Source organism: Mesorhizobium sp. Z1-4 (assembly GCF_004000235.1).
Lineage (GTDB): Bacteria > Pseudomonadota > Alphaproteobacteria > Rhizobiales > Rhizobiaceae > RCIO01.
In genome coordinates, this window is record NZ_RCIO01000002.1 from 327,501 (window position 1) to 384,187 (window position 56,687).

General features: G+C 61.7%; 54 protein-coding genes, 1 tRNA gene and 2 rRNA genes (2 of these 57 cut by a window edge). 42 read left to right on the plus strand and 15 right to left on the minus strand.

Annotation, left to right across the window (positions count from 1 at the left end):
• From EP165_RS08580 to EP165_RS08590, 3 genes are all read left to right on the plus strand, one after another.
• Positions 1-740 (plus strand): 23S ribosomal RNA (locus EP165_RS08580) (it extends 2,066 nt beyond the left edge of the window).
• A gap of 88 nt (positions 741-828) precedes the next feature.
• A 5S ribosomal RNA gene (rrf, locus tag EP165_RS08585) occupies positions 829-943 on the plus strand.
• A gap of 121 nt (positions 944-1,064) precedes the next feature.
• A tRNA-Met gene (locus tag EP165_RS08590) sits at positions 1,065-1,141 on the plus strand.
• A 196-nt stretch (positions 1,142-1,337) separates the two neighbouring features.
• Here EP165_RS08590 and EP165_RS08595 read toward each other — a convergent pair.
• The gene (locus tag EP165_RS08595; protein ID WP_206075887.1) at positions 1,338-2,246 is read right to left on the minus strand and encodes a LysR family transcriptional regulator; all 909 of its coding nucleotides are present in this window, start codon (positions 2,244-2,246) and stop codon (positions 1,338-1,340) included.
• Positions 2,247-2,317: 71 nt separating this feature from the next.
• Here EP165_RS08595 and EP165_RS08600 point away from each other — a divergent pair, with 71 nt between their 5' ends.
• The 12 genes from EP165_RS08600 to EP165_RS08655 all read left to right on the plus strand — a co-directional run bounded on the left by EP165_RS08600 (position 2,318) and on the right by EP165_RS08655 (position 14,255).
• The gene (locus EP165_RS08600; protein ID WP_127521464.1) at positions 2,318-2,998 is read left to right on the plus strand and encodes an RraA family protein; all 681 of its coding nucleotides are present in this window, start codon (positions 2,318-2,320) and stop codon (positions 2,996-2,998) included.
• Positions 2,995-3,690, plus strand: a complete 696-nt coding sequence (locus EP165_RS08605) for a helix-turn-helix transcriptional regulator (RefSeq protein ID WP_127521466.1) — start codon at positions 2,995-2,997, stop codon at positions 3,688-3,690. The genes EP165_RS08600 and EP165_RS08605 overlap by 4 nt, the downstream gene beginning before the upstream one ends.
• Positions 3,691-3,898: 208 nt before the next feature.
• Entirely contained in the window at positions 3,899-4,804 is a 906-nt protein-coding gene (locus tag EP165_RS08610) for a proline iminopeptidase-family hydrolase (protein ID WP_127521468.1), read from the plus strand.
• Positions 4,801-5,631, plus strand: coding sequence for a carbon-nitrogen hydrolase family protein (locus EP165_RS08615; RefSeq protein ID WP_127521470.1), 831 nt, complete (start codon positions 4,801-4,803; stop codon positions 5,629-5,631). The genes EP165_RS08610 and EP165_RS08615 overlap by 4 nt, the downstream gene beginning before the upstream one ends.
• A gap of 120 nt (positions 5,632-5,751) precedes the next feature.
• The gene (locus EP165_RS08620; RefSeq protein ID WP_127521472.1) at positions 5,752-6,603 is read left to right on the plus strand and encodes an alpha/beta hydrolase; all 852 of its coding nucleotides are present in this window, start codon (positions 5,752-5,754) and stop codon (positions 6,601-6,603) included.
• Positions 6,600-7,694, plus strand: a complete 1,095-nt coding sequence (locus EP165_RS08625) for an ABC transporter substrate-binding protein (protein WP_127521474.1) — start codon at positions 6,600-6,602, stop codon at positions 7,692-7,694. Before EP165_RS08620 ends, EP165_RS08625 begins: the two co-directional genes overlap by 4 nt.
• A gap of 61 nt (positions 7,695-7,755) precedes the next feature.
• Positions 7,756-9,486: an ABC transporter permease gene (locus EP165_RS08630; protein WP_127521476.1), complete on the plus strand. Its 1,731-nt coding sequence runs from the start codon at positions 7,756-7,758 to the stop codon at positions 9,484-9,486.
• On the plus strand, positions 9,479-10,552 hold the full coding sequence (locus tag EP165_RS08635) for an ABC transporter ATP-binding protein (RefSeq protein WP_127521478.1): 1,074 nt from the start codon (positions 9,479-9,481) through the stop codon (positions 10,550-10,552). The genes EP165_RS08630 and EP165_RS08635 overlap by 8 nt, the downstream gene beginning before the upstream one ends.
• A gap of 9 nt (positions 10,553-10,561) precedes the next feature.
• Positions 10,562-11,230 (plus strand): GntR family transcriptional regulator, encoded by a 669-nt coding sequence (locus tag EP165_RS08640; protein ID WP_127521480.1) that lies wholly within the window; start codon positions 10,562-10,564, stop codon positions 11,228-11,230.
• Positions 11,231-11,538: 308 nt separating this feature from the next.
• Entirely contained in the window at positions 11,539-12,444 is a 906-nt protein-coding gene (locus EP165_RS08645; RefSeq protein WP_245440084.1) for a TRAP transporter substrate-binding protein, read from the plus strand.
• 16 nt (positions 12,445-12,460) lie between these two features.
• The gene (locus EP165_RS08650; protein ID WP_127521481.1) at positions 12,461-12,970 is read left to right on the plus strand and encodes a TRAP transporter small permease; all 510 of its coding nucleotides are present in this window, start codon (positions 12,461-12,463) and stop codon (positions 12,968-12,970) included.
• A gap of 1 nt (position 12,971) precedes the next feature.
• Entirely contained in the window at positions 12,972-14,255 is a 1,284-nt protein-coding gene (locus EP165_RS08655; protein ID WP_127521483.1) for a TRAP transporter large permease, read from the plus strand.
• Positions 14,256-14,458: 203 nt separating this feature from the next.
• Here the strand turns inward: EP165_RS08655 and EP165_RS08660 are convergent, their stop codons facing one another.
• Genes EP165_RS08660 through EP165_RS08670 form a run of 3 tightly spaced genes read right to left on the minus strand, consistent with a single transcriptional unit; the run spans position 14,459 to position 17,551 of the window.
• Complete coding sequence (locus tag EP165_RS08660; protein WP_127521485.1) at positions 14,459-15,358, minus strand: DMT family transporter; 900 nt, start codon at positions 15,356-15,358, stop codon at positions 14,459-14,461.
• 59 nt (positions 15,359-15,417) lie between these two features.
• Positions 15,418-16,836: an amidohydrolase family protein gene (locus EP165_RS08665; RefSeq protein ID WP_127521487.1), complete on the minus strand. Its 1,419-nt coding sequence runs from the start codon at positions 16,834-16,836 to the stop codon at positions 15,418-15,420.
• Positions 16,837-16,855: 19 nt separating this feature from the next.
• Positions 16,856-17,551, minus strand: coding sequence for a FadR/GntR family transcriptional regulator (locus tag EP165_RS08670; protein ID WP_127521489.1), 696 nt, complete (start codon positions 17,549-17,551; stop codon positions 16,856-16,858).
• A gap of 204 nt (positions 17,552-17,755) precedes the next feature.
• Between EP165_RS08670 and EP165_RS08675 the strand changes: the two genes are divergently transcribed.
• Genes EP165_RS08675 through EP165_RS08700 form a run of 6 tightly spaced genes read left to right on the plus strand, consistent with a single transcriptional unit; the run spans position 17,756 to position 24,615 of the window.
• On the plus strand, positions 17,756-18,814 hold the full coding sequence (locus tag EP165_RS08675; RefSeq protein WP_164742988.1) for an ABC transporter substrate-binding protein: 1,059 nt from the start codon (positions 17,756-17,758) through the stop codon (positions 18,812-18,814).
• A gap of 32 nt (positions 18,815-18,846) precedes the next feature.
• Positions 18,847-19,914, plus strand: coding sequence for an ABC transporter substrate-binding protein (locus tag EP165_RS08680; protein WP_127521493.1), 1,068 nt, complete (start codon positions 18,847-18,849; stop codon positions 19,912-19,914).
• Positions 19,915-19,925: 11 nt separating this feature from the next.
• Positions 19,926-21,176, plus strand: coding sequence for an ABC transporter permease (locus tag EP165_RS08685; RefSeq protein ID WP_127521496.1), 1,251 nt, complete (start codon positions 19,926-19,928; stop codon positions 21,174-21,176).
• On the plus strand, positions 21,173-22,003 hold the full coding sequence (locus EP165_RS08690) for an ABC transporter permease (RefSeq protein ID WP_245440085.1): 831 nt from the start codon (positions 21,173-21,175) through the stop codon (positions 22,001-22,003). The genes EP165_RS08685 and EP165_RS08690 overlap by 4 nt, the downstream gene beginning before the upstream one ends.
• Before the next feature lie 23 nt (positions 22,004-22,026).
• Positions 22,027-23,496 (plus strand): amidohydrolase family protein, encoded by a 1,470-nt coding sequence (locus EP165_RS08695; RefSeq protein WP_127521498.1) that lies wholly within the window; start codon positions 22,027-22,029, stop codon positions 23,494-23,496.
• Between the two features lie 3 nt (positions 23,497-23,499).
• The gene (locus EP165_RS08700) at positions 23,500-24,615 is read left to right on the plus strand and encodes an ABC transporter ATP-binding protein (protein WP_348629553.1); all 1,116 of its coding nucleotides are present in this window, start codon (positions 23,500-23,502) and stop codon (positions 24,613-24,615) included.
• Positions 24,616-24,678: 63 nt separating this feature from the next.
• Here EP165_RS08700 and EP165_RS08705 read toward each other — a convergent pair whose 3' ends face one another.
• Complete coding sequence (locus EP165_RS08705) at positions 24,679-25,806, minus strand: aminotransferase class V-fold PLP-dependent enzyme (protein WP_127521500.1); 1,128 nt, start codon at positions 25,804-25,806, stop codon at positions 24,679-24,681.
• Positions 25,807-26,059: 253 nt separating this feature from the next.
• On the opposite strand from EP165_RS08705, the gene EP165_RS08710 reads away from it, so the two are divergent.
• The 7 genes from EP165_RS08710 (at position 26,060) to EP165_RS08740 (ending at position 32,506) form a co-directional block, all read left to right on the plus strand.
• Complete coding sequence (locus EP165_RS08710; RefSeq protein ID WP_206075888.1) at positions 26,060-26,764, plus strand: GntR family transcriptional regulator; 705 nt, start codon at positions 26,060-26,062, stop codon at positions 26,762-26,764.
• A 31-nt stretch (positions 26,765-26,795) separates the two neighbouring features.
• A complete protein-coding gene (locus EP165_RS08715; RefSeq protein ID WP_127521502.1) occupies positions 26,796-27,881 on the plus strand; it encodes a cupin domain-containing protein in 1,086 nt (361 codons plus the stop codon).
• Between the two features lie 75 nt (positions 27,882-27,956).
• Positions 27,957-29,159 carry an ABC transporter substrate-binding protein gene (locus EP165_RS08720; RefSeq protein ID WP_164742989.1) on the plus strand — a complete coding sequence of 401 codons (1,203 nt, stop codon included), beginning with the start codon at positions 27,957-27,959 and terminating at the stop codon, positions 29,157-29,159.
• 20 nt (positions 29,160-29,179) lie between these two features.
• The gene (locus EP165_RS08725; RefSeq protein WP_127521506.1) at positions 29,180-29,953 is read left to right on the plus strand and encodes an ABC transporter ATP-binding protein; all 774 of its coding nucleotides are present in this window, start codon (positions 29,180-29,182) and stop codon (positions 29,951-29,953) included.
• Positions 29,950-30,669, plus strand: a complete 720-nt coding sequence (locus EP165_RS08730) for an ABC transporter ATP-binding protein (protein WP_127521508.1) — start codon at positions 29,950-29,952, stop codon at positions 30,667-30,669. The genes EP165_RS08725 and EP165_RS08730 overlap by 4 nt, the downstream gene beginning before the upstream one ends.
• Positions 30,666-31,559 carry a branched-chain amino acid ABC transporter permease gene (locus tag EP165_RS08735; RefSeq protein ID WP_127521510.1) on the plus strand — a complete coding sequence of 298 codons (894 nt, stop codon included), beginning with the start codon at positions 30,666-30,668 and terminating at the stop codon, positions 31,557-31,559. The genes EP165_RS08730 and EP165_RS08735 overlap by 4 nt, the downstream gene beginning before the upstream one ends.
• Positions 31,559-32,506: a branched-chain amino acid ABC transporter permease gene (locus tag EP165_RS08740; protein ID WP_127521512.1), complete on the plus strand. Its 948-nt coding sequence runs from the start codon at positions 31,559-31,561 to the stop codon at positions 32,504-32,506. The genes EP165_RS08735 and EP165_RS08740 overlap by 1 nt, the downstream gene beginning before the upstream one ends.
• A gap of 2 nt (positions 32,507-32,508) precedes the next feature.
• Here the strand turns inward: EP165_RS08740 and EP165_RS08745 are convergent, their stop codons facing one another.
• The 6 genes from EP165_RS08745 to EP165_RS08770 all read right to left on the minus strand — a co-directional run bounded on the left by EP165_RS08745 (position 32,509) and on the right by EP165_RS08770 (position 39,592).
• Complete coding sequence (locus tag EP165_RS08745; protein ID WP_348629554.1) at positions 32,509-32,943, minus strand: acyl-CoA thioesterase; 435 nt, start codon at positions 32,941-32,943, stop codon at positions 32,509-32,511.
• Positions 32,944-33,012: 69 nt separating this feature from the next.
• Positions 33,013-34,551, minus strand: coding sequence for an indolepyruvate oxidoreductase subunit beta family protein (locus EP165_RS08750; RefSeq protein ID WP_127521514.1), 1,539 nt, complete (start codon positions 34,549-34,551; stop codon positions 33,013-33,015).
• Positions 34,548-36,695: a thiamine pyrophosphate-dependent enzyme gene (locus EP165_RS08755; protein ID WP_127521516.1), complete on the minus strand. Its 2,148-nt coding sequence runs from the start codon at positions 36,693-36,695 to the stop codon at positions 34,548-34,550. The genes EP165_RS08750 and EP165_RS08755 overlap by 4 nt, the downstream gene beginning before the upstream one ends.
• A 65-nt stretch (positions 36,696-36,760) precedes the next feature.
• Positions 36,761-37,237, minus strand: a complete 477-nt coding sequence (locus tag EP165_RS08760; protein WP_127521518.1) for a MarR family winged helix-turn-helix transcriptional regulator — start codon at positions 37,235-37,237, stop codon at positions 36,761-36,763.
• Entirely contained in the window at positions 37,234-38,796 is a 1,563-nt protein-coding gene (locus tag EP165_RS08765; protein ID WP_127521520.1) for a phytoene desaturase family protein, read from the minus strand. Before EP165_RS08765 ends, EP165_RS08760 begins: the two co-directional genes overlap by 4 nt.
• A gap of 4 nt (positions 38,797-38,800) precedes the next feature.
• Positions 38,801-39,592: a cyclase family protein gene (locus EP165_RS08770; protein ID WP_127521522.1), complete on the minus strand. Its 792-nt coding sequence runs from the start codon at positions 39,590-39,592 to the stop codon at positions 38,801-38,803.
• Positions 39,593-39,693: 101 nt separating this feature from the next.
• On the opposite strand from EP165_RS08770, the gene EP165_RS08775 reads away from it, so the two are divergent.
• From EP165_RS08775 to EP165_RS08800, 6 genes are all read left to right on the plus strand, one after another.
• Positions 39,694-41,262, plus strand: coding sequence for a phytoene desaturase family protein (locus tag EP165_RS08775; RefSeq protein ID WP_206075889.1), 1,569 nt, complete (start codon positions 39,694-39,696; stop codon positions 41,260-41,262).
• A 47-nt stretch (positions 41,263-41,309) separates the two neighbouring features.
• The gene (locus EP165_RS08780) at positions 41,310-42,830 is read left to right on the plus strand and encodes an ABC transporter substrate-binding protein (RefSeq protein WP_127521524.1); all 1,521 of its coding nucleotides are present in this window, start codon (positions 41,310-41,312) and stop codon (positions 42,828-42,830) included.
• Between the two features lie 92 nt (positions 42,831-42,922).
• The gene (locus EP165_RS08785; RefSeq protein ID WP_127521526.1) at positions 42,923-43,933 is read left to right on the plus strand and encodes an ABC transporter permease; all 1,011 of its coding nucleotides are present in this window, start codon (positions 42,923-42,925) and stop codon (positions 43,931-43,933) included.
• On the plus strand, positions 43,926-44,777 hold the full coding sequence (locus EP165_RS08790; protein WP_127521528.1) for an ABC transporter permease: 852 nt from the start codon (positions 43,926-43,928) through the stop codon (positions 44,775-44,777). Before EP165_RS08785 ends, EP165_RS08790 begins: the two co-directional genes overlap by 8 nt.
• The gene (locus EP165_RS08795; RefSeq protein ID WP_127521530.1) at positions 44,774-45,646 is read left to right on the plus strand and encodes an ABC transporter ATP-binding protein; all 873 of its coding nucleotides are present in this window, start codon (positions 44,774-44,776) and stop codon (positions 45,644-45,646) included. The genes EP165_RS08790 and EP165_RS08795 overlap by 4 nt, the downstream gene beginning before the upstream one ends.
• On the plus strand, positions 45,639-46,439 hold the full coding sequence (locus EP165_RS08800) for an ATP-binding cassette domain-containing protein (RefSeq protein ID WP_127521532.1): 801 nt from the start codon (positions 45,639-45,641) through the stop codon (positions 46,437-46,439). The genes EP165_RS08795 and EP165_RS08800 overlap by 8 nt, the downstream gene beginning before the upstream one ends.
• A 31-nt stretch (positions 46,440-46,470) precedes the next feature.
• Here EP165_RS08800 and EP165_RS08805 read toward each other — a convergent pair whose 3' ends face one another.
• The 3 genes from EP165_RS08805 to EP165_RS08815 form a co-directional block, all read right to left on the minus strand.
• On the minus strand, positions 46,471-47,520 hold the full coding sequence (locus EP165_RS08805) for a permease (RefSeq protein WP_127521534.1): 1,050 nt from the start codon (positions 47,518-47,520) through the stop codon (positions 46,471-46,473).
• Positions 47,521-47,567: 47 nt separating this feature from the next.
• Positions 47,568-47,870, minus strand: coding sequence for an ArsR/SmtB family transcription factor (locus tag EP165_RS08810; protein ID WP_348629555.1), 303 nt, complete (start codon positions 47,868-47,870; stop codon positions 47,568-47,570).
• Between the two features lie 110 nt (positions 47,871-47,980).
• Positions 47,981-48,772 (minus strand): crotonase/enoyl-CoA hydratase family protein, encoded by a 792-nt coding sequence (locus EP165_RS08815; RefSeq protein ID WP_127521538.1) that lies wholly within the window; start codon positions 48,770-48,772, stop codon positions 47,981-47,983.
• A gap of 79 nt (positions 48,773-48,851) precedes the next feature.
• On the opposite strand from EP165_RS08815, the gene EP165_RS08820 reads away from it, so the two are divergent.
• The 4 genes from EP165_RS08820 (at position 48,852) to tdh (ending at position 52,241) form a co-directional block, all read left to right on the plus strand.
• The gene (locus EP165_RS08820; RefSeq protein ID WP_127521540.1) at positions 48,852-49,436 is read left to right on the plus strand and encodes a TetR/AcrR family transcriptional regulator; all 585 of its coding nucleotides are present in this window, start codon (positions 48,852-48,854) and stop codon (positions 49,434-49,436) included.
• A gap of 31 nt (positions 49,437-49,467) precedes the next feature.
• Positions 49,468-49,845 carry a tautomerase family protein gene (locus tag EP165_RS08825; protein WP_127522578.1) on the plus strand — a complete coding sequence of 126 codons (378 nt, stop codon included), beginning with the start codon at positions 49,468-49,470 and terminating at the stop codon, positions 49,843-49,845.
• A gap of 155 nt (positions 49,846-50,000) precedes the next feature.
• Complete coding sequence (locus EP165_RS08830) at positions 50,001-51,056, plus strand: saccharopine dehydrogenase family protein (RefSeq protein ID WP_127521542.1); 1,056 nt, start codon at positions 50,001-50,003, stop codon at positions 51,054-51,056.
• 147 nt (positions 51,057-51,203) lie between these two features.
• Positions 51,204-52,241 (plus strand): L-threonine 3-dehydrogenase, encoded by a 1,038-nt coding sequence (gene tdh / locus EP165_RS08835; protein WP_127521544.1) that lies wholly within the window; start codon positions 51,204-51,206, stop codon positions 52,239-52,241.
• On the opposite strand, the gene EP165_RS08840 is transcribed toward tdh, so the two are convergent.
• Positions 52,225-53,367, minus strand: coding sequence for a glycerate kinase type-2 family protein (locus EP165_RS08840; protein WP_127521546.1), 1,143 nt, complete (start codon positions 53,365-53,367; stop codon positions 52,225-52,227). The two genes, tdh and EP165_RS08840, sit on opposite strands and share 17 nt — an antisense overlap.
• A 195-nt stretch (positions 53,368-53,562) precedes the next feature.
• Between EP165_RS08840 and EP165_RS08845 the strand changes: the two genes are divergently transcribed.
• The 4 genes from EP165_RS08845 to EP165_RS08860 all read left to right on the plus strand — a co-directional run.
• Complete coding sequence (locus EP165_RS08845; RefSeq protein WP_127521549.1) at positions 53,563-54,369, plus strand: enoyl-CoA hydratase/isomerase family protein; 807 nt, start codon at positions 53,563-53,565, stop codon at positions 54,367-54,369.
• 67 nt (positions 54,370-54,436) lie between these two features.
• On the plus strand, positions 54,437-55,228 hold the full coding sequence (locus EP165_RS08850; protein ID WP_127521551.1) for a TIGR03084 family metal-binding protein: 792 nt from the start codon (positions 54,437-54,439) through the stop codon (positions 55,226-55,228).
• A 1-nt stretch (position 55,229) separates the two neighbouring features.
• On the plus strand, positions 55,230-56,396 hold the full coding sequence (locus tag EP165_RS08855; protein ID WP_127521553.1) for an acyl-CoA dehydrogenase family protein: 1,167 nt from the start codon (positions 55,230-55,232) through the stop codon (positions 56,394-56,396).
• A gap of 14 nt (positions 56,397-56,410) precedes the next feature.
• A protein-coding gene (locus EP165_RS08860) for a beta-keto acid cleavage family enzyme (protein WP_127521555.1) crosses the window boundary here: on the plus strand, positions 56,411-56,687 show its start. It continues 581 nt past the right edge of the window; only the first 277 of its 858 coding nucleotides appear in the window; its start codon is at positions 56,411-56,413; its stop codon lies off the right edge, out of view.

Below are 56,687 nucleotides of genomic sequence, written 5' to 3' on the forward strand. Positions count from 1 at the left end.
AGCTCGCGTGGAGCCATCCTTGAAATACCACCCTTATCTTCGTGGATGTCTAACCGCGGCCCGTCATCCGGGTCCGGGACAGTGTATGGTGGGTAGTTTGACTGGGGCGGTCGCCTCCTAAAGAGTAACGGAGGCGCGCGATGGTGGGCTCAGAACGGTCGGAAATCGTTCGCTGAGTGCAATGGCATAAGCCTGCCTGACTGCGAGACTGACAAGTCGAGCAGAGTCGAAAGACGGTCATAGTGATCCGGTGGTCCCGTGTGGAAGGGCCATCGCTCAACGGATAAAAGGTACGCCGGGGATAACAGGCTGATGACCCCCAAGAGTCCATATCGACGGGGTTGTTTGGCACCTCGATGTCGACTCATCGCATCCTGGGGCTGGAGCAGGTCCCAAGGGTATGGCTGTTCGCCATTTAAAGCGGTACGTGAGTTGGGTTCAGAACGTCGTGAGACAGTTCGGTCCCTATCTGCCGTGGGTGTAGGAATATTGACAGGATCTGTCCCTAGTACGAGAGGACCGGGATGGACGTATCTCTGGTGGACCTGTTGTGGCGCCAGCCGCATAGCAGGGTAGCTATATACGGAACGGATAACCGCTGAAGGCATCTAAGCGGGAAACCGACCTGGAAACGAGTATTCCCTGAGAGTCGTGGTAGACGACCACGTTGATAGGCCGGGTGTGGAAGTGCGGCAACGCATGAAGCTTACCGGTACTAATAACTCGATTGGCTTGATCGTTCTCATTGCTTGTGTCCATCGCAAGATGGCACGGCGGCTTGTAAGCCGCCTGAATTCCAGCTTCTCAGTTTGATATGCTTTTCGCTGACCTGGTGGTTATGGCGGAGCGGCTGCACCCGATCCCATTCCGAACTCGGCCGTGAAACGCTCCAGCGCTGATGGTACTTCGTCTTAAGACGCGGGAGAGTAAGTCGCTGCCAGGTCTGCCAAACGCATATCAAGCTTCTCGTTTCTCACGATCGCCGCACCGGCGGCTCGACCGGCTGCACCCAGCCTCTCCAGCTTCTCAGAACAATTTTCGATGCGCTTTTGCGCATCTGGTGACGCGGGGTGGAGCAGCCCGGTAGCTCGTCAGGCTCATAACCTGAAGGTCGCAGGTTCAAATCCTGCCCCCGCAACCAAATCCCCAGCTTCTCAAATCTGCGCTTCGGCTCGCGGAAAGCGTTGCTTTCCTTGCCGAGTCATCTCGTCGTCCTGTGGAACACAACCCGAAGGCCGCAGGTTGAAATCGGTCCCCCCGCAACCAGAATCTTCTTTGTTATTTCCCGGCACAGTCCGGTGTTTCCCTGATCAGGCCTGCAATGGTCGAAGTTCCGTCTATTCAACGACTTCGTCCATGAGTTTCTGGGCAAGCAAGACTGCCTTGGACGTGACTTCGCTGTCGTGAGCGCGGGGGCGGGCGATCAGAACGGGCAGAGGCAGCGGGTTCGTCTGCGCCTCTATTATGCAGAGAAGTCCGGCCTCGAGCTCGCGGCGAATTGCGGCCCTGGGCACGAGGATCAAACCGACGCCTTCGATTGCGAGGCGGATCATCATGAAAAGGCTGTCGCTTTGTGTGAAGCGATGATGCCTGTTGGCGCGTGACGCCGGCAGGTGTGTGAACGGATGGACCGGCGACGGCCATCTGTAGCCGACTATCGGAAGCCGGCTGAGTTCTTCGTCGGTCAGGCTGGAAGGTGCCATGCCAGGTTTGGCCGCCCACACCATGTTGTAGGCGCCGAGCTTCTGAATGCGCAGCGCAGGATTGGTCAATTCGCCAGATACGAAGGCCAGTTCGAGCTGGTTTGCCGCGATATGGTCGGCAAGCGTCGACGTCTGATTGACCTCGATTTCGAGACGAAGGTCAGGGAAGGTCTTTTCGAGCGCTTGAACCAGAGGCATGAGCCAGGTTGCCGCAACCGGTCCGTTGGCTCCCATCCTGAGCCGCGTTTCGACAGGCTGGTTCGCCTTGTAAAAGGAAAGGTCCTCGGTCAGGCGCAGCACATTCTGGGCGTAGGCAAGCAACTCCCGACCTTGTTCGGTGAGCGCAAGGTCGCGGTCGCGGTGAAGCAGCGCGGTGCCGAGCTCCTCTTCAAGGCCGCGAATGCGCGATGAAACAGTCGGTTGTGAGATGTTGAGCACCTCGGCGGTACGGCGGAAGCTGTTCAACCGGGTTACCCAATAGAAGGTTCTCAGACTGTGGATTTGCATGTCGGGCGATGCGCCATGATAGAAGAATACTATCACTGAAATTACCAAAAATAGGTAGACATAGCAATTTCGACGGCGTTCCTATTTAAGAAATGAATGGGATGCGCATGTCTTTCACAGTTGATCCGATGCCCCGCGCCCTGCCGCGCGACCACCTCGCCCAGCTTTCCGGCTACGAGACCGTTCTCTTCGGCCACTTCCTCGATCGAGGGGTGCTGGACCCCGGGATATTGCCTGTCGCCGCGAATATGAAGACCGCCGGCACGGCGGTGACACTGACATTGCCGGGGCTGGATTCCACGCTGCTGCATTTCGCTGCCGGGCAGCTGCGCCCGGGTGATGTTCTGGTGATCGACCGGCGTGGTGACCGCCGCGCGGCATGTCTGGGCGGGGGCGTGGCGCAAGCAATTTTGAATTCGGGCGCGGCAGGTGTGGTGATCGACGGTTGCCATACGGACACCGAGGAGCTGGTGGAGCTCGGCCTGCCGGTTTTCAGCGGCGGCGCTGCGGCTCTGACTACGCGCATTCAGGGTCTGGGCGGCGCGTTGAACCGCCCGGTATCGGCTGGAGGTGTGCCGGTCATGGCGGGCGACGCCATCCTGGCGGACGCGTCCGGCGTGGTTGCCATCCATGCAAGCGAGCTTGCCGGGGTTCTGGTGCAGGCAGCTTCGCTTCTGGCGCTGACCGACCGAACGATCGCCGGCGTCAAACAGGGTGACCTCATTGGTGCTCTTTCCGGGGCGAACGAGATCGTTGCGCGCAGGATTGAGGGGAGTGTTGAGAGATGACCGTTATCGAGGCCTCGATCGATGGAGTGTTTGCCGATTTCGCTTCGTCGGCAACCGGGCTTATCTACGATTATTCGCCGGTGCCGTTTTCGGCAGCGCCCGATAGATTTGTCCTGCCGGAAGTGATCGAGGCGAGGGGCAGGGGTGAGCTTCTTGTGGAAGACTGGTGCGGAAAGGCACTCTACCGGGCCGATCCCGTCCAGAATCGCGCCGCCCGCATCACGCGGCCTTTCTACTGGAGCTATCATGCCGGAGAAGCCTCCGAGATCGATTGCGACCTGATCCGGGAGGAAGTCGCGGAGATTACCGAGCGGCTGCTTTCGTGGCAGATCGGACGCGGCGTCACGGTTCCCATACATCTGCCGGACGGCGGTTTTGCGACGCTCACGGCGTTCCTGGCCGCGACCGATGGAGCGGGCTTGCTGGCCGAGTTTTCGCTGGCCGCATACAGGGTTCAGGACCGACTCGATTCATCGCTGCCGCACATGCGCGACCGCTGCTGCCTGTCGCCGCGCGAAACGGAGTGCCTGTCGCTGACCGCCGAAGGCCTGTCATCCAAACAAATCGCCTTCGAGCTCCAGCGGTCGGAGAGCATGGTCGTGAAGCACCTGCAATCGGCGGCGTCGAAGCTAGGCGCGCGCAACCGGAGCCATGCCGTGGCGCTGGCAGTGCGACAGGGATGGCTTGGCTGAGCGGCCAGCGCGGCACCGCCAAGCTGGACTCCATGTAAAGCCTGCTGAACGGCGCGGCAGCGATGGCTGAAACGCGGTTGGCTTCCGCACTCGCCCTACCGCCAGAACTTCGTTCAGCCAGCCTCTAACTGCAAGATCTTGCAGCTTACCCGCTGCGGACCGTCTGTTTCACAATGGCGTATTGGCAGCTCAAGAACAGACGACCGGTATGCTCAACACAGTCCCTATCCGCGAAGGCTATTCTCAGTTCAGGGGATATGAGACCTGGTACCGTGTGACCGGCGATCTGCACAGCGGGATGGTGCCGCTGGTGGTTGCGCATGGCGGCCCGGGCTGCACGCATGATTATGTCGACGCCTACAAGGCCATCGCGAAGACCGGGCGTGCCGTTGTCCATTACGACCAGCTCGGCAACGGCCGGTCGACTCATCTTCGAAACGAGGGTGCGGAGTTCTGGACCGTAGAGCTGTTCCTTGAGGAGCTGGACGCGCTTCTCAAGCATCTGGGAATACAGGATCGCTATTGCCTGTTGGGGCAGAGCTGGGGCGGGATGCTGGCTGCCGAGCACGCGGTTTTGAAACCTGCGGGCCTCAAGGCGCTGGTGATAGCCAATTCTCCGAGTTCGTTTCCGATTTGGGTGGAGGAGGCGAATGCGCTGCGCCGGCAACTCCCCGGCGGCATCCACGAAGTGCTGCGCGCCCATGAACAGAACAATGATTTCGAGCATCCCGATTATCTCGCCGCAACGGATGTCTTCTACCGCAACCACGTCTGCCGCATCGACCCGTGGCCGGACGAGGTAGTAGCGAGTTTCGATGCCATTGCTGCGAACCCCACCGTCTACCACACCATGAACGGCCCTACCGAGTTTCACGTAATCGGGACACTGAAGAACTGGACGATTGAGGATCGACTGCACCGGGTTGAGGCGCCGACCCTGGTCGTAACCGGCCGGTTCGACGAGGCCACACCCCGAGCGGCCGAAGCCTATGCCAATCTTATTCCGGGCGCCCAGTGGCTGATCCTCGGCAACTCCAGCCATATGCCGCACGTGGAAGAGCATGAGCTTTGCATGTCCGTGGTCGGTGATTTCCTGAACAGGACGGCCTCGTGACAGTTTTCGCTGCGATCCAGATGTGCTCGACGGCGGATGTCGCCGCCAACAATGCCGAGATCGAACGGCTTGTGCGCGAGGCTGCCGGGCAGGGCGCTGAAATTGTCAGCCTGCCGGAGGCGGCAAACATACTCCTCAAGGATCAGATGGATTATCCGCGGCTCTGCGTGTCGGAGGGCGAAGATACGACACTTGCGCTTTGCCGCAGGCTCGCAACGAAGCATCGCATCTGGGTCCATACAGGGTCGCTTCTGGTGCGTACCGAAGATGGCAGCCGTGTCTGGAACCGCGCGCACATGATTTCGCCGGCCGGCGAGGTCGTGGCGCGTTATGACAAGCTGCACACCTTTGACGTCGCTCTTGGCGGCGCCGGCGATTTTATCGAAAGCCGCGCTGTCGCACCAGGTCAGCTGGGCGCGGTGACCAGCAGCGTTGCCGATCATAAAGCGGGTCTTTCGATCTGCTACGATCTCAGGTTCCCGTATCTGTTCCGCGCGCTGGCCAGCGCCGGTGCGGGCGTGCTGCTTATTCCGGCGTCGTTTTCGATCATTACCGGCCCGCTGCATTGGGAAACGCTTCTCAAGGCGCGGGCGATCGAGACCGGGTCGTATGTTGTCGCCGCGGCACAGTGCGGGACGCGCGATGGCGTAACCACCTACGGGCAGTCGCGCATTGTCTCGCCGATGGGTGAGGTGCTGGCTGCCGCCGGCGACGAGCCCGGTGTCATCTGCGCCGATCTGTCTCCGGAGACGATAGCGGAGACGCGCCGCCGGCTGCCCGTCCTCAGTCAAACCCGCACAATCGGCGAGGTGAGCCATGCGGGTTAGAGCGGTGAAAATCTCCGGATTTGCAGGCGCGATCCTTTTGTGCCAGAAATTGGCGCCAATTTTAGCGCCAATCACGGCGCAATGCTTGAAGGCATGTGTCGATGGCGATGGAGGACTGACGTGAACCCGACGCCATCACCGGTGCCGAACCTGCCCACTCCGGACCCGTTGTCCGAGCTGCCCGCACACGCGCTTGCGGGAACCTGCTGGAGGTATGCGCTGCGGGCCGGGCGCGACGCCGATGCGCCGCTGGTGATTGCCGCGCATGGCAGCGATCGCGATGTGGCGGGGTTGCTGTCGGGGCTGGATCTGGAGGGCGCGGTTTCGCTTCTGGTTCCGCTGTTCCCAGCACATTGCGGCGGCGAGGACATCTCCGACGACTACAAGTTCCTGAACCTGGGCGCGACGAATTACCTTGAACTCATGGACCGTATTCTGCGTGAAGCGATCGACCGCTTGCAGGCGCGGCCCAGGAAACTCTTTCTGTTCGGCTTTTCCGGTGGTGCTCAGTTCGTTCAGCGTTTCGCGCTCTTTCGGGCGAAGGACTTTGCGGGCGTGATCATTGCCGCACCCGGAAGCGTCACGCTGATGCGGGATGATGTTGCATGGTGGCCGGGGCTCAAGGATGCAGAAGAAAGCGTCATGGAGCCGCTTGACCTGACGGGTCTGAAGGCCCTTCGGACTGCCATTCTGGTCGGAGCCGACGACCGATCGTCAAGCCTGGTCAACCGTGGCCCCGGTGCCCGCTTCGGGTCATCCGATGCCGGGCTTGCGGGTGCGACGCGGGTCGACAAGGCGCGCGCGCTGCACATGAGCCTGAGCGCCTTCGGGACGCCGGCCACGATCACTGAACTTCCCGGTGTGGGACATCAGCTTGCCCCCTGCGCCGAAGCCGCCTCGCAGATATTGCAGGACTGGCTGTTTGAAGAAAGAGCAAGCACCAATAGCTCTATCGTCAGGAGACAATCATGACTCGATACTGGATCGTGGGGGCCGCGGCACTGCTGATGGCCAGTGCGGCAAATGCCCAGTCGGTGCCGGAAGGCTATCCGGCAGATTATGCCGATCTGATAGCCAAGGCCGAGACCGAAGGCTCATTGCTAATCTACACCAACCTTTCCAACGCCAATCTCGGCCCGGTGGTCAAGGCGTTCAACGAGGTCTATCCCGGCATCAAGATCGAATCCATCGACATGGGACCGTCGGAAGCCTTCTCACGTTATGAGGCCGAGGTTGCGAGCGGCGTGGCAAGTGCCGATCTGGTGATCGCCAATTCCATCCCGGACTGGATGCATGCGCTGGACGGCGGGAAGATCATTGCAGACTACGATTCGCCCGAGATACCCAATCTGCCGGAGTGGTCCTACAAGGAGGCCGGGCTCTACACATTCTCGTCGGACCCGATGGTGACGATCTACAACAAGATCACCGTTCCCGAGGAACTGCAGGTCTCTTCCATGGAAGAGTATTTCGCCAACATCGTCAGCCACCCGGAGGTGTTCGAAGGCAAGGTCGGCACCTATGACGGGCGTTATGCGTTCGGCGGATCGATCGGCTACGCATTCGTGGACTACCACGGCGACAAGGCATGGGACTGGTTCTCGTCGGCTGGACCGCTGACCCGTCCCGGCGGCGGTGCGGGCGGCATGATCGAGCGTACGCTTTCGGGCGAACTGGCTTCGTCGTTTTTCGTTTCGGGGCCGGTCGTGTTCAACAAGCTGGATGATGGCATCGGGGAAGTGCTGAAATGGACGTTTCCGTCCGACGGCACGCCGGTTTTCATGCGCGGCATGGCTATCACGGCCGACGCCCCGCACCCGTCGGCTGCCCGCCTCTTTCTCGATTTCGTCCTGTCCGAGCCCGGCCAGTACGGGGTCGCAGCAGGCAATCTGACGGCATACCGCCCAGGCGTCGTGCCGGAAGCGGAAAATGCCTATTCGCTGGATGAGGTGATCGCGGCAGTTGGCGGGGAAGAAAACCTGATCGTCATCGACTACGACCCTGAAATGGTAGCCAATTTCGAAGCGTTCAACGCCCGCTGGGGCGAAGCTTTCAAAATGTGATTACGGGCGCCGGGCCCAAGGGGTTTCGCCCCGGGCCCGGCGCTGGCCATAAGGACTAGCGATGTCTCACGTGACCATGACGGATATGCCGCATATGCCAGCGCAAGGCGCTCATTTCGACCGCGCCCGCCTTGCGCAATGGCTTATTTTCGTGGTGACGGCGGCACTGATGCTGGCGCCGGCCCTCCCCATCCTTCTGCAGGTATTTGTCGACCGTCCGCTGTATGCGCAGGACTGGCAGTTCACGCTTGGCAACATCACCGACATCTTTCGGTCCGAACGTGTCGGCCAGGTGGCGGCGACCACCGGGCTGTTTGCCGTGTTCAGCGTGATCATCGCTCAGGTTCTCGGCATTTCCGCCGCCCTGTTGATCGGCCGGACGGATATGCCTGGCCGCAAACTGATGGGCGACGTGCTGATGTGGCCCCTGTATCTGTCGCATCTCATTTTTGCGCTGGGCTGGGTCGTCATGTACGGGCCCTCCGGCTTTGTCACGCAGGCGATCGCGCAGCAGTCGAGCGCGCCCTGGAACCTGTATTCCATAGGCGGCATGTCACTGGTTGCCGGCATCTCCCAGGCGCCACTGGCATATTTGTATTGCCTTTACGGCGCAGTCCGTTCGGTGGACTCCTCGCTGGAAAGCGCGGCGCGAACGGTGGGTGCCGGACCCCTGCAGGTGCTGCGGTGGGTGACGCTGCCCCTGATGGTTCCCTCCATCATCACCTCCACGGCCCTCAATCTGGTCATCGCTGTCGAGACGCTGTCCATTCCGCTGTTTCTCGGCCGGCCGGCCCGGATCGAAACGCTGTCGGCGTTTCTGTACGGGGAAGGTATTGCTTCTTCTTCGCCCAATCATGGCCTCGTAGCAGCGTCGTCACTGCTGTTGATGATGCTTGTCGGCTCGACCCTGGTCCTGCAACGAATTCTGCTGCGGCAAGGCCATCGCTATGAGACGGTCAAAGGCAAAGGGTCGCGCCCGATGCCGCTTGGTCTCGGTCGGTTGCGCTGGCCGTTGGCGGCGCTCACGGCGCTTATCCTGCTTGTCACCGTAGTGGTGCCGATCTCGGGGATTTTCCTCCGCGCCTTTACGACATTTCTGTCGCCGCTCATTCCGTTGTCCAAGGTTCTGACCTTGAACAATTTCAGCAAGTTGTTTGCGGATGAGGCAAACATCCGGGCCATCGTGAACACCGTCGAAATCTCACTTATCTCGGCCGCGCTGGGTACGGCGCTTGCGGTGGCCGTTGCCCTTGTCGTGCAGCGCTCGACCTTCCGGTTTACCGGCACTCTTGAGGCGCTCGCCTATTCGCCGCGGGTGGTGCCGGGTCTGATCACCGGCCTCGGTGTCTTTTATGCTGCAATCATTCTTCCGCCGATGGGCTGGCTGCGCGGCAATATCGGTATCATCGTCGTGGCTTACGTTATGGCGACACTGCCGCTTGCTCTTGGTGTCATTCAGCCTGCCATCGTGCAGGTTAGCCGCGATCTCGACAAGGCGGCTCGCACCGTCGGGGCGGATTGGACCGGTGCGATGCGGATCGTCATGATCCCTTTGCTGCGGCCGGCGCTGCTGGGCAGCTTCATCCTGCTCTTCGTGTTTCACCTGAAGTCCTATGTGATCGCGATCTTTCTCATGGCTCCCGGTCTTGAAGTCATGGGTGTCTCGATGCTGTCGCTCTGGACAAATGGCGAGGTGGGATTGCTGGCCGCATTTGCCTCGTTGCAGATCGTGATGATTGCGGTGCTTCTTGTCCTCGCGCGCATCCTATTTAAGGTTAAGATCTATGACTGAACTGGTGCTGAAGAACGTCTCGCGCAGATATGGCAACACACTCGCGATAGACAAGGTCAACATCACCGTTGCGAATGGCGAGTTCCTGACCCTGCTGGGGCCTTCCGGCTGCGGCAAGTCGACCACTCTGTCGACCATTGCCGGGCTGGACCGCCCGACTGGCGGATCCATCAGCTTCGGCGACAACGTGCTGTTCGACGCCGAGGATGGCACGTTCCTTCAACCCGAGGCGCGGGGCTTCGGCGTGGTGTTTCAAAGTTACGCCCTGTGGCCGCATATGACCGTTGAAGGCAATGTCGGTCTGGGCCTGAAACTGCGAAAGATACCGGCAGCTGAACGCAACAAGCGCATCTCCGAGGTGCTGGATCTCGTCGGGCTCGGCCCGCTCGCCAAACGGTACCCGGGCGAACTGTCGGGTGGTCAGCAGCAACGCGTTGCCCTGGCAAGGGCGATTGTTTTCCGGCCTCCCCTGCTGCTGCTTGACGAACCGCTCTCAAACCTCGATGCCCAATTGCGGCAGCAGGCGCGCGTCTGGCTCAAGGATATTCAGCGGGAGCTGGGGCTGACGACCATCTATGTGACACATGATCAGGACGAGGCTCTTGCCATGTCCGACCGGATCGTGGTGATGCGCAGCGGCAAGATCGTTCAGCTCGGCACGCCGCAGGAGATTTATCGCACACCTGTCCACCCGTTCGTCGCCAGCTTCATAGGCAATGCCAACCTTATCGAAGTGACAGGCGGTGCGGCCGCGCAGGCGGGCGGATGCGACGTCAGGCTGGCGGACGGGCAGGTCATTCGCGCCCAGACCCCACTCGGCAATCTGAACGCGGGGAAACAATTGCTCGCCGTTCGTCCGCATCTCATAAGTTGCACCAAGGCGGACAACGCATCCGAAGTGGCGGTCGAGTTCGGCATGGAGAACTATCTCGGCGACCATTTCGAACAGGTCGTCCGGGTTGCAGGAACGGAGATGCGTCTGAGCCTGGACGAGCCGAGGCCGCGGGGCGGCGGCAAAATATGGATCCGCAACGAAGACGCCATGGTCTTCGAGGCGGAGCGGTAGGAGAGTGGCGTGGAAGAAACGGAACCTGTCGATACGGTCGATGTGACGGAGGCGCTGCGCAGCGACATCCTGCTGGGGGGACTGCGCCCCGGCGAATGGCTCCGACAGGTCGACCTGCAACGGCGCTACGACTGCACACGCAGCGCGGTACGCACTGCCCTGGCAAACCTCACCTCACGGCAGATGGTAGAGCACATCCCCAACCGTGGCTTCCGGGTGGTTCAGCCGTCCTCCGAACTCCGGCTGGAAATTACGGCAGTTCGCCTGTTGCTCGAGCTTTCGGCTGTCGACGATATCGTGGAATGCGCAACGAAAGCGGACATCGCGGAGATACGGTCTGCCGCCGTCGCATTCGACGAGGGGGTTGATGTTGTTCCCTATAATGAGATGCGCCGCCGCAACCATCTGTTTCACCGCGCATTGATTGCGCCGGCACGCAACTCCACGCTGGTAAACCTGACAAATGAGTTGCGCGAGCGCGACCTTCCCGGCGACTGGTCGAGCTGGTCGATTGCCTCCAACGTACGCCGTTCCAGCGCCGATCACCTGGCGATGGTAGCCGCGCTGGAGGCAAGAGACGCGGCGCGGCTTCGAGGATTGATCGAAGCCCATCTGACGGCATGGAAAACCGAGCAGGGCGCTCTGGACGCAGTTGCAAAAGAGCGGCGGACCGGCTGATACCCTATGCAAGCAGGTCGTGTTGCCGGTCCAGTCACGGCCCGGCACCCGGCCACCGAACGCTTGGCGCTGCGACGCGATTGACCTGCAAGATGTTGCAGCTTTCCCGGAGTTGCGGCTCCGCTAAGTTCGCACTTCATGGATTTGCAGAGGGAGGTGCAAAAATGATCGCATTTGACAAAATTCGCCTCGGCTTCCGCCGGGCTCCAAACCCATTCAATCGCAAAGGGCTGCCGGCTGCCATTCTTGGTGCGGCGGCATTCCTCGTTATGTCCGCGGTAGTTCCCGCATCCGCGGAAACATGGCGCATGGCGAGCAAGGTTCCGCCAGACAGCCCCGAAGGCCGTTCGTTCCAGGTGTTCGCTGACAAGGTCGCGGAATTCAGCAATGGCCGGCTGACCGTGGATGTCTTTCCCTCCGAGCAGCTCGGCGGCACCGAGGTAACGCTGGAACAGCTACAGGCCGGTTTGATCCACGTTTATCCCGAAGACAGCGGCTTCCTGCAGAAGTGGGTGCCGGAGGTCAAATGGATCGGCTCCGAGTTCATTTTCGACGACCGCGCTCACTGGAGCCGGTTTCTGGAAACCGAGCTTGTCACGAGCTGGTTCGGCAAAGTCGAGGAACTGGCCGGAATATCGATCATCGGCAAGGAATCCGACTTCGTCAGGGGCCCATACAACGTGCAGGCCAGCACCAGGCCGTGGCGCAATCTGAGCGAAATGTCCGGCATCAAGCTGAGGTCGCACAACAACCAGCTCGCGGTCGACATCTGGACGCATCTGGGCGCCGATGTTCGGGTGCTCGACTGGACCGACGTCTATCAGTCTCTCGATACCGGTATCGTTGAAGCGGCCAACAGCCCGATCGGGCTTGTCGAACCCATGCGTTTTTATGAAGTCGCGCCGCATATCATCCGGCACGATGCGAAATCGCAGGGTATCGCCTTCATGGTCAACACGAAGGCATATCGCGGGCTCGATGCCGAACTGCGAGACGCTGTCGACCGCGCGCAGCAGGCGGCGGGTGCCTATAGTGCGGAGCTGATGGAAAAGTTCGCGGCAGAGTCGATCGAGCGCATGACGGCAACCGGTGTCGAATACTACGAAATCGACAATGCGGACTTCATCGAGCGCATGGCCGGGTTCTATGGGGACCTAGAAAGCGAAGGTACGCTGCCGGAAGGTTTCCTGGACGCTGTAGCGTCAACCAGGTGAGACAAGCGTGATCTTCGTGCAATCACTCCGACTTGTACGTCTCGGACTGGACGTTTGCGAGCGCGGGTTTCTACTGCTCGCAAACGTCATCCTCATTACGATGCTGGCGATCAACACGCTGAACATCACGTCCCGGGCCGTTTTCGACATAAGTCTGGTTTGGGTATTTCCGTGGACGGCGTTTCTGTTCGTCTGGCTGACGTTCGTCACCTTCTTCGTGATCTACCGTCGGGCTCGCGACATTACGGTTGATTTCGTCGTTGCCAGACTGGGCCGCAGATTGCGGAAGGCCGTGCAGCTTGTCGTCAGTCTTGTAACCGTGTTCGTGATGGTCGTGATCCTAGCGGAGATGGACCGCATCTTCGCATCACAGGTCGGCGAAATCGAAATCGTCGGACTGGAGCGCTACACGCTCTCAATACCGTTGTTCGCAAGCTGCGCCCTTATCCTGATCAACACAATCGTAGACACGATCTGGTCGGTCGTCGGAACCGCGCCCAAAGCCGCAGACACTCAGGGAACGTGACATGACCTTCATGCTTTTCGCGCTTTTCGTCGGGCTTGTCGTTCTCGGCGTGCCGATCACAATGGCCATTGGTGCGTCGGTCATACTCGCCTTGATCTATGCCGGCTTCGGCTCAGAGCTGCATATCATGCCGCAGCAGATCCTGGAGGGCGTGGACAGGCCCGCCCTGCTGGCCGTTCCTTTTTTCGTGCTGGCCGGCAATCTGATGAATGCAGTCGGTATGACCGATCGGATTTTCCGGTTTGCCACGGCGTTGGTGGGGCACACCAAAGCCGGCCTGGCGCAGGTCAACGTCGTCGCATCGATGGTGTTTGCCGGGATTTCGGGGGCATCGGTCGCGGACACGGCGGGGCTTGGCACCGTCGAGATGAAGGCGATGCGCGAACGAGGCTATCCGGCAGATTTTGCCGCGGCCCTTTCCGTCGTTTCGTCCGTGATCGGGCCGCTGATTCCGCCGTCTATTCCGCTCATCATCTACGCCTTTCTTTCGTCGACCTCCGTGGCGCGCCTGTTCCTGGCCGGCATCGTGCCCGGCATTCTGGTTGGCGTGTCTCTCATGATCTACAACAGGATGGTCGCTGACCGGTACAATTTCCCGCGTGAGGAAAAGGCGCCGGCTCGCGTTGTCCTGCGGGAGGCGATCGACGGGCTGGCGGCGCTGGTTGCACCTGCGATCATTCTCGGCGCAATGCTGTGGGGCTTCACCACCGCATCCGAAGCCGGTGTTCTGGCATGTGTCTATTCGCTGCTGCTTGGGGCCGTTTACCGGACGCTCGATGCGCGCAAGCTGTGGGAGGCAGTGACAGAGACCGCGATCATTACCGGCATCATCATGATCATTGTCGGCTACTCACAGGTGATGGGCTGGCTGCTGGCAATCGAGCAGGCGCCCCAGTACCTGGCCAACAGCATCGTGTTTGTCAGCGACAACAAGCACATTTTTATGATCCTGATGATCGCCGTCGTGCTCTTGCTCGGGATGATCGTGGAAGGCGTCCCGATCACCCTGATCCTGGTTCCGATGCTGCTCCCCATCGTCGACCAGATGGGTATCGACCGGATACAGTTCGGGGTGGTGTTTACCCTGGCGCTTTTGATGGGCGTGGCCACACCGCCGATGGGGATTGGCCTCTACATCATGGTGGGCATCTCCAAAGAGCCGATGGAGCGAATAGCAGCGGCCGCTCTGCCGATGCTGATCCCGTTGCTGGTGGTGCTGTTGCTGATCGCCTATATCCCGGCGCTCACGCTATTCCTTCCGAACCTGGTGATGGGTCTGGAATAGCCACTGCCTTAAGGCACGCGCCGATGCGTTGTGACCGGTGCGCCCCTGTCTTTGTGACGGGGGCGCACCGTTATCAATGCGAGCCTTTGCAATGACATTGTCCGACAGGGCCGCAACAGGGGCTTGAGACGTTACGCCGGCGCTCATACCCGCAGCTATTGCGTAACTGCCGGTTCTGCGGCCGGCGCCGTGCAGCTCCAGCCTTATGAGGCGGGCGCAGCCTGTCTGGCCGGCCGCCGCCGCCGCGCCGAGGTGAGCGCCCACACCGAGTGGGCGATCAGTGTCACCACCAGTATTGTGCCTCCGATCAGCGAGGCGGTTGTGGGCACTTCGGCGAAGATCATCCACACCCACACGGGTGTGAGCACGGTTTCCAGCAGGTAGAACATCGCCACTTCCGGCCCAGATATGTATTTCGGCCCGGTTGCGAGACAGAAGAACGAAAGCGGCAGAACGACGATGCCGGTCAGCAGTACCCACAATGGCTGCTCGACACGGAACCCGACCTGGCTCACCATCACGACGCCGAGCAGGGCCGGCAGGGCGAATGCCACGAGCGCGGCAAAGCCCATATCCTTGGCCGAAGCTCTGGTGACGGTGATCGCGCTTGCCAGAAGGATCGACGAGGCGACCGCGAAGAGATCGCCGACGATATTGCCGCGGCCCAGGCTGTCGAGCACGATGATCGATACGCCACCCAGCATGAACGCCATTGCCACCATTGTCGACGCTCTTGGCCGTTCGCCGAGAAACAACCATCCTAGAAGCGAAGCAAAGACGGTGTTGAAGGCGAGGATAAAGACCAGATTTGCAGTCGATGTGTGGAAAACGGCCATCACGAAGGTGACCGAGGCGGTGCCATATAGCGCGGCTACCAGAAGGCCAGCGCGCCCGGGGATCAAAGTCGGCGGGTTCTTGCGAACCAGCGCCCAGATCAGCCAGAGGGCGATCGAGGCAAGAAATGTCGTTCCGCTTCGCAACATGACGATCGACCACGGGTCGCCGTCGGCGAGCAGGATCAGCGGAATATCGATGGTCAGGGCGAGACCGCCGATCGCGGTGACTACGAGCCCCTTGGCATAGTTGGCATTGGTCGTGGACATCAAAGAACTCGCGTTTGCCGCTCCCAGGCGGTCGCTTCCGTCGATCGTTTCTTGCCGGGTCAGAACGCGGGCAGGGGGCGGTAGCGGCGCGAAGCGACTTCCTGGCGGACCTTGTCCGCACCGGCCGATGCTTCTTCGCGCAGCGCCTGCATATCGATGGTTGTGAAGTTACCGCGATCGTAGAGCACCCGTCCGGCCACGATGGTCTGGACGATCTCGGCGCGGCTTCCGTAGCGTACCAGTTCGCTTGGAACGTCCTGCGCTGCCATGAAGTGCGGCGCCGTCCCATCCAGCACCAGAAAATCGGCAGCCTTGCCGGCTTCCAGCGATCCCGTCACGTGTTCGATGCGCAGGCACGATGCGGATTCGATGGTGGCCATTTCAAGCAGCGCGCCCGCCGGCAGAAATTCGGCGTCGAAACGCTCGACACCCCAGCGCGCGCCATGGACGAGCCAGGCGGCCCGCATGGTGGCGAACATGTCGTTGGCCTGGTTGTCGCAGCCGAGCGCAACGCGAATGCCGGCGGCCCTGAAACGCGGCAGGTTCGGGATAGCATTCAGGTTGGCCACACACTCGATCGGCGAGTGTGCCAATGCCGCGTTGCCCGCGGCCAGGATCTCGATCTCCTGCTCGCTGGCAAGGACCGCATGAACAGCAACAAGGTGCTCATCCACGACCCCGAGATCGTACAATCTTTCGATCGGGCGGCGTTTCCAGACATCAAGGCAGAACTCGACCTCTTCGCGGTCACGTCCGGTGTGGACCTGAAGGGTTGTGTCGAAGCGGCGCGCAAGGGCGGCGCCATCCGTGAAGTAGCGAGGCGAGAATCCCAAAAGCGCGGAGGCGTTCACCGCGGCATGGATCAGACCGTTTCCGCGGGAAGGGAAACGCTGGAGCAAGGCCTCGGTGCGCAGGAGATCGGCTTCGGCCTCGCCGTCCCTTGCCTTGGCCCATGAGCGGTCGTTGATCTGGCTGTAGAGCGATGCGTGATGAAAATCCTGATCGGCGCGGCCGCGCGCCAATACGCTGCGAATACCCACTTCTTCCAGCGTTTCGAGGATGGCGCTTTCGTGATCGGGATTAAGCGTGCCTTCACACAGGGTGGTGACGCCCGCGCGCAGCATCTGGGCGCTGAGCAGCCGGACGGTGGATGCCGCTTCCGCCGCTGTCAGCACGCGCTGCGCGGGGTTGTATATACGCGGGATCATCGGCAGTTCGCCGGATGTCAGGCCGCGCACGAAACACTGCGTGCAATGGGTGTGCGCGTCGATAAACCCGGGCATCAGCAGCGCGTCGGACCCGCCGAGCTCTTCGGCGGGGCTGTAGCGCGCGGATATTTCCGCGTTCGTTCCGACTGCCAGGATCACGCCTTTGTCGATGGCAATGGCGCCGTCTTCGATGATCCGGCGGCCAGTGTCCATTGTAACGATCTTGCCGCGTGCAATCATCTGCACGGGCCGCTGCTGTTCCGCGGTCATGGCGATCCTCTGTTGGGCGTCAGGTCCGGAACACGCTCAGGCCGAATTTCTTGGCGCGAACGACGTTCTCGTAGACTTCGATGTTGGTTGCCATGTGCTCACGCATGGCGTTGTTGGCAGCATCGGCATCGCGCGCGGCGATGGCCTCGATGATACGCCGGTGCTGCTCGGAAAAATGCGCGCGGCGTTCGGGCTTGAGGGTCGATTTGCGCATCGTGCTCCACACGACCTGCTTGCGCATCTCATTCACCGTTTCGAACATCGCCAGAAGGATCTTGTTGCCTGCGGCACGCGCGATGGCGACATGCAGCTTTTCGTCCCAGACTTCGTAGATCTCGATATTGCGTGCGGCAGAACAGCGGCGACCGATCGACTGGATTTCGGCAATCTGGCCCGGGTCCGCCCGAAGCGCGGCCATGGCCGCGAGCGCCGGTTCAATGGTGTGGCGCGCCTCGACGATCTCCATAGGGTTGGAGCTGTCTATCAGCGGACGCAGGGCGGCGACATCGACGGCCGGCCGCGGGCCCACGAAAGTTCCCTTGCCGACATGGCGCCATATGCGTCCCTCTTTCTCAAGCTTTTCAAGCGCCTGCCGAGTTTGCCACCGGCTGGCGCCAAGCCGCTCCGAGAGTTCACGTTCGGTAGGCAGGCGTCCGCCTTCGGGCAGGCGCGCTTCCTCGATCAGGTCTGAAATTGCCTTGGCGATACCGTCCAAGTCTGCCCTCCATTGCAACCAATTTTGAATTGCAAGAAAACAGATATCAGAGAATATTCATTGATGTCAATAATTTAATGCCCAAAGAAAAAATGTGTTGACTCAAAAATTGCGATAAAGAACGTATTGTAAGGAATTGGCAGACGCTGATCCAGCCCGGCTGGGGCGGGTGAGGCACAGATCGCTTGAATGGAGGAGAGCGCAATGCGAATTCATGCAGTTACCACAATTGCAGCCGCCACAATGTGTGCATCGGTCGCGATAGCAGCCGCCGATACAATCACCGCGGTTAATAATGGCGGCACGGTGGGCGCGGCTCAGCACGAGGCGTTCTTCGTTCCCTTTGCCGAAACGCGCGGCCACACCGTCGTCGAAGACACTTTCAACCAGGAGCTGGCCAAGCTGCGTTCGCAGGTCGAGACCGGCAATCTCGTCTGGGACGTCGTCAGCGTAACCGCGATCAACGAGGCTACCGCCTGCGAGGAGGGCCTGCTGGAGCGCATCGACTGGGCCGAACTGCTCGACGTCGAGGACTTCAAGGGCGCTGGCGGCTTCGGCGAGTGCGGCGTGCCCAACAACCTGGTGTCGGGCGGGCTTGTCTACGATGCAGACGTCATTGATCCGGCAGATGCTCCGCGCACGTGGGCCGACTTCTGGAACGTTGAAAGGTGGCCGGGCAAGCGCGGCATGCTCTATCGTGCCGAGCAGACCCTCGAGGTGGCGCTGATGGCCGATGGCGTGCCGCCGCAGGATGTCATGAAGGTGCTGGCCGCGGAAGGCGGCGTGGAGCGCGCCTTTGCCAAGCTCGAAGAGCTCAAGCCGCACATCATGTGGTGGAAAAGCGGCGACGAATCCATGCAGAACATCCTTTCGGGTGAAGTCGTGATGACGTTTGCCTGGAACGGGCGTGTTGCGACCGCCAACAAATCGAACGACCGCAACCTGGCGATCGTGTTCGATGCCGGCCATGTTTCGGGCAGCCAGTACTTCGCTGTCATGAAAGGCTCACCGAATCTCGAACTGGCGAAAGAGCTGATTGTCTATTCGTCATCGCCCGAAGCGCAGGCACAGTATTCCCGCCGGATCGATTATGCACCGGCCAATGCGAAGGCATTCAGCTTTCTGACCGAAGAGGAACTGGCGACCCTGCCGCGCGACCATCTCGACAAGGCGTCATTCCAGAACGGCAAGCTCTACCTCAACTTCTGGCTCGACAATGGCGACACGCTTCTTCAGCGCTTCCTGAGGTTTGCCGCTCAATAGCATTCATCATCCAGCAATCCCGGGAGGAAACCATGGACAAGACAAGAAAAGGCTTGGCTGCAACCGTCGCCTTTACCCTTGCGATCGCAGTATCCCACTACGCTTCGGCGGAAAGCATCACGGTCGTCAATCAGGGCGGCTCGCCCGGCGACGCGCAAAAGGTCGCTGTATTCGACCCGTTTACCGAAGAAACCGGTATCGAGATTCTGGTCGACACATACAATCAGGAGCTGGCGAAGATCCGGGCTCAGGTCGAAACAGGGAACCTGATCTGGGATGTGGCGAGTGTGCATTCGCTGAACGATGCGATCGGCTGCGACGAAGGGCTCCTGGAGCCCATCGACTGGGCCGAGCATATCGACGAATCGAAATTCGAGGCCGTGGGCGGCTTCACGGATTGCGGGGCGCCTTACCTCGTTTCGCCTGGTGCGCTTGTCTACGATGCCGACCGCTGGCAGGGCGATATGGTGCCGCGCTCCTGGGCCGATTTCTGGAATGTCGAGAAGTGGCCCGGCAAACGGGCGCTTCCGTTCCAGCCCGACCAGGTGCTCGAAATCGCGCTTATGTCAGACGGCGTTGCGCCGCGCGACGTGCCCAAGGTACTGGCGGCGCCGGGTGGCGTGGACCGGGCTTTCGCTCAGCTGGAGAAAATCAAGCCGCATGTCCTGTGGTGGAAGAGCGGCGATGAATCGATGCAGCTCCTGCTCACCAATGAAGTGGTCATGGGCTATGGCTGGCAGGGGCGGGTCAATGTCGCCAATCGCTCCAGCGGCAGAAACCTCAAGATCGTCTGGGAAGCAGGTTACACGTCAGCGGTAATTTATCTGGCTGTGATGGCCGGCTCGCCCAAGGTCGAACAGGCTATCGAGCTCGTCAAATATTCGCTGGAAGCACAATCGCAGGCCCGATATGCCGAAATCATGGGTTATCCGCCGGCGAATGTGGATTCCTATGCCATGTTGTCGGACGAGAACCGCGCAAACCAGCCGACCGAGTATCTGGATCGCGGCATGATGCAGGCCGGCAGCCTTTATATCGGCTTCTGGCGTGACAATGGCGACAGCATCCGCCAGCGCTTTTCCACCTTCACCGCGCGCTGAGAGCCCGTAAGATGAGTGCCACGACGACCTTCGCCGAGACCGGGCAGGTACCCCGGCGGCTCCGCACGCTGGTTCGCCGTGCCGAACGCCAGCATCTCACCAAGATGCTGGCACTGATGGCGCCAAGCGTTGTGTTCGTGGCACTCCTCTTCGTTGTCCCGATTGCGTTGTTTCTGTTTCGCAGCGTCGACAATGTCGAGATACCCAAATACCTCCCCAACACCGTTGCCGAAATCGGCCAGTGGCATGAAGGCGAACTGCCTCCGGAGGGTGTGTATCGGGCTCTCACCGAGGATCTGATCGCGCTGAAAGGCGAGCCGGAGGCCGCAGTACTGGGCCGGCGTCTCAATTATTCGGTTCCCGGGTTCCGGGGGCTGGTGACACGCACGGTGCGTCAGCTTCCCGACACGGTTCCGGCCTCCGCCCGCGAGCTGCTCGCAGGCATCGATGAACGGTGGCTCGATCCGGTCTACTGGGCGACGCTGAAACAGCAGTCCGGCCGGATTACCGACTTCTACCTCCTGTCTGCGATGGACCTTAAGCGCGGCGCCGACGGTGCGATCACCCAGGTCGATGAAACGCAGGCCGTGTTTCTCTCTCTGTACGGCCGTACGCTCTACACAAGCGTCGGCGTGACCGTGATCTGCCTGCTGATCGGCTACCCGGTTGCCGCGGTAATGGCATCTGCGGGCCCAGCAGCCGCCAACTGGCTGCTTATGCTTGTCCTGGTGCCCTTCTGGACGTCGCTCCTGGTGCGAACGACCGCGTGGGTCGTGCTTCTTCAGACGGAAGGTCTGGTCAACAAGATACTCATTTATCTGGGCATCATAAACGAGCCGCTCAGCCTGATGTTCAACACCGCGGGTGTGTTCATCGCGATGGTTCACGTGCTGCTGCCCTACATGATCCTGCCGCTTTACAGCGTGATGAAAGGCGTGTCTCCGGTCCATCTTCGGGCCGCATCCTCCCTCGGCGCGCCGCCCGTGACGGTATTTCGGACCGTCTACCTGCCGCTTACAATTCCGGGCATTGCGGCCGGGTGCACGCTGGTATTCGTGCTCTCCGTCGGGTTCTACGTCACGCCCGCGCTGGTCGGCGGACCGAGCGACCAGATGATCGGGTATTTCATCGCCTACTTCACCAACTCGGCGGTGAACTGGGGACTGGCATCCGCGCTCGGAGCATTCCTGATCCTCGTCATTGCCGTCATCTATCTGGTGCTCGGCAAGGTCGTTGGCTTCGACAAGCTGAGGGTACGATGATGCAGAACTTTCGCCGGCGGGCAGGGCGCGGCAGCCTTTGGCAACTTGCACTGCGGGTCTTCGTTGGACTGGTGCTGGCCTATCTGGTGCTGCCCATTCTGGTTGTGATCCCGCTCTCGTTCACTGCGGGGCAGCTGCTGGTATTTCCGATCCCGGGCTATTCGCTGCAGTGGTACGAGGATTTCTTCACCAATCCGCTGTGGACCGGCGCGCTGTGGAACAGTGTGATGATCGGCGTGGCGACCACCATCCTTGCAACGATCCTGGGCACGCTGGCGGCACTTGGACTGCACGGATCCAAGTTCAGGCTCAAACCGGTGGTCGTGGCTCTTCTGATCACGCCGCTTGCCGCTCCGGTCGTCATCGTGGCGGTGGCAACCTTCTATTTCTTCGCCTCGATCAATCTCGTCGGAACATATCTCGGCGTGATCCTGGCCCACACATTGCTGGCACTGCCCTTCGTCGTCATTACGGTTACAGCGACCCTGCAGGGCTTCGACACGAACCTGACGCGGGCCGGTGCAAGCCTCGGTGCCACACCGGTTCACGTGTTTCGCACCGTCACGCTGCCGATTATCTCACCGGGGATCATTTCCGGCGCTCTGTTCGCATTCGTGACGTCCTTCGACGAAATCGTCGTGGCGCTGTTTGTGGCGAGCCCGCAGCAGCGGACGCTTCCGCGCCAGATATTCAGCGGCGTGAGCGAAAGCATCAGCCCGACAATCATGGCAGCCGCGGTGGTGCTGCTGGTGATTTCGCTTGGGCTGATGATCGTCATGGAACTTCTGCGCCGCCGCAGCGAGCGGCTGGTCGGGCGCGCACGGTAGCAACAGAATTTATGGAAACTGGCATGGCATCTGAACAGGAAACGATTGCGATTAGCGGCGGCACGGTCATTGCGCACAATGGCGACGGCCATGGGATGATCGAAGACGGTATTGTGGTCATTCAAGACGACCGCATCGTCCATGTCGGCGCGTCGTGGGATGGGAAGGCCAGCCGTACAATCGACGCGCGCGGCAAGCTCGTCATTCCCGGCCAGGTCAGCACTCACGCACATGTTGGCGCTCACGAGGCGCAGCGAGCCCTGGTCGATACCGGGCAACGCGAGTTTATCCGGTCGAGTTTCCTGCACTTTCTGCCGGCACGCCGCTCGGGCCAACCGGGCATCGCTTCGCAGCAGGACTTTCGCGCGTCACTGCGTTTCGGCTTTTCGGCATTGCTGCGCCACGGTGTGACGACCGTCCTCGCATTTGCTCCGGAAGGACCGGATGAAGGCCGTGCGATGATCGAAGTAGCCGAAGAATCCGGCATAAGGCTGTTCTGGGCGCCCATCGTGACCGGCGGGCGGTATTGGCTTGAAGACAGCGGAAAGGTCACCCGCGAACTCGACGAAGAGGCCGGCCTTGCATCGCTGAAACGCGCCGCTCAGTTCATCGAACGCCATGCGGGCGCGATGGACGGGCGGCTCAACGGCGTTATCGCGCTCGACGAATATTACGTTTCCACGCCGCGCTTGCGGCGCGAGGCCAAAGCCGTGGCGCGCTCGCTCGGCGTTCCCTTCACGATGCACTTCCTCGAACAGCACCGGGAGTTTTTCGAGACCGTCTCGGAAACCGGGCGCACGCCGGTGCAATGCCTCGCGGAAGAAGGGGTGCTCGATCCCTCAACTCTTCTGGCGCATTGCGTCTACATCGGTTCGCACAGCCTCGTCGGTTATCCGATTGCCGACGATATCCATATCCTGGGCGAACACGGTACGGCCGTCGCCCATTCGCCGGTCGCCTTCTCGCGGCGCGGCATGATGCTGGAAAGTTTCGACCGATACCGCCGGGCCGGTATCAATGTAGCCCTGGCAACGGATACCTATCCGCTGGATATGTTTGCGGAGATGCGCGCTGCCTCGACAGCGTGCAAGGCGGCGGACCGGAATTTCGAGGCGGCACCGGCAGGTGCTGTCTTCGAGGCGAGCAACGTTTCCGGAGCAAAGGCGCTGGGCTGTCCCGATATCGGCCGCATAGCTGCCGGCGCAAAGGCCGACATCGTGATCGTCGACACCGGAAATCTGAGCTTCGGCGTCAATCCCGATCCAATTCGCGCCCTGGTTCATCTGGCAGCGCCCGGCATGGTCGATACGGTAATCGTCGATGGCCGCGTGGTGGTCGCCGACAAGAAGTTGTCGAATGTCGACGAAAGCGCCCTGCTTGAGGAAGTCCGCATGTCGAGCGAGCGGATGTGGCAGCACTACAGCGTATATCATCCCAGCGGACAGACGCTCGCAGAGCGCTTTCCCGCGGCATTACCTCATTGGACGGAGTGAACATTGAACGCGATCGCTTCCATACCCGGCAAGAGCCAGATTGAAGACCCGATCGTACGCTTTTCGGGAGTCCGAAAGAGCTATGATGGCGAAACGCTGGTTGTGCGGGATCTGAATCTCGACATCGTCAGGGGTGAATTCCTGACGCTGCTGGGGCCATCCGGCTCAGGCAAGACCACGAGCCTGATGATGCTTGCCGGGTTCGAGGCGCCGACGGAAGGCACGATCTCCATCGACGGCAAGGACGTCACGGCGCTGCCGCCTCACCGGCGCGGTATCGGCGTCGTTTTCCAGAACTATGCGCTGTTCCCGCACATGACGATCGGCCAGAACGTCGGCTATCCGCTGCGGGTGCGCGGAACGGCGCAGGCCGAGATCGACAAGCGGGTGATGGAAGCGCTCGAAATGGTGGAGCTCGGAGCCTTTGGCGACAGACGCCCTGCGCAGTTGTCCGGCGGCCAGCAGCAGCGCGCCGCGCTTGCGAGGGCGCTTGTGTTCAGGCCCGACCTTGTTCTTCTGGACGAGCCTCTCGGCGCGCTCGACAAGCAGCTGCGCGAGCAGATGCAGTACGAGCTGAAACGCCTCCACGAGGAACTCAAGGTCACCATGGTCTACGTCACGCACGACCAGACCGAGGCGCTGACGATGTCAGACCGCATCGCCGTTTTCAATGACGGACGAATTCAGCAACTCGCACGCCCCGCGGACCTCTACGAGAACCCGCAGAATGCGTTTGTCGCCGAGTTTGTGGGCGAGAACAACAGGCTGTCCGGCACCGTTACCGGCGTGAGCGCGAATTCGGTCCAGATCGATGTCGGCGGTGGGGCGGTCGTGAAAGCACGCACCGCGGGCAGCTTCTCCAAGGGCGACAAGGCGGTCCTTTCCCTGCGTCCGGAGCGTGTCGCGGTGGCGCAGACGGGCAAATGGGAAAACGACTTCACGGTGGAGATCGACAAGGTCGTTTACCTCGGTGATATCAACCGGCTCCTGCTGCGTTTTGCCGGCGGCAGCGAATTCGCCGTCAGGGTCGCTAATGTTGGGTCGGGTCCGGTCTACAAGCGCGGCGACAGTGTGCGCGTTGCGTGGCGGCAGGCGGACTGCCTGGCGTTTCCGGCCTAAAGACCGGCGGACGGGATGCGCTGGAGGCGGACTGCCTTTTGCACCCGTACGATACAGCGTTGATCAGGCGGTGTCCTGCAGCAGGCCTATCAGCCTGTCCGTGGCCTCGGCGCTTGTCATGTGCCCTGGCGAAAGCCGCAGGATTGCGCCGCGATTGTCCGCATAGAGTTGATGCCGGCGCAGCTGCGGGATCAGCTGCCGCGCTGCCTCCACCGACCGCAACTTGATCATGACGCTGCCGCCGCGTTGCGCCTCTTCACGCGGGGTGACAAGGCCAAGGCGAAGATCGTCGGCGGCTGCGATCAGTTTGCCGGTGAGTGCGCGGTTGTGTGCAAGCAGTCCGGCCTTGTCCATTTCGGCGTGCCAGTGCAGCGCCGGCACCGTCGCCGCCGCCGCCACGATGCCCGGCGTTCCGTTGTCGAACCGACGGATGTCGGGGGCGTAGGCGAAGCGGTCAATGTCCCAATTGAAGGGATCGTCCTGGCTGAACCAGCCGCGCAATTGCGGCTGGCAGCTGTCGATCAGCTCCGGGCGCACATAAAGTATGCCCGCGCCAGGGGCGCCGCACATCCATTTCAGACTTGTCGAGAGGACGAAATCGACTGCCGGTGCATCGACGGCGAAGGGCAGCAACCCGGCTGCCTGGGTGATGTCGACGCCAACGAGGCTGCCCATCGCCCTGCCGTGTGCCGCGAGGGTCGTCATGTCGGCCTTGCGGGATGAGGTGGAGCTGACCCAGGTCACCAAAGCAAGCGCGACGTCTCGATCCCATTTCGCGATCATGTCCTCGTCTTCGACCCATGATGCGCCCTGGCGCAATTGCACGGTTTCGAGTTTGAAGCCCAACCGTTCCTGGAGGCCTGAAAGCAGGAAGTGGTTCGACGGGAAGCAATCGGCCGCGACAAGCACCTTGCGGCCGCGCAGATAGTCGTCCGGCAGAGACGTGACCAGCATGTGCAGGCCCTGCGTGACATTTTCGCAGGTCGTCACGGTGTTCTCGGCGGCGCCGATCAATCTGCGCCACAGATCAACGAACTCTGCCCGGCGCGAAAGCAGATATGTCCACTGATCGTCATCCGCGCGGCCCCAGACCGAGGCGAACTCGCTCATCGCGGCGGCAAAGTCTGCCGATTTGGCCGGGTACTGGCCAATCGAGTGGTAGAGAAAATAGCCGCCGTTTTCAGAGGACATGGACGATCCTGCTTTGATGTCCGCCGGCTGAACCTGACCTTTGACGGATATGTGGTGATTGGGCCGGGCCAACGACCGGCAACTCGATTGACGTGCGCTGCCGTATCGTATACGGATTTCAATATGCTTCAAGCTTAAAGGAATTTCAGGTGCGAGAAACTTTGGCCTTGAGCCGGCAAGCTGACATGCGGATTGAAGTTTCCGTATACGATTTTTGCCATGCCGGACCGTTGGGCGTGCCTGGGACCAAGCTGTGAGGTTTGCCGTCGCCCCGGACCAGCCAACTGGAGCGCCCAGTCAGGGGCAGATTATCCGCGATGAACTGCTTGGACGGTTGCAGCGGGGCGAGATTGGCATCGACGACAGGCTGGTGGATACGGCTGTCGCGGCAGAATTCGGCGTCTCCCGCATGCCTGCGCGGGATGCGCTGAAGCGGCTCGTTCACGAGGGGTATCTGGAGGCGACAACGCGCGGCTTCATGCTGCCGCGGGTCACGCACCGCGAAATTCTCGAAATATTCGATCTGAGGCGGCTTCTGGAACCGAGGGCAGTGGCGCTGGTTGCACAGGCGATCGGGACGCCGCAGCTGGCGATGCTGGAAAAATGCCTTGCCGACGCGCGTCATGCGACCAGGCTGGGCAACACCGAACTGATGTTCAAGGCGAGCGAACGTTTTCGCAATGGATGGATCGACGCGATACCCAACGCATCGCTCAAACAGGCCATTCAGCGCTACATGACGCAGGTTCAAGCCGTGCGGATGCTGACTTTCCGGGACCCTGCCAATCACCCTTTGATCGTCGACGGCAACGCCGCTCTGCACGAAGCGCTGGCAAGGCGCGACGCCGTGGCTGCCGCCGATCATATCCTGCGGTTCGTCTATGAGGGCGAGCGCGCATATCTGGCCGCCGTCAAGGCAGATCTAAAACACATGTCGCAAACGGCGAAGTCTGCTTGAAGGGCTGGCTGGCGAGAAGAATGAGGACGCAATGACTGACACACGGGCCGAGTTCCGGCTGCCGACCGAAAATCTGAGCGACGATCTGCCCTTCTATACAAAGAAGCTTGGCATGCGCCTGGACATGATCTACCCGGCCGACAATCCCGAAATCGCAACGCTCTCGGGCCATGGCCTGCGTATCCGGCTGCAAAAAGGTGCGCCGGACGGCCCGGGAACGATACGGATCCTTACTGAAAATCCCGACGAATTCGCCGATGGCGCTCGCGAGCTCACGGCGCCGAACGGCACACGGGTCGAAATCGACGAGCTGAACCCGCCATTGGTCCTGCCGCGCACGGAGCACGCGTTTGTCGTGCGGCGGCTGGCCGACCAGGCACCGTGGGTCATCGGGCGCGCCGGAATGGAATATCGCGATCTCGTGCCGTCCCGGCTCGGCGGCGCGATGATTGCCTCGCACATCCGCGTGCCCGACGGGCCGGTGCCAGACATGGTGCATTTCCACAAGGTCGGTTTTCAGCTGATCTTCTGCATCCGTGGCTGGGTCGACGTGCTCTACGAAGATCAGGGCGGTGTCCGACGCCTTCACGCCGGCGACTGCTTTATCCAGCCGCCGCGGATCCGCCACCGGGTCATGCACGCAGCGGACGGGATCGAGGTGATCGAGATCGGCGTGCCGGCAGAGCACATCACCGAGATCGACCACGAGATGGCGCTTCCGACCCAGGTCGAGCGGCCGGACCGAGAGTGGGACGGGCAGCGTTTCGTCCACAATCTGGCCAAGGACGGCGTGTTCGCGCCGTTCAGGGTTCCGGGATTTGAGGCTCGCGACACAACGATCAACGAAAACACCAAAAGTGTTGCTTCGGTAATGGTGGCGCGGCCGGTAGCAGGGCAAGTGTCACCGTGGACCAAACACAGCGGCGATATCCTGTTCAATTTCGTGATGTCGGGGGATATGACGCTTGAAGGCGAGGGCAAAGACCCGTTCCGCCTGACTGCCGGAGACGCGTTCGTGATACCGCCGGAAATGGCGACACGCTATGCCGATGCGACAACGGAGCTGCAATTGCTCGAGGTCAGTTTACCGGGCTCATTCAATACGACTATCCTGTAGCCCAAACCGGTCCCCGGCGGACTTCCGGCGGAGACCAAGAAGCATGACAATGAAAATTCAATGGGAGAGCATTCAATGAGAAAGTCAATTATGCTTGTTGCGGCGTCTGCACTGCTGTGCAGCAGCGCGCTTGCCCAGGCCGCCGACACCAAGGTCGGCATCCTGATGGACATCACCGGGCCCATCGCCAACTTTATTCCGCCGCTGCAGAACGCTGCCAATCTGGCAGTCAAGCAGGTCAACGATCAGGGTGGCCTGCTCGATGGCAATGCCGTGGCCGTTTATGGCGACACCACCGGCACCTCTCAGGGTGCGGTCGACGCGGCGCAGAAGCTCGCCAACGTCGAAAACGTGCCGATCGTCATGGGTGCGCTGATGTCGGGCACGACAATTGCCGCAGCGGAAGCCGTGTTCATTCCCACCGGCATAGTCCAGCTTTCGCCGACGGCCACGTCGCCGGCCATGACCGACATGAAAGACAACGATCTCGTCTACCGCATCGTGCCGTCGGACAATTTCCAGGGCGATGTTCTGGCCAAGATGGTGCTCGACGAAGGTATCAACAAAGTCGCAGTCACCTACGTCAACAACGACTATGGCGTCGGCATCGGACAGACCTTCATGGATGCGTATCGCGGCGCCGGCGGTGAAGTCGTTGCCGAGGTGAAGCACGAAGAAAAGAAGGATTCCTACCGGTCGGAACTCGCGAGCCTCACTCAGGGCGGCGCGGAAGCGCTCGTGGTGGTTGCTTATGCGGGCGATTCAGGCGGCAAGATCGTCAAGCAGGCGATCGAGGGAGGCCTGTTTACGCGTTTCATCGGAACCGACGGACTGCGCGATGATCTGCTTATCCAGAATGTCGGCGCCGAGGCTCTGAAGACGTCCTTCTTCTCGTCTCCGACGTCGCCCGCCGACAACCCTGCGCAAACGACCCTACATGCCGCATTTAATGCCGAATACGGTGAGGGTGCGGACAAGGCGTTTGTCGACCAGACCTACGACGCGACATTCCTGACCTTGCTGGCGATCGAGAAAGCCGGCTCGGCCGATAGGGCCAAGCTGGCAGCCGCATTGCGCGAGGTCGCGTCGGCACCCGGCGAGAAGGTGGGCCCGGGCGAATGGTCCAAGGCCAAGCAGCTGATCTCGGAAGGCAAGGACATCGACTACGACGGCGCCGGCGGCACCTATGAATTCGATGCCAATGGCGACGTGCGGGGTTACATCGGCAAGTTCGTTGCCGACGGCAGCTCGTACAAGCAGATAGCCGTTTTCGAATAAGCGATCCTGAAGCCAGCTTCATGATCCGGCTTGAAAGCATCTGCGTCGACTTCGGCGGCTTGCGCGCAATTGACCATGCAAGCTTCGAAGTCGAGGCGGGCCGCATCACCGGGCTGATCGGCCCGAATGGCGCGGGAAAAACGACGGCTTTCAACGTCATAGCGGGAGCCGTCCGGCCGAGCGCCGGACGGGTCCTGTTCGACGGGAAAGACATTACCGGGCTGAAACCCTATCAGCGCGCGCAGCGGGGATTGGCGCGAACGTTTCAGATACCGCACGAATTCACCAGGCTGACCGTTCTGGAAAACCTGATGGCGGCGGCATCCGCCCCGGAGGGTGAGAACGTCTTCAACGTCGTGTTCCGGCGGGGCAGCTTCGATGCCGAGGAACGCGCGATCTATGACCGTGCCAGAGAAACGGTTCGGTTTCTGGAGCTCGAACATGTGATCGACGTTCCGGCCGGCAATCTCTCGGGAGGCCAGAAGAAGCTGGTGGAGCTCGGCCGTGCGCTGATGCGCGATCCGAAGATCATTCTCCTCGACGAGATTGGCGCCGGCATCAACCGCACGCTGCTCGGCAAACTTGCCGACAAGATCAAGCTGCTGAACACCGAACAGGGGCTGACATTCTGCCTGATCGAACACGACCTCGACTATGTTTCCAGGCTTTGCGACCACGTCTTGGTGATGGCGCAGGGGCAATTGCTGACGGAAGGGACCGTTGATCAGGTGCGTAACGATGAACGGGTGATCGAGGCCTATTTCGGCGGCGGCAAATACGAGGCGCAGGCATGAGCCCGCTGCTCTCCATACGCGGCCTGACTGCCGGCTATGGCGGCCCCCCGATCATCGAGGACGTTTCGTTCGATGTCGCGGCAAACGAGATCGCCGTTATTCTCGGTCCCAACGGAGCCGGCAAATCGACGGTTCTGAAAACGATATTCGCGCTGACGAAGGTTCTGTCCGGGGCGATCGATTTCGAAGGCACCGATATCGCCAGCCGCAAGACATCCGCGCTGGTGACGCTCGGCATGTCGGCAGTGCCGCAAAGCCGCAACGTTTTCCGCAATCTGACGGTGGATGAAAATCTCGACGTCGGCACATATGCCGCGCCGCCGGCAGACAAGGCGGCAACCCGCGAGAAGATACTCGAACTCTTTCCTGACCTTCGCGCGAAACTCAAGCAGCCGGCGGGTGAGCTCTCGGGCGGCCAGCGGCAGATGGTGGCCATAGGCCGCGCGATGATGTGCGAGCCGAAGCTGATTTTGCTCGATGAGCCAACGGCCGGTCTTTCGCCGGCATATCTGGAACGGATCTTCGACCTGCTGCTCGACATCCGCAAAACCGGTGTGACCATCCTCATGGTTGAGCAGAACGCGCGTCAGGCGCTTCAGATTGCCGATCATGGCCACGTGCTGGTGAATGGAGGCAATTTCGCTTCCGGCACCGGCAAGGAACTGCTCGCCGACGAGGATGTGCGGCGGTCGTTCCTTGGAGGAACCCCGGAATGATCGACTTTATCAATTTCTACTTGTTTCCGGGGCTGGCCATCGGCTCGGTCTACGCGTTGGGCGCGGTCGGGATATCGATGATCTTCGGCATTCTGCGCTTTGCCCATTTCGCTCATGGCGACCTGATGACCGTGGGCACCTATGGTGTGCTCGCCGCGGCGGGCATCATCGCAATCAACCCGCTGCTGCTGGTTCCGTTCGGCATGGCGCTGGCGATCGTGGTGGCGCTGCTTGTCGACAAGGTTTTCTACCAGCCGCTGCGAACGCTGCCGACCATCTACACGGTGATTTCGTCATTCGGCGTAGCGCTGATCTTTCGGTCTCTGGTGCAGATGTTCTGGGGCTCCCAGAACCAGGTGTTCAATTCGGGCGGCGTGCGCCCGCCGCTCGTGCTCTTCGACACGTTCCGCATTTCCGTGCTGCATGTGCAGGCGGTTCTGGCGACAGCCTGCATCGCCGTCGCGCTGCACTTCTTCCTGTCGAGAACCAGAACCGGCCGGTCCATGCGCGCAGTTTCCGACGATCCTGAACTGGCGGAAGTGTCCGGGCTGGATACCGAGAAGGTGGTTCGCTGGACCTGGATCATCGGTGCTGCGCTGGCAGCGATTGCCGGGCTTTTCGTAGCGATGGATACCAGCGCGCACCCCAATCTCGGCTGGAACCTTCTGATGCCGATGTTCGCCGCGGCCATTCTGGGGGGCATCGGCAAACCTATGGGCGCGATGGCCGGCGGCTACATCATTGGACTGGCTGAAGAGCTGTCGTCCTACCACTGGATCGGCAACGAGGCGCTGATTTCGCCGTCCTACAAAACCGCTGTCGCCTTTGTGGTCATGATCGCGCTCTTGATCGTGAGACCGCAGGGGCTCTTCAAGGGGAGGCTTCTCTGATGGAACTGACGGGCCTCTTTTTCTACCTGGTCAGCATTCTGATTGCCGGCGGCATTTATGCCCTGCTGTGCCTCGCGCTCAACATTCAGTGGGGTATGGGCGGGCTTTTCAACGCCGGTATTGCCGGTTTCTTCGCAGTCGGCGCCTATACATCTGCGATCCTGACCACGGAGATGTCCACCAAGCACCTTGGCGGATTTGGAATGCCGGTCGTCGTCGGGCTCATCGGCGCCGGTGTGCTGGCGGGCCTGATGGGCTGGGCGGTGGCGCGTATCTGCGTGCGGCTCAAAAGCGACTATCTCGCGATGGCGTCGATCGGCATCGCCGAGATCATGCGGCTTGTGATCGTCAACGAGAGCTGGGCAACCAATGGCAGTCTCGGCCTGGCCGGCATACCGCGCCCCTTCGGCGAGTTCGTCTCCGGCCGTTCTGCCGATCTGGTCTTCCTCGCCTATGTCTGGGCTGTGGTTCTGATCGTCTATCTGGTCGCGATGCGGCTTTATGACAGCCCGTGGGGCCGCAGCCTGCGGGCTATCCGCGACAATGAGGTCTCAGCCGACGCGGCGGGCAAGAATATCGAGAAGTTCCGGGTGCAGACCTTCGTCATCGGCTGTGCGTTCATGGGGGTGGCCGGCGGGCTGTCGGCCCACTATTTCCGCTTCCTGTCGCCGTCTGCGACCGACCCGCTGCTGGTTACGTTTCTCACCTGGGTGATGCTGATGGCCGGCGGTTCCGGTAACAATCGCGGTGCGATCGTCGGCGGCCTCGGCATATGGACGCTTTGGTCGGTCACCGAGATTTTCGTCAACAGGCTACCGCCCGAATGGGTGACGCGCAGTTCCTACATTCGCATGCTTCTGGTCGGCTTGCTGCTGCAGTTCGTGCTGCAGAAGTTCAGGGCAGGGATCATCCCTGAAAAATCTCCGCCCATCAGGTTCAGGGAATAAGCTCAGGCGCTGCCGGCGCCTTCTTCGACCAGCAGCGACAGGAGCATCTCCTTTACGGCGGGCGGCCAGGGGATCGAGCAGTGCTTGTCGAGATCGCTGGCGGCCAGCACCTGCGTGCTCGACCAGCGCTTATTGCCTTCGCAGCTGATCTCGTGATGGACGGTTACCGACGAGCGGCCGACCCGGATCACCGTCAGTTCAAACTCCAGTTCGTCGCCGAAGAATGACGGACTGGAGAAATCGCTCGAGATATGAACTGTGGGCGTGCCCCACCGCTCATCCCAGATGATCTTGTGCCAGGGGAAGCCGATGTGAGCCCAGAACTCCTCGTTCACACCGTTGAGGATATTCAGGTAGGAAGGAAAATATGCGGTCCCGGAGATGTCGCAATCGCCGAAATGAAGCATCCGCTTGGTTCTGAAGACTTTCTCCACCACTGATCCCTTCCTGCTGCTTTACGGGTTGCCGTAATAGCCGCAACAGCCGGCTCGGCTCAAGGGACCGGGTCAGGCGAAACTGCGTACCGTCTGCAAAGCGCCATCGAGAGCCTTGCCATTCTCGTCGACCAGGGCGGCTTCACGCAGGCGCCGCGCCCACTCGGCGGCGTCGTCGCGGCCTGCGAGCAGGTCAATCCCCTCCATCACGCGCGCATATTTGGATTGCCCGCGTGCATGAGTGTCGGAATAACCTTTAATCAGCCGCTGGCAGCAGAGGATCTCGACCGCGAGATCGTAGTCGCGTCCGGCTTCTTCCATAGCGCGGCCAAGCCATGCCTCGATATGCGCCATCTCTTCGGCGTGGCGCAGCGTTTTCTTGCGCCAGCTTTTGAGGCCGCCAAGAAAATAGAGCGCGAGGAAGGTGGGCAGGCTGTCGGTGCGCATGCGCCGGCCCTTGTTAAACAGCCGGTCGATCAGCGCCATTCGCCGGGGGTTCTCTGCCCAGCGCGCGCCCATCTTCGCCGGCAGCATGGACACGATCTCCTCGGCGCGTGGATGCAGGAACTCGGTAACGTGCATCACCTGGGCGTCGCCGCTGTTCATCTCAGCGGCGATGCGTTCGCGGCGGCCGGCCCGCGTCTTGGCATCGGCGACGCGGATGATGTCGTCATAGGCCATCGCATTGGCAAGATATTTTGCCGCTTCGCGGGTCAGCCGGCCATCGCCCTTGTCACTGGCGGCCACCTTTTCCAGCCGGTCCAGATAGTCCGCGCCATAGGCCAGGTCCTGAAACTGGACCACTTTCTTAAGCCCGGCTTCGGCGATCTCGACGGCTTCCGGCGGCAGCTTCCGCGCCCGCTCGGAAAGAGCCTGCCAGCCGCGCGAAAGACGGTCCGGTCCGACGACACCGGGCAACGATGTCGGGGCATGTGTCGCGGCAGTGTCGCTTGCGCCGGAGGATGCCTGGTCGAAACCTGCCGCGAAGGCGCGCAGGCTCGCCTCGACGCCCTTGCCGCTGGCGCGGATGGCATCTTCATAGGCTTCGCGCGGGAAGGGCAGCGCTCCGGAGCCTGCCAGCGCGCCGAAGAGAGTGGCGGAGATGACCGAACCGTTGCTGATCGCAAGCGCGTCGAAATCGGCGCAGATGAAGTGGCGCGCGGCGACTTCCGCGGCCGCCTTCACCTCTTCGCTTGAGGCGATGCCGTCGCCGGGCACCGTCTTTTCCGAGACGGCAAGCGAGCGATGGGTGGAACTGATCAGCACGGTGCGGTCGGGCGTCACGAAACCGCGCATGATCGCGCGGCCAGCCTCCATCATCTCGGCGGTGATCATGATGTCGACATCGCCCGCCGCCGGCATCAGCGAAAAGATCGGTGGTTTGTCGCCGGCCGGGGCCATCTCGACGTAATAGACGGTCGCGCCGGTGCGCTGTGCGACGCCCGCAACGCTGGTTGCCTGCGCGGCATAGCCGCTGGCGCGCGCCATGGATTCGATCCAGTTGGTGAGAACGCCGCCGCCCTGACCGCCGACGGCAAGGATTGCCAGCTTGATGATGCCGCCCAGTCGCGGGTCTGCCTGGCGTGGCGCGAGCGCTTCGTGAACCGTCATGACGCCGCCTGGAATTCGAGCCGCCTCGATGCGCGGCGTTTGATCAGCCAGCCGATCACGCGCGAGCGCATGCCGGCCCACCATTTCTCGAAACCGCCGGGGTTGTGCACCACGTCGGCCCGATAGAAGCTCGGGCACAGAATTGCGGCGTCGGCAACTTCGCCGCAATTGCCGCAACCGACGCAGCTCTGATCGATATGCGCCACGGGATCGTCGCGCAACGGATCGTCGAGTTTCTTGAGCGACAGCGACGGGCAGCCCGAGAGCCGCATGCAGGCGTGGTCGCCGGTACAGACCTCCTCGTCGACACCGAAACGCGGTGCCTCTACGCGGCGCCCTTCCTTGATCGCCTTGTTCCGCAGCGGTTTTTCGCGGCGCTGCCTGTTCAACATGCACTCCGAGGAAGCGACAATGACCTTCGGACCCTTTTCGGGGGTGGTGAGTGCTTCGCGAATCGTGTCGCGCATGCGACCGACATCGTAGGTGCGATCGACCTCTCGAACCCAATCGATCCCGACGCCCTTGAGGGCTTTGGAGATCGGGTTTCTGGTCGATTTCGTCGGGTTCGTGGCGCGCGACGACATGATGTCCTGCCCGCCGGTCGCTGCGGAATAAAAGTTGTCGACCACGATGGCCACGCCGTCAGACTTGTTGAACGACATGTTGGTGAAGGACGACGACAGGCCGTTGTGCCAGAAGCCGCCGTCGCCGATGATCGCCACGGGGCGCTTTTCGCCGCCGCCGTCGAATGCACCATTGGCCGCGGGGCCAAGCCCATAGCCCATGGTAGCGCCGCCGATTTCGAAGGGCGGTAGGGCGGCAAAGAGATGACAGCCGATGTCGGCCGCGATCTGGTGTTTGCCGAGTTCGTTTTCGACAAGCTTCATCGCCGCGAAGATGGGCCGTTCGGGACAGCCGGTGCAGAAACCCGGAGGGCGAATGGGAACCGTTTTCGAAAGGTCCGGAATTTTCGGCTTTTCAGCGTTCGGTGCACGCACATTGGCCGGCAGCATGTCCGGTGCAGCGAGACGGACGAAAGCCTCGACCGTGTCGAGCATCACCGCACCGGTATATTCGCCGGCCATCGGAAACAGGTCCTTGCCGTGCAGCTTCACGTCGGAGCTGGCGCGATAAAGGAAGGAACCGAGCTGCGTTTCAATGAACTCGGGCTGGCCTTCCTCGACCACGAGCACATGTTCCTTGTCTTCGCAGAATTCCAGGAATTCGTTCGAGATCAGCGGATAGGTGACGTTGAGCACATAGATCGGGACATCGGTCTCACCGTAAATGTCGGCGAGGCCGAGGCGCTGCAGTGCGCGGATCACGCCGTTGTACATGCCGCCCTGGACCACGATGCCCAGGCGAGCAGAGTCGGGCCCGAACATCTCGTTGAGGCCGCGTTCGCGAATGAAGGCCTCTGCAGCCGGCCACCGGTTTTTCACCTTGTCCTGCTCATGCGCGAAGGACATGGGCGGCAATACCACACGCGCGAAATCCGAGCGTGGCTCAGACAGCGCGTCGCGCACCGTAAGTTCGGGGTGCCTGTTGTCACGGCATTCGAATGAGCCCGTTACGTGGCACGAGCGGATGCGAACCATCAGCATCACCGGCGTGTTGGAGGCTTCGGAGAGTTCGAAACCATCCGACACCGCTTTCACGATCGACGGCAGGTTGGGGCGCGGGTCGAGCAGCCAGAATTGCGACTTCATGGCAAAGGCGTGCGTGCGCTCCTGCATGATGGAGGAGCCTTCGCCGTAATCTTCGCCGACGATGATCATGGCGCCGCCAGTCACGCCCGACGAGGCGAGATTTGCGAGCGCATCCGACGCAACGTTGACGCCGACCGAACCCTTGAAGGTGACCGCGCCGCGAATGGGATAATGCACCGACGCGGCGAGCATTGCGCCAGCCGCCGCCTCGTTGGCGTTGGCCTCATAGCGCACACCGAGATCGGCCAGCAGATCCTGCGCGTCGGACAGCACGTCCATCAGATGCGAAATCGGGGCGCCCTGATAACCGCCGACATAACCGACACCGGATTCCAGCAGCGCTTTCGTGATCGCCAGAATTCCCTCGCCGGTGAAGGTGTCGCCCTCACCGAGCTTGAGGTGTTCAACCTCTGCCTTGAACGACCGTTCCGCCATGACAGCGCTCCGTTTCTAGCTCTTTGGGCCCGGCAGCGGGATCGCGTTTCTCATCGCCGCTACCTTCAAATGTCGTGCTTGCGGATGTTTGCGAGCATCTTCTGCAGCGTCACGATGAATGCGTGACGCTCCGCCTCGCCAACACCCCGAAACATGCGCGCATAGGCGGCCGCCATGTGCGGCCACAAGTTTTCGAAGGCAGTCCGCCCCTCATCGGTGATGTACACCCGCACCGCCCTGTTGTCGGTCGGGTCGGTCTCGCGTCGCACCAGCCCCTCGGCCTGCAGCCGGTCGAGCGCGCGGCTCAATGTCGATTGTTCGGTGACGGCATAGACCGCGAGTTCGCGGATCAGCAGCCCGTCATTGACCGACAGGACAGCAAGCGTGCGGGCTTTCGGCGTTGTCAGGCCAAGCTCCGCCATTTCCTCGCGCAGCGACGCGTTGTAGCGTCCCATGATGCGGTTCATCAGATAGGGCGCAAAATTGCTGAGGCCCATCTCGCCCAGCTTCTGCGTCGGCACCTGAAGGGTATCGTCGTTCATGCGCCGAGCCTCTTGGCTGCGTTGAAGCCGGAGCCGCCGCCGAGCCCGGGGCCGGGATGGGTTGACGCGCCGATATGGATCAGGCCGCGTACCGGGCCGGTTCCATTGGTCGAATGCGCGAATGGCCGCCAGATGAAGAACTGGTCGATGCCGCAGTGCCCGCCATAGGGATCGCCGCCGACGAGGTTCATGTTCATGGCCTCAAGGTCATGTGGCGAGTAGGCGCGGCGTGCAAGCTTGATGGCGTCGAAGTTTTCAATGTGGCGCGAAAGGATAGCTTCCAGCCGGTCGGCGAATGCTTCGCGCGTCGCCTCGTCCCATTCGCGTCCTTTGATCTTGCCAGCGGCGTCGCCTTTGATGACGCGCGGCGCGTCGGGGATCTGGAGCCACAGGATCGCTTTGCCGTCAGGGCAACGCGAAGGGTCGAGCCTATGCGGCTGGCCGACGCAGATTGTCGGCGTCTCCGGCAGCATGCCGCGCTCGGCTTCGTTGGCCGATTTCGACACCGCGTCGATACCGTCGGTCAGATGGATCAGAGCGACATCGTCGAGCCCGTCGGTACGCCATTTAGGCTGGCCATCCAGCGCGTAGTGAAGCTGGAAATCGCCACGTCCATGGCGGAACTGGCGGACCGCCGCGCGATCCTGCGGAAGGTCGGTTCCTTCGAGCAGCCGGTCGTAAAGCTGCCCGGGTGCGACCGAAGCAAGCACCGAGCCGCAGGCGATCTCTTCGCCATCCGCAAGGCGCACACCCGTTATCTTGCCGCCCTGCGTGAGAATTTGTTCAACGTCGGCGCCGGTGCGCAGGCTGCCGCCATTCTCCTCGATCAGCGCCTTGAATGCGCCAACGATCGAAGCCGCGCCGCCCCTGGCGACAGGTGCGCCGGCGGCCTCGAGTGCGAAGGCGATGACCTTGCCCATCTGCGCGGAATAGGTGCTCTCAGGCGTAAGCCCCGTATGCAGAACCCAGGGAGCCCAGAGCGCCTGAACCAGCGGGCTTTGATAATTGGCTTCAAGCCAGCCGCGTGCCGGCGCCAGCGCAGAACCCATCCACGCCGCCAGCCCCCTGAGGCCACGCTTGCGCATCTGGCCGAAGAGCAGTCTGGCCGTCTGCCATGACCAGAGATTGCCGCCGAGCAGCGCGAACAGGAACGGCGCGTCGGCCGCAATCTGGCCGACGTCGCTTGCATGCCGGTCGCCGTCCCCGGCGGCCAGCGCGTTGAAGGCCGCGATGTTTTGCGCCTGGTCCATGGTCAACACCAGTGCGCTGCCGTCGGGCCGCAATACCCCGGTCGGGTGTTTGGCGTGGCAATATTCGAAGCCGTGTCGAGAAAGATGCGGACCGAGCTCGGCGCCTGCCGGCCCGGTCATGAACAAAACGAATGTTGCCGCCATCACGTCATGGGTGAAACCCGGCAGCGTGGCTTCCTCGCTGCGCAAGCAGCCGCCAAGCGTTTCCTCACGCTCGAGGACAAGCACCCGCCGGCCTTTCAGCGCCAACAGGCTGGCCGCAACCAGCCCGTTGATGCCGGAGCCTATAATGACGTGATCGGCGGCCAAGGCCTCAGCCTTTCGGCACGAGCGCCAATGCGCGGATCGGCGATCCGGTTCCGTTTACGATCTTCAGCGGTGCCGCGATCAGGATTGCACCCTTGGCCGGCAGCTTGTCGAGATTGGCAAGCGAGGCAAGGCCGAAACGATTGTTCTTGTGCAGCAGATTATGTGCCGGGAAGGGCGGCTCCATGCCACCGGCTAGTCCCGCATCGGTGCCGATGCACTGGCTGCCCCAGCCGACAATGCCCTTGTCGATCAGATAGGTGACGACCTCGGCGGTCGGCCCAGGCGTATGCGGGCCATTCTCGTCGGCATTGAGGAAGCTCGCCTCGTCGTCGGCACGCTTGTCCCAATCGGAGCGCAGAACCACCCATTCGCCTTCGCCGATCTCGCCATGCTCGGCTTCCCAGGCCTTTACATGGTCGATGGTCAGCAGGAAGTCCGGGTTGTCGGCGCACTCCTTCGAGAAGTCGAGCACGTTCACCGGAGCGATGAGGCGCTGCACGTCGAGCGTGTCCGTATAGCCGTCGGGATAGTCCTTGCCGGTGATCCAGTGATGCGGCGCATCGAAATGGGTTCCGGAATGCTCACCCACTTTCAGCCAGTTCCAGGCCCAGAAAGGCCCGTCCTTGTCGTATTCGCTGATCTTGTGAATTTCGATCTTCGGCGTATCAACCGCCAGTTCCGGCGGCAGTTTCAGGAGCGGCGTGTCGGGACCCAGGGTTCCCGAGCAATCCACCACCTCGATACCTCCCGTACCGAGCATTCCTGCAAGCTGTGACAGCACGTTTGCTGAACTCATCGCAATCTCCCCTTTTGCGGACGCGTGGCTTCGCTTTCGCGATAACACTAGACAGGAATGCATGCAAATGCAAATATCCAGATGCCAAGGGAGGGGTGTGCGTGAACGACGAGTTCGATGCAGTTTTTGTCGGCGCGGGTCACAATGCACTGGCGGCCGCGGTCCATATGGCCGCGCGCGGCTGGAAGGTCGGTGTTTTCGAACAGGCCGGGGTACCTGGCGGGGCCGTCAAGACCGGCGAATACACACTTCCCGGCTTCCGCCACGACTGGGCGGCAATGAACCTGTCGCTCTTTGCAGGCAGCGCGTTTCTCAAGCAATATGGTGAAGAACTGGCGCATCAGGGCATGGAATTCGTGCCCGTCGACAAGCCCTTTGCAAGTGTATTTCCGGACGGGCGCTGGTGTGGCGTTTCCATGGATGCGGAAGCGACGGCGGGGCGAATTGCCGCCTTCTCCAAGCGGGATGCCGAGCGCTGGAAAGCACTGTCGGCCGGGTTCGGAAAAGACGCGCCGCATATTCTCCGGCTGCTCGGCAGCCCCATGAAAATTCATTCAATTGCATATTTTCTGTACAAGCTGTTCGCCGAGCGCGGCGTGTCGGGCATGCTGCAGATGGTGCAGTTTCTGCTTGCCTCGCCACGCGCCTATCTTTCGGAAAACTTTGAAGCGCCCGAGGTGCGGGCGATGCTTGGCGCATGGGGCATGCATCTCGATTTCGCCCCCGATGTCGCTGGCGGCGCGATTTTCCCATACCTCGAAGGCATGGCCGGGCAGGCCTTCGGTATGGCGATCGGCAAAGGCGGTGCCGACACCATCGTCAATGCGATGACCGCAACCATCCGGGCAAAGGGCGGTGTGGTGGAATGCAATGCGCCAGTGGCGCGCATCCTCAGCGAAGGCGGTGCAGCGACGGGCATCGAGCTGGAAGACGGCCGCAAGCTTCGGGCTTCGAAGGCAGTGGTCGCTGGCATCGCGCCTTCGGCATTTGCGCGTCTGACCGGCGGCACGGAACCTGCTTTCGACGCGGCGATGGAGAAGTTCGTTCATGCGCCCGGCACGATGATGATCCATCTGGCCTTGTCGGACCTGCCCGAATGGGCTGCCGGCGAGGAGCTGAGGAGCTTCGCCTATGTGCATCTTGCGCCTTCGCTCGACCAGATGGCGCGCACCTACCAGCAGGCGCAAGCCGGGTTGTTGCCCGACGAACCGATCCTTGTCGTCGGCCAGCCGACGGTGTTCGATCCCTCCCGTGCGCCGGACGGCAAGCACGTTTTGTGGCTGCAGGTTAGGATGGCGCCCGGAGATATACGCGGTGATGCCAAGGGCGAGATCGACGCGCGCGACTGGGCAGGTGCCGCAGAGCCGTTCGCTGAGCGCGCGCTTGATGTTCTGGAGCGCTATGCGCCCGGGATACGGAAAAAGATACTCGGCCGACGTGTGGTGACGCCGGCCGATCTCGAACAGGACAACCCGAATCTGGTCGGTGGCGACCAGGTCTGCGGCAGCCACCACATGTCGCAGCACTTCCTCTTCCGGCCGGCGCGCGGTCATGCCGATGGATCGACGCCGATCAAGAATCTCTACCTCACGGGGGCGGCCGTCTGGCCGGGGGCAGGGACCGGAGCCGGATCGGGCTTCCTTTTAGCCAGGAAACTCGCCGGGAAGTAAGAATCAGCAAGACCCGCTGGAAGGTGAAACAAGACAAGGGAACGATCATGAAACTCTCACGCCGCAATTTGATGAAACTGTCTGCCGCCACGGCCGCAGCCGGGGCCTTCGGCCTGCCTGCGCTGGCACAGCAGATCGACGAACTGGTCATCGCCTACAACACCACGCTTCCGAGCTGGGATCCGACCACCGGACCCTCGGCGGTGAACCCGACCATCCAGGGCATCTATCAGTCGGTGTTCGACCAGTTCATCCTGCAGCAGCCCGACCTTTCGCCGGCACCCGGCCTCCTGACCGAATGGGGCTGGAACGAGGACCGCACCAAGGTGATGATGAAGGTGCGCCAGGGCGTCACCTGGCATGACGGCAGCCCGTTCTCGGCCGAGGACGTGGCCTGGAGCCTGGCTCGCGCGGCCGACCCGGCAACCGGCAATCCGATCAATTTCGTCTGGTCGACGTTGGAGAACTTTGCAGCCGACGGCGACATGGTCACCGCCGATGTGAAGCAGTTCGACCCGACGATCTTCAAGTGGATGTATTTCCTCACCGGCTACGTGCTGCCCAAGGCGTATTATGAGAAGGTCGGCGCGGACGGCTTCGAGGAAGCGCCGATCGGCACCGGCCCGTACATGGTCGAGAAGTTCGAGCGCAATGCCTTCGTGCGCCTGAAAGCCAATACCAACTATTGGGGCGGCAAGCCGGATTTCGAGACCGTGACGATCAAGTTCGTCACCGACGCAGCGGCGCGTGTCGCCGAGGTGGAATCGGGCAATGCACATGTGACACTCGAAATGCCCTATGAGGAATATGACCGCCTGAAGGGCACGCTGAACGGAGTGGCCGCGCCGATCTCCGACATCGGCATGATCTTCCTCAACGACATCGATGTGATGCTCGACGAGAATGTACGCCAGGCCTGCGCTATGTCGATCGACAAGCAGACGATCATCGACCGGCTTCTGTCGGGCTACGGCGTGGCGATCGATACGCTGCAGACGCCGGAATACGAGGCTTATGACGCCTCGATCAAGGTTCCCTACGACCCCGAGAAGGCGAAGGAGCTGCTCGCAGCCTCTGGCTACAGCACCGACAACCCGGTCAAGTTCAAGATCCAGACGACCAGGGGCTTCAAGCCGAAGGACTACGAGATGATCCAGGCGATCGTCGGTCTGTGGCGCCGGGTGGGCATCGAGGCCGAAATCGAGGTCTACGAGATCGCCAAGCATTACGAACTGCGCGCGGCCGACACGCTGGCCCCGGCTGCCTTCTACAACTGGGGCAACTCGGTTGGCGATCCCACCACCTCGACCGGCTTTGCCATGTTCGGCCCGAGCCCGCACTCGGTGTGGGACGGCGCCGACCTGATCGAAAAGATCGGGCCGCTGTGGGGCGAGGCAGATGAAGCCAAGCGCATCGCCGGCTGGAAGGATGTCGATCGCTACGTTGCAGAACATGCGCTCGTCATTCCGCTGCTGCAGTACGTCCAGCCGATCCTGTCGGCCAAGGGCGTGAGCGTCACGCCGCATGCATCGGGCGCGCTGCTGCCGCATCTGATGAAACGGGTCTGATCAGGCCAGAACCGGAATATGATATGAACGCGGGGCAGGGGTTTTCCCTGTCCCGCGTGTGTTAGGCACGCACTGGCGTAACCGAAAAACGCATGCAGATACTCAGGTCACTTCTCTTCAGGCTGGCAAGCACGGCTGTGACGCTTGTCGGTGTCGCCGTGATCGTCTTCTTCGTCATCCGTGTGGTGCCGGGCGACCCGATCGCAATGATGCTGCCGCCTGGCGCGACTGAAGAGGATATCGCGCGGCTCACCGCGCTTTACGGCCTCGACAAATCGATCCCCGAGCAGTTTTTCATCTGGGCCGGCGGCGTGCTGCAAGGCGATTTCGGCACGTCGATAACTGCGAGACGGCCAGTGCTGGACCTTGTGCTCGGCCGGCTGCCCGCAACACTCGAACTGTCCATCATGGCGCTTGTCATCGCGGTTATCCTGGGAGGCGTGGCGGCGCTGACAGGCACTCGCGAACGCGGCACAAAGGTCGAGGCCGGTATCGACGTTGCCAACGGCATGGCGCTCTCGGTGCCGGACTTCCTGTGGGCGCTGATCCTGATCCTGCTGTTCGGCGTCGCCTGGCCGGTGTTCCATATTTCAGGGCGCGTCACGCCTTCGCTTGATCTGCCATTCGTCACCAATTTCTACCTGTTCGAAAGCCTGTTGCGGCTGCGCTTCGACCTGTGGGCCGACATTGTCAGCCACATGTTCATGCCGGCGCTGGCGCTCGCCATTCCGCTTGCGGCCATCATCGGCCAGTTGCTTAAGCAGTCGCTGAAAGAGACGATGCATCTCGACTATGTGACGCTGTCGCGAACCAAAGGTTATGGCGAAAATCACGTCATCATTCGCGAGGCGCTGCCCAATGCCATCCTGCCGACGCTTACGCTGGTCGGCGTGCAGTTCACGTTCCTGATCGGCGGCACCGTCATCATCGAACGGCTGTTCAGCTATGAGGGCCTCGGCAATATGGCGATCGACGCGGTCATCAACCGCGACCTGCCGCTCATCCAGGGCATCGTGATCCTGTTTGCGGTGATCTTCACGGTGGTCAATCTGGTGGTCGACCTCACCTATGCGCTGCTCAATCCGAGGCTGCGCCATGCTTGACGGTCGCTCTCAAATTCGCCGTAAGATCGGCCTTCGCCTCTGGCTCTCCGGCGGCTGGCTTTTGATCCTCGTGCTCGCAGCGGTGTTCGCGCCGCTTCTCAGCCCGCATGGCCCGCTGGAACAGGATCTGTTTCTTGGCCGCATGCCGCCCTTCTGGGTGAGCGGAGCGGAGCCAGGCTATTACCTCGGTACTGATAGCCTCGGCCGCGATCTTCTGGCGCGCATCCTTTATGGTGCGCGCGTGGCGCTGATCGTCGCGCTCGTCGCGGGCAGCATCACCGCATTGGTGGGTTCGACGCTCGGGTTGCTGGCGGGCTATCTGCGCGGCTGGGTCGATGTGGTGATCTCGCGGCTGATCGATATCTGGATGGCCTTTCCGCCGGTGCTGTTTTCGATCCTTCTCATTGCCGTTCTCGGGCCGGGCCTTGTCTCGATCATCATCGCCATCGTCGTAATCGACTGGACCCGCTTTGCGCGTGTCGTGCGCGCCGAGGCGATGGCGCAAGGCGCGATGGACTATCCCGCCTCTGCGCAGATCGCCGGCCGCACTCGGCTTTCCACCATGATCGTGGAAATCCTACCCAATGTGCTGCCGACCATTGTGGTTCTGCTGACGCTCGAAATGGGCATCGCGGTCATCGTTGAAGCGATCCTGTCCTTCGTGAACCTGTCGATTTCGACCGACGACCCAACCTGGGGTGGCATGATTTCGGAAGGACGCACGTCGATCCATCAGGCGTGGTGGATCATGGTCTTCCCGCTCGTCACCCTCTTCCTCACCGTGCTTTCCTTCTCGCAGTTCGGCGAGGGGCTGAAAGACCGTTTCGACCCGGTGCTGCGATGAGCTACCTCAAAATCTCGAACCTGACGGTCAATATCGCGGGCACCTCGGCGCGGCTTCTGCGCGACGTTTCGCTGAATGTGGAGGCGGGCGAGGTGCACGGGCTGGTGGGCGAATCCGGTGCCGGCAAATCGATGATCGGCAAAGCCGTGCTCGGCACTTTGCCGCGCGCGATCGAGATCGTTTCGGGTGCGATCGAGCTCGACGGCACCGATCTTCTGAAGCTGTCGCCGGCGGAACATCGCAAGCGGCTCGGCCAATCCTGTGCGCTGATACCGCAAGACCCGCTGACCGCGCTCAACCCGTCGCGGCGGATCGGCCCGCAGATCACCGACCGGCTGACCGACATTCTCGGCTGGGACACCAAGCACGCCCGCGAGCGCGCCGCCGAACTGCTTGACGAGGTGCAGATTCCAGACCCGCAGCGTGTGCTGTGCAGCTATCCGCATGAGCTTTCGGGAGGCATGCGACAGCGCATTCTGATCGCCTCGGCATTTGCGGCCGAGCCGAAGTTGATTGTCGCTGACGAGCCGACCACCGCGCTCGATGTGACGGTGCAGAAGCAGATACTGAAGCTGATCAAGGATATGCAGCAGCGCCACAACACGGCGCTTTTGTTCGTCACGCACGACCTCGGCGTGGTGTCGAAAATCTGCCAGTCGCTCTCCGTGCTTTATGCCGGCATGGTGGTGGAGGCGACCGATGTGCGCAGCTTCTTCCGCGAGCCGGCGCATGCCTATTCGCGCGCGCTGCTGGCAGCGACGCCGAAATACACCGACCCGGAGGCGAGCCTGACGCCCGTGCCCGAAGAGGTCATTGCCGCCGTGCGAGCAGAGGTCGAGGCGGCGGACCAGAGGCTGCGCCATGGCTGATCTCTACCAGGTCGAAAATTTGCGGCTCTCCTTCCCGGACCTCACCCGCAAGCCGCTGCTGGGCCCGGCTCCTCGAACGGAGATACTCAAGGACCTGACTTTCACCATTCCGCGTGGCGAGATCCTCGGCATCGTTGGCGGCTCCGGGTCTGGCAAATCGACGCTCGGCCGCGTGCTGGTGCGCCTTCTGGAGCCATCTGCCGGCACTGTGCGGTTCGATGGGCGCGACATCACGCATCTGGCGGAGGCCGAGTTGCGGCCATTGCGGCGGCGCTTCCAGATGATCTTTCAGGACCCGATGTCATCGCTCAATCCGCGACACCGCATCGGCCGGCTGATCGCGGCACCCTTGCGGCTGCACGGTTCGGAAGATCCCGAAAAGGGCGCGCTGGAAGCGCTCGACCAGGTGGGCCTGCCGCGCAGCTTCGCCTCGCGTTATCCGCATGAACTTTCTGGCGGCCAGCGCCAGAGGGTCGGCATCGCCCGTGCTATCGCGTTGCGGCCGGACTTCATTCTGGCCGACGAGATCGTGTCGGGGCTCGACGTTTCTTCGCAGGCGCAGGTTCTGGCGCTGCTTGAGCAGCTGGTGGCCGAACTCGGGCTGACGCTCGCATTCATCAGCCACGATCTGTCGGTGATCCGCCGCCTGTGCACGCGCATTCTGGTGCTCTACCGGGGCGAGATCGTCGAGAACGCAACGACGGCGGAACTCTATGACAATCCGCGTGCTGCCTATACACGCGAACTTTTGGACGCCATTCCGCTACCTGATCCGGACCAGCCATGGATCTAGCGGCCCGTCCGGGCGGCTCACAGATGGCTGACTATGCAAGGATCCACGCCTGATAGATCAGGCCGCTTGCCAGCGACCCGACAAGTGCCAGCAACAGATAGAGCACAAATATCGGCCGGCGCACGAGTGCGAACACCGCAATCGCCGCCGGCAGCGAGGTCACGCCTCCGGCGACGAGGAAGGAGAGACCGGCGCCCGGTGCCATGCCCTGTTCGATCAGCCCCGCGACCAGAGGTGTCGCGGCATAGCCGTTCAGATAGGCCGGGACGCCAATGAGCGTTGCGGTGAGGATCGGCCAAAGTCCGCTGCCGCCCAATGCCGATGCAATCCACTCCTGCGGCACGTAGGCGAGCATCAGGCTCTCAAGCAGAAATGCGAGGGTCAGCCATTTGACCAGAAAGAGCGTCGTCGACCAGGTTTCCCGCCGGAATTTGGCGCGGCGGTCCGGGTCGGACCAGAACTTCCATGCAACCGGGCCCGGGTTGCGCACCGCAGAGGCTCCGCAGCCGCCATTGCCGACGCCGGGGCGCAGGGGATCCGCCAGATAACCGGCGCGCATCACAGCATGGGTGACATAGCCGCCGAACAGCCCGAGGCCGACGGCAGCTGCGGTTTTGGCAATTGCGAATTCGGCTCCAAGAAGGCCGGAGGTCAGGACAAACATCGAAGGGTCTATGACCGGCGACGCGAGCCAGAAAGCCATGACGCCCGAGAGCGGGACACCCATGGCCAGCAGGGCCGCGATCAGCGGGATGACGCCACATGAGCAGAATGGCGAGAGCCCGCCGAAAAGTGCTGCAACCGCAATTACGGTCAGTGGCGAGCCTGAGAAGGCGCGGGCGATCAGATTGTCGGCCCCGCTTGCGCCAGCGTAAGCTGCCAGAGCTATGGACAGCAGAAGATAAGGCGAGGTTTCTGCAAGCGAACGGGCGACGAAACCGGTGCTCGTCCAGGCCTGGTAAGGCGCCAGGACCAGCAGCACAGCCATGACGAAAGCGGAGAAGAGCCAGGGTTTGTGCGCGCGCCAGGCGTCACGGAAGAACCCCGCGCCATTGCCCAATCTCAATATCGTGTCAGTCATTTCGATATAGCCAGTTCTATGGTTCTTTTGGATGAAAAAATGCGCCGCTAGGCGACATTGGATTTCGGTTTCACGCCGGCACAGCACTCATCTCCGAGGAATGCCAATACAGCGTCCATTGCCTGGTAGTCGGCGCGATTGACAGTGATACGTCCATAGCGCTCCTGAACAACCAACCCGGCAGAGACAAGCGCCCGCAGGTGATGCGCAAGCGTCGAGGCCGGCATATCGAGATGGGCGCTTATCTCACCGACATTAAGGCCATCATGGCCGCTGCGCACGAGCAGGCGGAAGACGGAGAGCCGTGCCTCATGTCCAAGTGCTGCCAGCGCCTGCGCTGCTTTGGCCATTGTCAGATCATTCATCACTAAACCATATATCTGGTTTTATCGTTCAGTCAAGGCGGAAACCCTGCGGGGTCGGCGCCGGGTTGCTCTTCACGGGACTGCGGCGCGTCTCTTCACGTTCCGGAATACCGGGGTTCGCGGCGGGCGATCCAGGCGTCCAGGCCTTCGCGGATGTCGTTGGTCGCCACCATGCGGCCGAACTGCTCACTCTCGATCTGGAGACCCTCCGTGATGGTTGCGTTGATGCCGCGCGTTACCGCAGTGATGATACGCGCTGCAGTGAGCGGGGAATGTCGAAGGATTTGCCCTGCTAGTTCGAATGCCGCCGGCAATACTTGGTCGTGTGGCACCACCTTGTTTACCAGTCCCAGTTCACGGGCCCTCTCGGGTCCGAATGGATCGCCGGTCAGCAGCAGTTCAAGCGCGCGCTTGCGGCCGGCGAGACGCGGCAGGCGCTGGGTGCCGCCGAAGGTCGGCGGGATGCCGATGTTGATTTCCGGCTTGGCAAACAAAGCCCGCTCCGACGCTATTGCCAGGTGTACCGCTTCGGTGATCTCGCATCCGCCGCCGAATGCGATGCCGTTCACGGCAGCAATTACCGGTTTGGGAAAGGCTTCGAGGCGTTGCGTCATGCCCTGGCCGCGGCGCACGAAGTCGCGAATGGCGATGTCCGGACCCTGCTTCACGCTTTCCGAAAACTCGTGAATGTCGCCGCCGGCCGAAAATGCGCGGTCGCCAGCACCCGTGACGATGACCGCGCCGATTGTCGGGTCCGCCTCGATTTCGGCAAGCAACCGAACAAGCAGGTCGTTGGTTTCGTAGTTCAGCGCATTCAGTTTCTCCGGGCGATTCAACGTCAGAAGCGCCACCGCGCCGCGGCGCTCCATCAGAACGGTATCTGCCATCTTGCGGGTCTCCAGTTGACGAGTTGACAGCTGGGTAGCGCGGCCGGATAATCTATTACACTCACTAGTCGGTATACATATGAGCCAAACAGCGAAGTCGACGAAAGACCGGATTCTCGATGCGGCCAACAAACTGTTCTACGGCGAGGGAATTCGGGCGGTCAGCGTCGATGCAATCGCCGACGCGGCCAAGGTGACCAAACGCACGCTCTACTACCACTTCGAGAGCAAGGACCAGCTGATCGAAGGGTATCTGGCTTCGCGCGATCAACCCAACCTGGCGCTTTTCGCTCAGTGGTTCGACGCGGCGGAAGGCTCGATTGCGGAAAAGACCGCTGCGATCTTCTACCGGGTCGGCGAAAACGCGCGGCACCCGAAATGGAAGGGCTGCGGTTTCCTCAGGACAGCCGCGGAACTTGCCAATATGCCGGGGCACCCGGCCGTCGCCGTGGGCGCGGCACACAAGAAAAAGTTCGAAGCCTGGCTGACGGAGCGCTACGCAGCGGCCGGCCTCACGAACCCTGCCGCCGTTGCGCGAAGCATCGTGCTCCTGATGGACGGCGCGTTCTCCACCATCCTGATTCACCGCGATCCGGAATATGCGATCGCGGCAGGAGACACAGCCAGGGCCATCATCGTGCGCGAGATGGATGCCTCAGAGTGAGAAACTCGATGCGGAAGCGAAAGGACCAGACATGCCGATCTGCCACATTTCGATGCAGTCAGGAAAATCCGAGGCTTACAGAGAAGCCATTTTCGATGGCGTCTACAAAGCCCTGCGCGAGGCGCTGAGCGTTCCGGAAGGCGACCAGTTCATGACCATCACGGAGCATGACCCCGCCAACTTTCGATACGGCGATGCGTTCGACATCAGGCGCGGAGACGATCTCGTCTACATCCAGATCACCGTTTTCAACACCCGAACCACCGAGCAGAAGAAAGCGCTTTTCGCCCGGCTTGCCGAACTGCTGGGCAAAAACCCGGGCATCGCGCCGGAGAACGTCTTTGTCTATCTGCTGGAGTCGGCCAAGGAGAACTGGTCGGTAGGCCATGGTCTGGCGCAGTTTGCCTGAGGGCGCGCCGGACCGAAGCGAAGTGGAACCACACACCAACGTGCTGTCCATGAGCCCAGCGCTGGCTCATAGACAGGCCCTTACTGCGGTATAGCCGACGGTCGCTAATCCGCTACATTGCCCGGCAATGTCAGCTTGGTTTGCAGGGATGCCTCATGAAGACAATCGCCGTACTCGGCCTGGGTAAAGTTGGTGCGCTGGCAGGAGAACTGCTGCATGAGAGCGGTTTTAGCGTAACTGGGTTCGATGCGGTGCCTGTTTCCGGGCTGCCCTATGAAACCAGGCAGATCGACGTTGGCGATGACGATGCGCTCGGCGCAGCGCTGCGGGGCTTCGACGCGGTGCTTTCGTGCCTGCCATATTCGTTCAACATCGGTGTCGCCAAGCGGGCGCACGCGCTCGGGCTGCATTATTTCGACCTGACCGAGGATGTGCCGACGACGAAGGCCATCGCCGAACTGGCCAAAACCTCGAAAGGCCTGATGGCGCCGCAATGCGGCCTTGCGCCGGGCTTTGTCGGCATTGTCGGTGCAAGCCTCATCGAAGAGTTCGACGAATGCCGGTCATGCCGCATGCGGGTCGGCGCGCTGCCGCAGAATCCCACCGGACTGATGGGCTATTCGTTCAACTGGTCGCCGGAAGGTGTGGTCAACGAATATCTCAATGATTGCGAGGTTCTGGAAGACGGAGAAGCCAAGTGGGTTTCGGCGATGGAATGGGTCGAAAAAATCGTCATTGGCGGCATCGAGCTTGAGGCATTCACCACCTCGGGCGGTCTGGGCACCATGTGTGAAACCTACAAGGGACGTGTGCCCAACATCGACTACAAGACGATGCGTTATCCCGGCCATGTGAAACTTATGAACTTCTTCTTTCATGAACTTCTGATGCGCGAACGGCGAAAGGAGGCCGGCGAGATATTGGTGAACGCCAAACCGCCGGTGAATGACGACATCGTTTATATCCACGTCGCCGCGGAAGGGCATGTTGGCGGGCGGTTGCAGCGGCGCGAATTCGTGCGGGGACTGAAGCCGGTCGAGATCGGTGGAAAGCAGAGAACCGCGATCGCCTGGACCACGGCATCGTCGGTGGCAGCGGTGATCGAGATGGTGCGCGAGGGAACATTGCCCGGGCGTGGCATGCTGAAACAGGAAGCCATTCCGCTCGACCGTTTTCTGGCGACGCGGAACGGCGCGCGCTATGCCGCCTGACACCGACGGCAGACGCAGGCCGCCGGGTTCGCTGTTTCCGCCCGGCGCGCGTTCCTGAATTCGAGCCTGCGGGGTATCGGTTCCGCTGCTATTGAGCGGGCGGTATGGTAGACACGCTCCTGACTGGCGGCGGCGGAGGGACATCCGATGAGCAATGAAATGAAGGCGCTGGTGAAGGCCAAAGCCGAGCCGGGTCTCTGGATGGAACGCGTGCCGGTGCCCGAACCCGGGCCGGACGAGGTGCTGATCAAGGTGCGCAAATCGGCGATCTGCGGCACCGACGTTCATATCTGGAAATGGGACGAATGGTCGGCAAAGACCGTGCCGGTGCCGATGGTCGTGGGCCACGAATTCTGCGGCGAGATCGTCGATACCGGCAAGGCGGCGACCAGGTACACGATCGGGCAGCGGGTTTCCGGCGAGGGTCACGTGGTCTGCGGCACCTGCCGCAACTGCCGGGCGGGTAGAGGACATCTGTGCCGCAACACGCTGGGCGTCGGCGTCAACCGGCCAGGCTCATTCGCGGAATATCTGTGCATCCCCGAATCCAATGTCGTGCCGATACCGGACGACATTCCCGACGAGATCGCGGCGATCTTCGACCCCTTCGGCAATGCCGTGCACACCGCGCTCAGCTTCGACCTGGTGGGCGAGGACGTCCTGGTGACGGGTGCCGGGCCGATCGGGATAATGGGCGCGCTGGTGGCGCAGAAGGTCGGTGCGCGCAAGGTGGTAATTACCGACATCAGCCCCTACCGCATCGCGCTCGCCAAACGCATGGGCGTTCAGCACGTGGTCAATGCCGGCGAGGAAACGCTGAAGCATGTGATGGAACGCATCGGTATGACGGAGGGTTTCGACGTCGGGCTCGAAATGTCGGGCGCCGCACCTGCCATGCGCGACATGATCGACACCATGAACAATGGCGGCAAGATCGCGTTGCTCGGCATCGCGCCGACCGAATTCGCCGTCGACTGGAACAAGATCATTTTCAAGATGCTCAATGTGAAGGGCATCTACGGGCGCGAAATGTATGAAACTTGGTACAAGATGATCGCGCTCGTGCAGTCGGGACTGGACCTCAGCGAACTCATCACCCACAGGATTTCGATCGACGATTACGAGGCCGGATTTGCCGCAATGATCTCCGGCGAGGCTGGCAAGGTCGTCATGGATTGGGGCTGAGTTTCAGCACAATCGCAAGATCCATCACATTGGTGCCGGTGGGGCCGGTGACCAGGCGGTCGCCGGTCTCTCGCAGAAAGCGGCCGGCATCCGCCGCTGCCAGTGCGGCGTCCGCGCCGGGCTTTCTGTTGAAGCTCTTCCCGTCGACGATGGCGCCCGCCGCTTCCGTCGGGCCGTCCGTGCCGTCGGTGCCCGCCACAAGACAGGTGAGATCGTCGCGGCCCGCTATCCGCTTGGCGACGAGCAACGCCAGCGCCTGATTGCGTCCGCCTTCGCCGGGTGATGGCGGCAGCTGGACCGTCGGTTCGCCACCGAAGATGTATATGCCGGCAGGACCATCCACGCAGACTGCCACAATGTGGTCGGCAGCTTCGGCGACATCGCAATAGAGCGTCTCTTCATTGCGAATGACGCGGAGACCAATCTTCGCCGCAAGCAGTGCTACAGCCTCTCTGGCCACGGCGTTTGAAGCGATGATCTCGCCCTCATATGGAATCTCGGGGTTGGCGCAGGCGCCGATGCCGGAGCTGATGATGCCGATATCGTCGCCCTCGACGTCCGAGATCGCCAGAGCGCGAATGGATTTGCCCCTAAACTCGGCCAGCAACCGCCCGCCCTTTACCCGCGAGAGCGATTTACGTTTGGCGTTGATGGTCGCGATGTCGGCGCCGCCGGCGACAAGCTCGTCCGTGGTGCGCCGCAGTTCGGCGAGATCTATGTCATCAACCAGATCTTCGACCAGCGCCGACGCGCCGCCCGAGACGAGCACCAGCAGCTCGGTGTCAGCCGTGCATTCGCGGACAAACTCGAGGCAGCGCCGCCCGGCAGCCAGGCTGTCGGCATCCGGGATGGGATGGCTGCTTTCCATGATTTCGGCCGGCAGACCGGCAAGGCGCTCATCCGCCGCGTGGCCATGTTTTGTCGCGATCAATGCGCGATGACCAGCGGGTAGACCGGGAAGCGCCCCGAGATACATGGAGGCGGCGGCCTTGCCGAGCGCAAGCACGGCGGTGAAACGTGCGGCTTCAGATCGCGGGAGCGCCGTGGCGACTGCGGCCTCGCCCTGAACGGCGGCAACGCCTGCACTGAACAGCTTGGTCAGCTCTGCTCTCGGATCGACGTTCATTAAGGCTCCCGCGGCATGCTCGCCGGAGCTTGTTACGTCACGGGTCTCTCACGTTCAACTCGCGATCCATCTGGCGCGCTTTGTACAAAAATGAACGGAATTGTTGGTCGGAAACGGTCTGTGCGCATTATAGTCGCGCCGTGTCGGCAATCGGGCTGATTCATCGCCTCATTGGCCGACCGGAGAGGTGACTGCATGGAAGGTTTTCCGGATTCCGAAACGCTGGACCTCGAAGCCGAGAATGGCTGGCTCACGGTCTGGTTCAACTCGCCCGAAAACCGCAACGCGCTGACTGCCGAGCGCGCGCGGGAACTCACCGCGCTGTGCGGCATGCTGGCCACGTCCGGCACGTTTCGCGGCGTCGTCTTTCGCGGGCGCGGTGGCGTATTCTGCGCCGGCGGCGATCTCAAATCCTTCGGCCGCATGTCTTCCGGGCAGGCGGGCTATGATGAGATCCACGCGCTGAGCCTGGCCGGTGCAGAGTTGTTCGACGCCGTAGCTGCATTGCCGCAATATACGATCATGGCAGTCGAGGGCTCGGCGATGGCCGGCGGACTGGGCCTCACCTGTCTCGGCGATTACGTGGTTGCGACACGCGATGCGAAATTCGCGCTCAGCGAAGTACGGATCGGGCTGACGCCGGCGCAGATCGCACCTTTCGTCATTCAGCGCTTGGGACTTCGGGTCGGGCGCTTACTCATGCTTTCCGGCGCGCGGTTCGATGGCGAGGAAGCACGTTCGATAGGTTTGGTGGACGCTGTCGCTGAAGATGCCGACGCGCTTGCGGCCGCAATCGAACATCAGAAGAAACTGATTGCCGGCGCGGCACCCGGCGCGGTGGCGGCGATCAAGGCGCAGATCGCGCAACTGCCATTTCAATCGCGAGACGAGCAGAAACAAGCCGCGGCGGACAGCTTCGCAAAACGAATGCTTTCGGACGAGGCGCGTGAGGGCATTGCGTCGTTTGTCGAGAAGAGGAAGCCGAGCTGGACGAACGGCTGAGAAGACAACTATTGCGCCGGCGCGCGAAGCGCGGTCTGGTGCAGAACAGGCGGGAGGCAGCTAACGCGTGGAACAGGTTCAGGATTTTCTAGCGGAAAGCGAGGCGCTCGCCGAGGCGGTATCTGCGCTGCCTGAAGCCGAATGGAACGCCAAGACGCAGTTCAAAGGCTGGACGGTCAACGATGTCTTCGTGCACCTGACGTTCTGGAACCGCGCTGCCGACCAGTCGCTTTTCGAGCCTGACGCGTTCAACGCCACGCTTGGCACGATTATCGCCGAGATGGGGAAAGGCGGGCTCCGGCCGATCGAGAACCGCGCGATCGCGGAGCGGGGCCGGGCGCTGCTCCGGCTTTGGCAGGACGGCTATCGCGACATGGCGCGGCGCTGGGCCGAAGTCGACCCGAAGGCGCGGTTGAAATGGGTTGGGCCGGAGATGTCGGCGCGCTCCTCCATCACCGCACGCCAGATGGAGACCTGGGCGCACGGGCAGGAGATATTCGACCTGATGGGGCTTGAGCGCGCCGAGGCTGACCGCGTGCGCAATATCGTCTTTCTGGGCGTCAACACATTCGGCTTCGCCTTCAAGCTGAACGGACTTGCGGTGCCGGAGCAGGTGCCGCGGCTCATTCTGACCGCGCCATCGGGTGCCGTCTGGAATTTCGGCAACGATCAAAGCCCCGACTCGATCGAGGGTTCGGCGGTCGAATTCGCGCAAGTGCAGACGCAGACGCGCAACATCAAAGATACTGCGCTCAAGGTGTCCGGTCCGGTCGCCGAAAAGTGGATGGAGATCGCGCAGTGCTTTGCCGGTGCGCCCGAACCGCCGCCTGCGCCCGGCACCCGGTTCCGGGCCGCGTGACATGCTGACGACGGAAGGCCCGGACCAGTATTTCAGCGAAGAGCACGTCGCCATGCGCGCGGCGATGCGCAAATTTGTAGCTGCTGAAATCACGCCGAACATCGAGGCCTGGGAAGAGGCCGGGCGAGTGCCGCGCGAAACCTATCGCAAGGCAGGCGAGATCGGCCTGATCGGCGTCAGCTATCCTGAGGAGCTTGGCGGTCTCGGCGGCGACCCTTTCATGGCGATCGCGGTGAACGAAGAGATTTGCCGCTGCGGCTCGGGCGGCGTGGTGGCAGCACTTGGCTCGCACGCGATTTCCATGCCGCTGGTGGTGGCCCACGGAACCGAGGAGCAGAAGCGGAAATTCGTTGCGCCGGTCGTGGCCGGCGAGAAGATTGCCGCACTTGCCGTCACCGAGCCCGGCGGCGGCTCGGACGTCGCAGCGCTCAGGTGCCGGGCCGTGCGTGATGGCGACCACTATGTCGTCAACGGCGAGAAGACTTTCATCACGTCGGGCGTCGAGGCAGATGTGCTGACGGTGGCGGTGCGTACCTCCGACGATGCGGGTGCCGGCGGCATCTCCTTCCTGATCGTGGAAGGCGACACGCCGGGCCTTCAGCGAACCGCGCTGAAGAAGATGGGCTGGCATGCTTCCGACACCGGCCATCTCGTGTTCGACAATGTGCGGGTGCCGGCCGAAAATCTGCTCGGCGCCGAAGGACGCGGCTTCATGGCCGCGATGCTCAACTTCAACAACGAACGGCTGATGATTGCCGTTCAGGCCTACATCATGGCCGAGGTCTGTTTTCAGGAGGCGCTGTCCTGGGCGCGCGACAGGCAGGCCTTCGGCAAACCGATCTCGCAGCATCAGGTGATCCGCCACAAGCTGGTCGATATGGCGGCGCGCATCGATGCCGCGAAGACACTCGTTTATGACATCGTGTGGCGTCACGCGCGCAAGCTCGACCCGATCAACGTGCATGTCGCTCGCACATCGATGGCGAAAGTGACGGCCACGGCGGCCATGAAATTCTGCGCCGATGAGGCAGTGCAGATACTGGGCGGCATGGGCTACATGCGGGGCACGGCGTCGGAGCGCATCTACCGGGAGGTCAAAGTGCTCACAATCGGCGGCGGCACGGACGAGGTGATGAAGAACCTCGCCGCGGCGCAGATGGGTATCTGAGCGGAGGCGGTGCCATGTCCAAGGTAATGATCACATGCGCGCTCAATGGCGTGCTCACCGATCCCAAACAGCATTCGGTTCCGGTGACACCGGCCGAGATGGCGGCCGAGGCGAAGCGCGCCTACGATGCGGGCGCGTCGATCATGCACATCCATCTCAGACAGCAGGGAGAGGGCAAGGGTCATCTGCCAAGCTGGGACATCGCGCTTTCGAAAGAGGTGCAGGCGGCTATCCGCGAAGCCTGCCCGGGCGTAATCATCAATCACACGACCGGCACAGTGGGACCGGATT

Bases quoted from the DNA above. Each gene is read 5' to 3' on its own strand.
- EP165_RS08600 (WP_127521464.1), top strand. From the start codon at position 2,318: ATGTCTTTCACAGTTGATCCGATGCCCCGCGCCCTGCCGCGCGACCAC.
- EP165_RS08605 (WP_127521466.1), top strand. From the start codon at position 2,995: ATGACCGTTATCGAGGCCTCGATCGATGGAGTGTTTGCCGATTTCGCT.
- EP165_RS08610 (WP_127521468.1), top strand. From the start codon at position 3,899: ATGCTCAACACAGTCCCTATCCGCGAAGGCTATTCTCAGTTCAGGGGA.
- EP165_RS08625 (WP_127521474.1), top strand. From the start codon at position 6,600: ATGACTCGATACTGGATCGTGGGGGCCGCGGCACTGCTGATGGCCAGT.
- EP165_RS08630 (WP_127521476.1), top strand. From the start codon at position 7,756: ATGTCTCACGTGACCATGACGGATATGCCGCATATGCCAGCGCAAGGC.
- EP165_RS08635 (WP_127521478.1), top strand. From the start codon at position 9,479: ATGACTGAACTGGTGCTGAAGAACGTCTCGCGCAGATATGGCAACACA.
- EP165_RS08645 (WP_245440084.1), top strand. From the start codon at position 11,539: ATGGCGAGCAAGGTTCCGCCAGACAGCCCCGAAGGCCGTTCGTTCCAG.
- EP165_RS08655 (WP_127521483.1), top strand. From the start codon at position 12,972: ATGACCTTCATGCTTTTCGCGCTTTTCGTCGGGCTTGTCGTTCTCGGC.
- EP165_RS08660 (WP_127521485.1), bottom strand. From the start codon at position 15,358: ATGTCCACGACCAATGCCAACTATGCCAAGGGGCTCGTAGTCACCGCG.
- EP165_RS08665 (WP_127521487.1), bottom strand. From the start codon at position 16,836: ATGACCGCGGAACAGCAGCGGCCCGTGCAGATGATTGCACGCGGCAAG.
- EP165_RS08675 (WP_164742988.1), top strand. From the start codon at position 17,756: ATGCGAATTCATGCAGTTACCACAATTGCAGCCGCCACAATGTGTGCA.
- EP165_RS08680 (WP_127521493.1), top strand. From the start codon at position 18,847: ATGGACAAGACAAGAAAAGGCTTGGCTGCAACCGTCGCCTTTACCCTT.
- EP165_RS08685 (WP_127521496.1), top strand. From the start codon at position 19,926: ATGAGTGCCACGACGACCTTCGCCGAGACCGGGCAGGTACCCCGGCGG.
- EP165_RS08690 (WP_245440085.1), top strand. From the start codon at position 21,173: ATGATGCAGAACTTTCGCCGGCGGGCAGGGCGCGGCAGCCTTTGGCAA.
- EP165_RS08695 (WP_127521498.1), top strand. From the start codon at position 22,027: ATGGCATCTGAACAGGAAACGATTGCGATTAGCGGCGGCACGGTCATT.
- EP165_RS08705 (WP_127521500.1), bottom strand. From the start codon at position 25,806: ATGTCCTCTGAAAACGGCGGCTATTTTCTCTACCACTCGATTGGCCAG.
- EP165_RS08715 (WP_127521502.1), top strand. From the start codon at position 26,796: ATGACTGACACACGGGCCGAGTTCCGGCTGCCGACCGAAAATCTGAGC.
- EP165_RS08720 (WP_164742989.1), top strand. From the start codon at position 27,957: ATGAGAAAGTCAATTATGCTTGTTGCGGCGTCTGCACTGCTGTGCAGC.
- EP165_RS08725 (WP_127521506.1), top strand. From the start codon at position 29,180: ATGATCCGGCTTGAAAGCATCTGCGTCGACTTCGGCGGCTTGCGCGCA.
- EP165_RS08730 (WP_127521508.1), top strand. From the start codon at position 29,950: ATGAGCCCGCTGCTCTCCATACGCGGCCTGACTGCCGGCTATGGCGGC.
- EP165_RS08735 (WP_127521510.1), top strand. From the start codon at position 30,666: ATGATCGACTTTATCAATTTCTACTTGTTTCCGGGGCTGGCCATCGGC.
- EP165_RS08740 (WP_127521512.1), top strand. From the start codon at position 31,559: ATGGAACTGACGGGCCTCTTTTTCTACCTGGTCAGCATTCTGATTGCC.
- EP165_RS08750 (WP_127521514.1), bottom strand. From the start codon at position 34,551: ATGACGGTTCACGAAGCGCTCGCGCCACGCCAGGCAGACCCGCGACTG.
- EP165_RS08755 (WP_127521516.1), bottom strand. From the start codon at position 36,695: ATGGCGGAACGGTCGTTCAAGGCAGAGGTTGAACACCTCAAGCTCGGT.
- EP165_RS08760 (WP_127521518.1), bottom strand. From the start codon at position 37,237: ATGAACGACGATACCCTTCAGGTGCCGACGCAGAAGCTGGGCGAGATG.
- EP165_RS08770 (WP_127521522.1), bottom strand. From the start codon at position 39,592: ATGAGTTCAGCAAACGTGCTGTCACAGCTTGCAGGAATGCTCGGTACG.
- EP165_RS08780 (WP_127521524.1), top strand. From the start codon at position 41,310: ATGAAACTCTCACGCCGCAATTTGATGAAACTGTCTGCCGCCACGGCC.
- EP165_RS08785 (WP_127521526.1), top strand. From the start codon at position 42,923: ATGCAGATACTCAGGTCACTTCTCTTCAGGCTGGCAAGCACGGCTGTG.
- EP165_RS08790 (WP_127521528.1), top strand. From the start codon at position 43,926: ATGCTTGACGGTCGCTCTCAAATTCGCCGTAAGATCGGCCTTCGCCTC.
- EP165_RS08795 (WP_127521530.1), top strand. From the start codon at position 44,774: ATGAGCTACCTCAAAATCTCGAACCTGACGGTCAATATCGCGGGCACC.
- EP165_RS08800 (WP_127521532.1), top strand. From the start codon at position 45,639: ATGGCTGATCTCTACCAGGTCGAAAATTTGCGGCTCTCCTTCCCGGAC.
- EP165_RS08805 (WP_127521534.1), bottom strand. From the start codon at position 47,520: ATGACTGACACGATATTGAGATTGGGCAATGGCGCGGGGTTCTTCCGT.
- EP165_RS08810 (WP_348629555.1), bottom strand. From the start codon at position 47,870: ATGGCCAAAGCAGCGCAGGCGCTGGCAGCACTTGGACATGAGGCACGG.
- EP165_RS08815 (WP_127521538.1), bottom strand. From the start codon at position 48,772: ATGGCAGATACCGTTCTGATGGAGCGCCGCGGCGCGGTGGCGCTTCTG.
- EP165_RS08820 (WP_127521540.1), top strand. From the start codon at position 48,852: ATGAGCCAAACAGCGAAGTCGACGAAAGACCGGATTCTCGATGCGGCC.
- EP165_RS08825 (WP_127522578.1), top strand. From the start codon at position 49,468: ATGCCGATCTGCCACATTTCGATGCAGTCAGGAAAATCCGAGGCTTAC.
- EP165_RS08830 (WP_127521542.1), top strand. From the start codon at position 50,001: ATGAAGACAATCGCCGTACTCGGCCTGGGTAAAGTTGGTGCGCTGGCA.
- tdh (WP_127521544.1), top strand. From the start codon at position 51,204: ATGAGCAATGAAATGAAGGCGCTGGTGAAGGCCAAAGCCGAGCCGGGT.
- EP165_RS08840 (WP_127521546.1), bottom strand. From the start codon at position 53,367: ATGAACGTCGATCCGAGAGCAGAGCTGACCAAGCTGTTCAGTGCAGGC.
- EP165_RS08845 (WP_127521549.1), top strand. From the start codon at position 53,563: ATGGAAGGTTTTCCGGATTCCGAAACGCTGGACCTCGAAGCCGAGAAT.
- EP165_RS08855 (WP_127521553.1), top strand. From the start codon at position 55,230: ATGCTGACGACGGAAGGCCCGGACCAGTATTTCAGCGAAGAGCACGTC.